56 protein-coding genes and 2 pseudogenes (2 of these 58 cut by a window edge) are annotated in these 54869 nt (G+C 70.1%); 20 read left to right on the top strand and 38 right to left on the bottom strand.

Translation table 11 applies throughout. The annotated features are described in order from the left end of the window. Positions 1-126, top strand: a pseudogene (locus KCH87_RS07225) (DUF6191 domain-containing protein); its annotated part reaches 39 nt to the left of the window's first position; the annotation flags it as partial. On the opposite strand, the gene KCH87_RS07230 reads toward KCH87_RS07225, so the two are convergent. Then, positions 116-1933, bottom strand: a complete 1818-nt coding sequence (locus KCH87_RS07230; RefSeq protein WP_210585067.1) for a prolyl oligopeptidase family serine peptidase — start codon at positions 1931-1933, stop codon at positions 116-118. The pseudogene KCH87_RS07225 and the gene KCH87_RS07230 overlap by 11 nt on opposite strands. A gap of 132 nt (positions 1934-2065) precedes the next feature. Between KCH87_RS07230 and KCH87_RS07235 the strand changes: the two genes are divergently transcribed. After that, complete coding sequence (locus KCH87_RS07235) at positions 2066-2851, top strand: SURF1 family protein (protein ID WP_210585068.1); 786 nt, start codon at positions 2066-2068, stop codon at positions 2849-2851. Positions 2852-2862: 11 nt separating this feature from the next. Here the strand turns inward: KCH87_RS07235 and KCH87_RS07240 are convergent, their stop codons facing one another. From KCH87_RS07240 to KCH87_RS07255, 4 genes are all read right to left on the bottom strand, one after another. After that, positions 2863-3912: a hypothetical protein gene (locus KCH87_RS07240; protein ID WP_210585069.1), complete on the bottom strand. Its 1050-nt coding sequence runs from the start codon at positions 3910-3912 to the stop codon at positions 2863-2865. Positions 3913-4028: 116 nt separating this feature from the next. Then, a complete protein-coding gene (locus tag KCH87_RS07245; protein WP_210585462.1) occupies positions 4029-4625 on the bottom strand; it encodes a SigE family RNA polymerase sigma factor in 597 nt (198 codons plus the stop codon). Between the two features lie 458 nt (positions 4626-5083). Beyond that, positions 5084-6148: an aspartate-semialdehyde dehydrogenase gene (locus KCH87_RS07250; protein ID WP_210585070.1), complete on the bottom strand. Its 1065-nt coding sequence runs from the start codon at positions 6146-6148 to the stop codon at positions 5084-5086. After that, positions 6148-7425, bottom strand: coding sequence for an aspartate kinase (locus tag KCH87_RS07255; RefSeq protein WP_210585071.1), 1278 nt, complete (start codon positions 7423-7425; stop codon positions 6148-6150). Before KCH87_RS07255 ends, KCH87_RS07250 begins: the two co-directional genes overlap by 1 nt. A 200-nt stretch (positions 7426-7625) precedes the next feature. Between KCH87_RS07255 and KCH87_RS07260 the strand changes: the two genes are divergently transcribed. After that, positions 7626-8324 (top strand): response regulator transcription factor, encoded by a 699-nt coding sequence (locus KCH87_RS07260; protein ID WP_210585072.1) that lies wholly within the window; start codon positions 7626-7628, stop codon positions 8322-8324. Further along, entirely contained in the window at positions 8321-9706 is a 1386-nt protein-coding gene (locus KCH87_RS07265) for a HAMP domain-containing sensor histidine kinase (protein WP_210585073.1), read from the top strand. Before KCH87_RS07260 ends, KCH87_RS07265 begins: the two co-directional genes overlap by 4 nt. Here KCH87_RS07265 and KCH87_RS07270 read toward each other — a convergent pair. The 6 genes from KCH87_RS07270 to KCH87_RS07295 all read right to left on the bottom strand — a co-directional run bounded on the left by KCH87_RS07270 (position 9672) and on the right by KCH87_RS07295 (position 14334). Continuing rightward, a complete protein-coding gene (locus KCH87_RS07270) occupies positions 9672-10172 on the bottom strand; it encodes an SgcJ/EcaC family oxidoreductase (protein ID WP_210585074.1) in 501 nt (166 codons plus the stop codon). The two genes, KCH87_RS07265 and KCH87_RS07270, sit on opposite strands and share 35 nt — an antisense overlap. A gap of 154 nt (positions 10173-10326) precedes the next feature. After that, positions 10327-10518 (bottom strand): hypothetical protein, encoded by a 192-nt coding sequence (locus KCH87_RS07275; protein ID WP_210585075.1) that lies wholly within the window; start codon positions 10516-10518, stop codon positions 10327-10329. Positions 10519-10639: 121 nt separating this feature from the next. Further along, positions 10640-12589 (bottom strand): NB-ARC domain-containing protein, encoded by a 1950-nt coding sequence (locus tag KCH87_RS07280; RefSeq protein WP_210585076.1) that lies wholly within the window; start codon positions 12587-12589, stop codon positions 10640-10642. 86 nt (positions 12590-12675) lie between these two features. Then, positions 12676-13086, bottom strand: a complete 411-nt coding sequence (locus KCH87_RS07285) for a hypothetical protein (RefSeq protein WP_247195867.1) — start codon at positions 13084-13086, stop codon at positions 12676-12678. A gap of 43 nt (positions 13087-13129) precedes the next feature. Then, on the bottom strand, positions 13130-13711 hold the full coding sequence (locus tag KCH87_RS07290; RefSeq protein WP_210585077.1) for a Uma2 family endonuclease: 582 nt from the start codon (positions 13709-13711) through the stop codon (positions 13130-13132). A gap of 50 nt (positions 13712-13761) precedes the next feature. Beyond that, a complete protein-coding gene (locus KCH87_RS07295) occupies positions 13762-14334 on the bottom strand; it encodes a hypothetical protein (protein ID WP_247195868.1) in 573 nt (190 codons plus the stop codon). 554 nt (positions 14335-14888) lie between these two features. Between KCH87_RS07295 and KCH87_RS07300 the strand changes: the two genes are divergently transcribed. Together KCH87_RS07300 and KCH87_RS07305 are read left to right on the top strand one after the other, a co-directional pair. Next, positions 14889-15623, top strand: coding sequence for a sulfite exporter TauE/SafE family protein (locus KCH87_RS07300; protein WP_210585078.1), 735 nt, complete (start codon positions 14889-14891; stop codon positions 15621-15623). Between the two features lie 23 nt (positions 15624-15646). Beyond that, positions 15647-16477, top strand: coding sequence for a PhzF family phenazine biosynthesis protein (locus tag KCH87_RS07305; RefSeq protein WP_210585079.1), 831 nt, complete (start codon positions 15647-15649; stop codon positions 16475-16477). A gap of 12 nt (positions 16478-16489) precedes the next feature. On the opposite strand, the gene KCH87_RS07310 is transcribed toward KCH87_RS07305, so the two are convergent. Next, positions 16490-16900 (bottom strand): SsgA family sporulation/cell division regulator, encoded by a 411-nt coding sequence (locus tag KCH87_RS07310; protein ID WP_210585080.1) that lies wholly within the window; start codon positions 16898-16900, stop codon positions 16490-16492. A 211-nt stretch (positions 16901-17111) separates the two neighbouring features. Here KCH87_RS07310 and KCH87_RS07315 point away from each other — a divergent pair, with 211 nt between their 5' ends. Then, on the top strand, positions 17112-18587 hold the full coding sequence (locus KCH87_RS07315; protein ID WP_210585081.1) for a sigma-70 family RNA polymerase sigma factor: 1476 nt from the start codon (positions 17112-17114) through the stop codon (positions 18585-18587). Positions 18588-18607: 20 nt separating this feature from the next. Here KCH87_RS07315 and KCH87_RS07320 read toward each other — a convergent pair whose 3' ends face one another. The 3 genes from KCH87_RS07320 to KCH87_RS07330 all read right to left on the bottom strand — a co-directional run bounded on the left by KCH87_RS07320 (position 18608) and on the right by KCH87_RS07330 (position 20341). Continuing rightward, a complete protein-coding gene (locus KCH87_RS07320; protein WP_210585082.1) occupies positions 18608-19297 on the bottom strand; it encodes a DUF5063 domain-containing protein in 690 nt (229 codons plus the stop codon). Beyond that, positions 19290-19889: a recombination mediator RecR gene (gene recR / locus KCH87_RS07325; protein WP_210585083.1), complete on the bottom strand. Its 600-nt coding sequence runs from the start codon at positions 19887-19889 to the stop codon at positions 19290-19292. The genes KCH87_RS07320 and recR overlap by 8 nt, the downstream gene beginning before the upstream one ends. Before the next feature lie 89 nt (positions 19890-19978). Beyond that, entirely contained in the window at positions 19979-20341 is a 363-nt protein-coding gene (locus KCH87_RS07330) for a YbaB/EbfC family nucleoid-associated protein (protein ID WP_210585084.1), read from the bottom strand. A gap of 271 nt (positions 20342-20612) precedes the next feature. On the opposite strand from KCH87_RS07330, the gene KCH87_RS07335 reads away from it, so the two are divergent. After that, on the top strand, positions 20613-21362 hold the full coding sequence (locus KCH87_RS07335; protein WP_210585085.1) for an SLATT domain-containing protein: 750 nt from the start codon (positions 20613-20615) through the stop codon (positions 21360-21362). 131 nt (positions 21363-21493) lie between these two features. Here the strand turns inward: KCH87_RS07335 and KCH87_RS07340 are convergent, their stop codons facing one another. From KCH87_RS07340 to KCH87_RS07360, 5 genes are all read right to left on the bottom strand, one after another. Then, the gene (locus KCH87_RS07340) at positions 21494-22897 is read right to left on the bottom strand and encodes a M20/M25/M40 family metallo-hydrolase (protein WP_210585086.1); all 1404 of its coding nucleotides are present in this window, start codon (positions 22895-22897) and stop codon (positions 21494-21496) included. Positions 22898-22996: 99 nt separating this feature from the next. Continuing rightward, positions 22997-24541 (bottom strand): PstS family phosphate ABC transporter substrate-binding protein, encoded by a 1545-nt coding sequence (locus tag KCH87_RS07345; RefSeq protein WP_210585087.1) that lies wholly within the window; start codon positions 24539-24541, stop codon positions 22997-22999. Positions 24542-24688: 147 nt separating this feature from the next. Next, positions 24689-26521 carry a serine/threonine-protein kinase gene (locus KCH87_RS07350; RefSeq protein WP_210585088.1) on the bottom strand — a complete coding sequence of 611 codons (1833 nt, stop codon included), beginning with the start codon at positions 26519-26521 and terminating at the stop codon, positions 24689-24691. An 82-nt stretch (positions 26522-26603) separates the two neighbouring features. After that, the gene (locus KCH87_RS07355) at positions 26604-27062 is read right to left on the bottom strand and encodes a MarR family winged helix-turn-helix transcriptional regulator (RefSeq protein ID WP_210585089.1); all 459 of its coding nucleotides are present in this window, start codon (positions 27060-27062) and stop codon (positions 26604-26606) included. Continuing rightward, the gene (locus tag KCH87_RS07360; protein ID WP_210585464.1) at positions 27059-27664 is read right to left on the bottom strand and encodes a type 1 glutamine amidotransferase family protein; all 606 of its coding nucleotides are present in this window, start codon (positions 27662-27664) and stop codon (positions 27059-27061) included. The genes KCH87_RS07355 and KCH87_RS07360 overlap by 4 nt, the downstream gene beginning before the upstream one ends. Positions 27665-27838: 174 nt before the next feature. Here KCH87_RS07360 and KCH87_RS07365 point away from each other — a divergent pair, with 174 nt between their 5' ends. From KCH87_RS07365 to KCH87_RS07380, 4 genes are all read left to right on the top strand, one after another. Further along, positions 27839-29185: an aspartate aminotransferase family protein gene (locus KCH87_RS07365; protein WP_210585090.1), complete on the top strand. Its 1347-nt coding sequence runs from the start codon at positions 27839-27841 to the stop codon at positions 29183-29185. Between the two features lie 233 nt (positions 29186-29418). Beyond that, complete coding sequence (locus KCH87_RS07370) at positions 29419-30120, top strand: GntR family transcriptional regulator (RefSeq protein WP_210585091.1); 702 nt, start codon at positions 29419-29421, stop codon at positions 30118-30120. Then, complete coding sequence (locus tag KCH87_RS07375; RefSeq protein ID WP_210585092.1) at positions 30117-32543, top strand: dolichyl-phosphate beta-glucosyltransferase; 2427 nt, start codon at positions 30117-30119, stop codon at positions 32541-32543. The genes KCH87_RS07370 and KCH87_RS07375 overlap by 4 nt, the downstream gene beginning before the upstream one ends. Positions 32544-32602: 59 nt before the next feature. Then, a complete protein-coding gene (locus KCH87_RS07380; protein WP_210585093.1) occupies positions 32603-33253 on the top strand; it encodes a hypothetical protein in 651 nt (216 codons plus the stop codon). 3 nt (positions 33254-33256) lie between these two features. On the opposite strand, the gene KCH87_RS07385 is transcribed toward KCH87_RS07380, so the two are convergent. From KCH87_RS07385 to KCH87_RS07405, 5 genes are all read right to left on the bottom strand, one after another. Continuing rightward, positions 33257-33550 (bottom strand): DUF3303 family protein, encoded by a 294-nt coding sequence (locus tag KCH87_RS07385; RefSeq protein ID WP_210585465.1) that lies wholly within the window; start codon positions 33548-33550, stop codon positions 33257-33259. 157 nt (positions 33551-33707) lie between these two features. Continuing rightward, positions 33708-34160: a hypothetical protein gene (locus KCH87_RS07390; RefSeq protein ID WP_210585094.1), complete on the bottom strand. Its 453-nt coding sequence runs from the start codon at positions 34158-34160 to the stop codon at positions 33708-33710. Beyond that, on the bottom strand, positions 34157-34423 hold the full coding sequence (locus KCH87_RS07395) for a hypothetical protein (RefSeq protein ID WP_247195869.1): 267 nt from the start codon (positions 34421-34423) through the stop codon (positions 34157-34159). The genes KCH87_RS07390 and KCH87_RS07395 overlap by 4 nt, the downstream gene beginning before the upstream one ends. A gap of 115 nt (positions 34424-34538) precedes the next feature. Beyond that, the gene (locus tag KCH87_RS07400) at positions 34539-34787 is read right to left on the bottom strand and encodes a hypothetical protein (RefSeq protein WP_210585096.1); all 249 of its coding nucleotides are present in this window, start codon (positions 34785-34787) and stop codon (positions 34539-34541) included. Between the two features lie 463 nt (positions 34788-35250). Next, complete coding sequence (locus KCH87_RS07405; RefSeq protein WP_374198973.1) at positions 35251-35613, bottom strand: hypothetical protein; 363 nt, start codon at positions 35611-35613, stop codon at positions 35251-35253. 71 nt (positions 35614-35684) lie between these two features. Between KCH87_RS07405 and KCH87_RS07410 the strand changes: the two are divergent. Beyond that, a pseudogene (locus KCH87_RS07410) lies at positions 35685-36490 on the top strand (DUF5753 domain-containing protein). Here KCH87_RS07410 and KCH87_RS07415 read toward each other — a convergent pair. Beyond that, positions 36417-36632 (bottom strand): cold-shock protein, encoded by a 216-nt coding sequence (locus tag KCH87_RS07415; RefSeq protein WP_210585097.1) that lies wholly within the window; start codon positions 36630-36632, stop codon positions 36417-36419. The pseudogene KCH87_RS07410 and the gene KCH87_RS07415 sit on opposite strands and share 74 nt — an antisense overlap. Before the next feature lie 70 nt (positions 36633-36702). Continuing rightward, entirely contained in the window at positions 36703-37986 is a 1284-nt protein-coding gene (locus KCH87_RS07420; protein WP_210585098.1) for an adenylosuccinate synthase, read from the bottom strand. A gap of 201 nt (positions 37987-38187) precedes the next feature. Here KCH87_RS07420 and KCH87_RS07425 point away from each other — a divergent pair, with 201 nt between their 5' ends. After that, positions 38188-39048: a diacylglycerol kinase family protein gene (locus tag KCH87_RS07425; protein WP_210585099.1), complete on the top strand. Its 861-nt coding sequence runs from the start codon at positions 38188-38190 to the stop codon at positions 39046-39048. A gap of 32 nt (positions 39049-39080) precedes the next feature. Here KCH87_RS07425 and eutC read toward each other — a convergent pair whose 3' ends face one another. Both eutC and KCH87_RS07435 read right to left on the bottom strand, forming a co-directional pair. Further along, a complete protein-coding gene (gene eutC / locus KCH87_RS07430; RefSeq protein WP_210585100.1) occupies positions 39081-39836 on the bottom strand; it encodes an ethanolamine ammonia-lyase subunit EutC in 756 nt (251 codons plus the stop codon). Beyond that, a complete protein-coding gene (locus tag KCH87_RS07435; RefSeq protein ID WP_210585101.1) occupies positions 39833-41227 on the bottom strand; it encodes an ethanolamine ammonia-lyase subunit EutB in 1395 nt (464 codons plus the stop codon). Before KCH87_RS07435 ends, eutC begins: the two co-directional genes overlap by 4 nt. A 150-nt stretch (positions 41228-41377) precedes the next feature. Here KCH87_RS07435 and KCH87_RS07440 point away from each other — a divergent pair, with 150 nt between their 5' ends. After that, positions 41378-42886 (top strand): APC family permease, encoded by a 1509-nt coding sequence (locus tag KCH87_RS07440; protein ID WP_210585102.1) that lies wholly within the window; start codon positions 41378-41380, stop codon positions 42884-42886. 133 nt (positions 42887-43019) lie between these two features. Here the strand turns inward: KCH87_RS07440 and KCH87_RS07445 are convergent, their stop codons facing one another. After that, positions 43020-43514, bottom strand: a complete 495-nt coding sequence (locus KCH87_RS07445) for a GbsR/MarR family transcriptional regulator (protein ID WP_210585103.1) — start codon at positions 43512-43514, stop codon at positions 43020-43022. 73 nt (positions 43515-43587) lie between these two features. Between KCH87_RS07445 and KCH87_RS07450 the strand changes: the two genes are divergently transcribed. Further along, positions 43588-44484 (top strand): ABC transporter ATP-binding protein, encoded by an 897-nt coding sequence (locus tag KCH87_RS07450; RefSeq protein WP_210585104.1) that lies wholly within the window; start codon positions 43588-43590, stop codon positions 44482-44484. Further along, the gene (locus tag KCH87_RS07455; protein WP_210585105.1) at positions 44481-46085 is read left to right on the top strand and encodes an ABC transporter permease; all 1605 of its coding nucleotides are present in this window, start codon (positions 44481-44483) and stop codon (positions 46083-46085) included. The genes KCH87_RS07450 and KCH87_RS07455 overlap by 4 nt, the downstream gene beginning before the upstream one ends. Positions 46086-46092: 7 nt before the next feature. Here KCH87_RS07455 and KCH87_RS07460 read toward each other — a convergent pair whose 3' ends face one another. The 3 genes from KCH87_RS07460 to KCH87_RS07470 form a co-directional block, all read right to left on the bottom strand. After that, positions 46093-46689 carry a Uma2 family endonuclease gene (locus KCH87_RS07460; protein ID WP_210585106.1) on the bottom strand — a complete coding sequence of 199 codons (597 nt, stop codon included), beginning with the start codon at positions 46687-46689 and terminating at the stop codon, positions 46093-46095. Positions 46690-46777: 88 nt separating this feature from the next. After that, complete coding sequence (locus KCH87_RS07465) at positions 46778-47983, bottom strand: cytochrome P450 (RefSeq protein WP_210585107.1); 1206 nt, start codon at positions 47981-47983, stop codon at positions 46778-46780. A 26-nt stretch (positions 47984-48009) separates the two neighbouring features. Then, on the bottom strand, positions 48010-48447 hold the full coding sequence (locus KCH87_RS07470; protein ID WP_210585108.1) for a VOC family protein: 438 nt from the start codon (positions 48445-48447) through the stop codon (positions 48010-48012). A 147-nt stretch (positions 48448-48594) separates the two neighbouring features. On the opposite strand from KCH87_RS07470, the gene KCH87_RS07475 reads away from it, so the two are divergent. Together KCH87_RS07475 and KCH87_RS07480 are read left to right on the top strand one after the other, a co-directional pair. Further along, a complete protein-coding gene (locus KCH87_RS07475) occupies positions 48595-49578 on the top strand; it encodes a hypothetical protein (RefSeq protein WP_210585109.1) in 984 nt (327 codons plus the stop codon). 2 nt (positions 49579-49580) lie between these two features. Next, a complete protein-coding gene (locus tag KCH87_RS07480) occupies positions 49581-50120 on the top strand; it encodes a hypothetical protein (protein ID WP_210585110.1) in 540 nt (179 codons plus the stop codon). Positions 50121-50134: 14 nt separating this feature from the next. On the opposite strand, the gene KCH87_RS07485 is transcribed toward KCH87_RS07480, so the two are convergent. Continuing rightward, positions 50135-50320, bottom strand: a complete 186-nt coding sequence (locus KCH87_RS07485) for a DUF397 domain-containing protein (protein WP_210585111.1) — start codon at positions 50318-50320, stop codon at positions 50135-50137. Next, positions 50320-51171 (bottom strand): helix-turn-helix transcriptional regulator, encoded by an 852-nt coding sequence (locus KCH87_RS07490; RefSeq protein ID WP_210585467.1) that lies wholly within the window; start codon positions 51169-51171, stop codon positions 50320-50322. The genes KCH87_RS07485 and KCH87_RS07490 overlap by 1 nt, the downstream gene beginning before the upstream one ends. Positions 51172-51393: 222 nt before the next feature. Between KCH87_RS07490 and KCH87_RS07495 the strand changes: the two genes are divergently transcribed. Then, the gene (locus KCH87_RS07495) at positions 51394-51807 is read left to right on the top strand and encodes an ATP-binding protein (RefSeq protein ID WP_210585112.1); all 414 of its coding nucleotides are present in this window, start codon (positions 51394-51396) and stop codon (positions 51805-51807) included. Between the two features lie 52 nt (positions 51808-51859). Here KCH87_RS07495 and KCH87_RS07500 read toward each other — a convergent pair whose 3' ends face one another. From KCH87_RS07500 to KCH87_RS07510, 3 genes are all read right to left on the bottom strand, one after another. Further along, positions 51860-52525 carry a response regulator transcription factor gene (locus tag KCH87_RS07500; protein ID WP_210585113.1) on the bottom strand — a complete coding sequence of 222 codons (666 nt, stop codon included), beginning with the start codon at positions 52523-52525 and terminating at the stop codon, positions 51860-51862. Continuing rightward, entirely contained in the window at positions 52522-53862 is a 1341-nt protein-coding gene (locus KCH87_RS07505; RefSeq protein ID WP_210585114.1) for a histidine kinase, read from the bottom strand. The genes KCH87_RS07500 and KCH87_RS07505 overlap by 4 nt, the downstream gene beginning before the upstream one ends. 149 nt (positions 53863-54011) lie before the next feature. Continuing rightward, a protein-coding gene (locus KCH87_RS07510; protein ID WP_210585115.1) for an alpha/beta hydrolase crosses the window boundary here: on the bottom strand, positions 54012-54869 show its 3' portion. 42 nt of this gene lie beyond the right edge of the window; the window shows 858 of its 900 coding nt (coding positions 43-900); its start codon lies off the right edge, out of view; it ends in the stop codon at positions 54012-54014.

Below are 54869 nucleotides of genomic sequence, written 5' to 3' on the forward strand. Positions count from 1 at the left end.
GTGCTGCGGGACGACGAGGAGGACGGGGCGCCGCCGCACCGGACGCGGGTGGATCTGGACGGCGGGGTCGCGGTCGTACGGCTGCCGCCGCCCCCGACCCCGCCGTCACCCGACGTCAGCCCTTGAGGTGCCGGCGCGCGAAGTCCAGCTCCAGGCGCACCTGCTTGATCCGCTCGTCGACGACCAGCGAGCCGTGCCCCGCGTCGTAGCGATACACCTCGTGAGCCGCGCCGCGGGCCTCAAGTCGCTTGACGTAGTTGTCGATCTGGCGGATCGGGCACCGCGGGTCGTTGACGCCCGCCGAGATGTAGACGGGGGCCTTGGCCTGGTCGACGTAGGTGATCGGCGAGGACGCCTCGAAGCGCTCGGGGACCTCCTCGGGGGTGCCGCCGAGCAGGGTGCGGTCCATGGCCTTCAGGGCTTCCATCTCGTCGTGGTACGCGGTGACGTAGTCGGCGACCGGGACCGCCGCGATGCCCATCGTCCAGGCGTCCGGCTGGGTGCCGAGGCCGAGCAGGGTGAGGTAGCCGCCCCAGGAGCCGCCGGTGAGGATCAGCCGGTCCGGGTCCGCCAGCCCCGAGGCGACCGCCCACTCACGCACCGCCTCGATGTCCTCCAGCTCGATCAGCCCGACCCGGTGCTTGAGGGCGTCGGTCCACGCGCGTCCGTACCCGGTCGAACCGCGGTAGTTGACCCGCACGACCGCGTACCCGTGGTCGACCCAGGCGGCCGGGCCGGCCGCGAAGGAGTCGCTGTCGTGCCAGGTCGGGCCGCCGTGGATGTCGAAGACGGTGGGGAGGGGGCCGGTGACACCCACCGGCTTCTGGATCAGGGCGTGGATACGGCCGCCAGGACCCTCCACCCACACGTCCTCCACCGGCACCGATCCGGGGGACTTCATGCCGGGCGGGTCCAGGACGACACCGCCCGTCGTGGAGCGCACGGTGGACGGCTCGGCGGCCGACGACCACAGGAACTCCACGGTGCCGTCCGGGCGGGCGGTCGCGCCGGAGACGGAGCCCGCCGGGGTGGGGACCTGATCCAGCGCGCGGGACGCCAGGTCGTAGCGGAACAGCTCGCTGCGGGCCTCGAAGCTGTGCACGATGAGCAGCGCGGAGCCGTCCGGATACCACTCGGCGCTCACGTCACCGGGCAGGTCGAGGGCGAGATCGGTCTCCACGCCGCTCGCCACGTCCCACACCAGCGGCTCCCAGCGGCCGCGCCGCTGATGCCCGATGAGCAGCCGGGTGTCCCCGTCGACCGGCGCGAAGCCCAGCACCTCCAGGCCCAGCTCGACGGTGCCGCCCTTGGTGTCGTCGAGCTCGGCGAGTGCCGTGCCGTCGGGGCGGAGCACGCGCAGCGCCGAGTGCATCGCGTCGCCGTGCTCGGTGTGCTCGACGGCGATCAGCGAGCCGTCGTGCGAGAGGTCGCCGACGCCCGCCGACTCACGGTGCCGGTAGACCTCCACCGGGTCCCCGCCCGCGCGCGCGAGATGGATCGTCGTACCGTCCTCGTCGGTGGAGCGGCCCACGACCGCCGTGCGCCCGTCCCGGCCGAGGGCGAGGCCCGCCGGGTAGGACGGCTCGAGACCGGGGACGGCAGCCTCGTCCGCTCCCCCGCCGAACGGCTGGCGGCGCCATACGCCGAACTCGTCACCGTCTTTGTCGTCGAACCACCAGATCCACGCACCGTCCGGCGAGAGCACGCCGTCCGTCGTGCCGTTCGGCCGGTCGGTGACCTGGCGCTGCTCCTCCGTCGAGCGGTCCCAGGCGTACAACTCGTATGTCCCGGTCGCGTTCGACACGAACAGGGAACGGTCCGGTGCGTCCTCCGCCCAGTCGGGCAGCGACACCCGGGGCGCCCGGAAGCGCTTCTCCCAGTCCGGCATGTCTTCTTTCCGCTCCGGAGAGTCGGACCCGTTGCTCTCAGTCATGGCTCCATACTGCCCGCTCCCTGTGACAATTCGCTGGCCAGGTCCCCAGCCTGTGGATAACTCCACGACGGTTCCACCAGGGTGCCCACCCCGCGGCCCGGCCGCGCCCACCCGCCCCGTACCGTTATGGGCGTGTACCGGTTCCTGCTGACCCCCCGCTGGTGGGGAATCAACGTCTTCGTACTCCTTGCCATCCCCTTCTGCATCTACATGGGGTCGTGGCAGCTGAGCCGGTTCGAGGAGCGGGTGGACAGTGCCCGCGGCGCGCAGGAGAAGGCCGCCTCGGACCAGCATGAAGCGGCCCGTCCGCTGGCCGAGTTGCTGCCCGTGGACAAGGAGACCTCCGGCGAGCAGGTCACCGCGACCGGGCGGTACGGCAAGCAGCTGCTGGTGCCGGGCCGGGAGCTGGACGACAAGAGCGGCTTCTATGTGCTGACGCTGCTGCACACGGACGAGGACAAGGCACTGCCCGTCGTACGGGGGTGGCTGCCGGGCGATGCCGACTCGGCGAAGGCGCCCGCCGCGCCCTCCGGTGAGGTCACCGTCACCGGTGCGCTCCAGGCGTCCGAGACGCCCGGCCAGAACGGGGTCAGTGCGCAGGGCGGGCTGCCGGCCGGGCAGACCGCGGCGATCAGTGCCGCGTCGCTGGTGAACCTCGTGTCGTACGACGTGTACGACGCCTGGGTCACGCTCAACACCGGTGACGCCGGGATGAAGGCGGTGCCGGCGGTTGCCGCGCAGGACACCGGGCTGGACCTGAAGGCGTTCCAGAACCTCGGCTACACCGGCGAGTGGTTCGTCTTCGCCGGGTTCGTGGTCTTCATGTGGTTCCGGTTGCTGCGGCGCGAGGTGGAGTTCGTCCGGGACGCGGAGCTGGGCCTGGTGGCCGAGGAAGAGCGCGACCCCGTATCGGCATAGTCCGCGACGGCCTACGACACCGTCAGCAGGCCCGTCCAGTAGACCGACCCCGCGCAGGCGCCCGACACGGTCGCCGAGGCCGTGGGGGCTCCGGGCTCCGCGGTGTTCGCCACGGTCACGCTGCCGTCCGCCGTGCCGTCCTCCGTCACCAGCTGGGTGGATGTGCCGGTGTCGGTGCCGGTGGTCGTGCCGGTCGTGCTGCCGGTGCCGTCCGTGGGCGTCGGGTCGGGCGTCGGCTCGCCGGTGTTGCCGCCGTCGCTGTCGCCGGTGGTCGGGCAGGTTTCCGAGGGCACCCAGGCGAACTTGACCTCGTACGCCGCGCCGGGCGTCAGGAGCAGTTCGGGAGCTTCCAGGGACGGGTCGGGCAGCGAGGCCGCGGCGTCCCCGGAGACATGCCGGAGGGTGGAGATCTTGGTGGCGTCGGCGGCGCCCGCGGGGGTCATGCTCACCGTGCCGGGACTGGTGACCTTGCAGTCGGTGGTGGAGATGTTGGTGACGCGGAAGGTGCCGTAGACCGCGTTGGCGGAGTCGGGGGCGTCGGTGGTCGGCGTGGCGGTGCCGAGCTGTTCGGCGGTGCACAGGGGCGCGCCCACCGTGGTCGTCGCCGTCGGGTCGGCCCCGGCCGTCGTCGCGTCGGGGCCGCCGGTCCCGCTGCCGCTGTCCGTGTCGTCGTCCTTCTTGCCGCCGTCCTGGCCCTTGTCCTCGCCCTGGCCCGAACTGCCGCCGGAGGTGTTCTCGCCGCCGTCCGGGCCCTTGTCCTGTCCCACGCCGCCCTGTGCCTGGGACGCATGGCCGGCGTTGGAGGTGTTGGTGGCGGAGCCGGTGACGTTCGAGACGTGCAGGAGGGCCGGGACCGCGGTGCCGACGAAGAGGGCGGCCGCGGCCATGCCGACGAGGGCCTGGCGCTTGCGGGCCCGCCGTGCGGGTACCGCCCGCCGCAGATGGTCCAGCGTGCCGTCGCGCGGCTCGACCTCCTGGACCGCATCGTGCAGCATCCTGCGCAGTGCCAGCTCGTCCGAGTCGAGCCCCGGGAGGCTCTGGTCGTCGGGGCCGTGGTTCACAGTTCCGTTCCCAGCGTGCGATTGCTTCGGCTCGTGAGGGTCCGACTCTGTCGGCTCACGCGCTTCGTAGGGCTCATGAGGGATGCGGAGATGCCGCCGTCCCTCGTCGTCGTCACTCATGCCGGCGCCTCCATCGCGACCCGCAGCGCCGCGATGCCGCGCGAGCCGTAGGCCTTCACGGAGCCCAGCGATATGCCGAGCGATTCGGCGACCTGCGCCTCGGTCATGTCGGCAAAGTAGCGCAGGACGAGGACCTCGCGCTGTCGGCGCTGAAGACCCTTCATCGCCTTGATGAGCGAGTCGCGCTCCAGCAGGTCGTACGCGCCTTCCTCGGCGCTCGCCATGTCGGGCATCGGCTTCGACAGCAGCTTCAGGCCGATGATGCGGCGGCGCAGGGCGGAACGCGAGAGGTTCACGACCGTCTGGCGCAGATAGGCGAGGGTCTTCTCCGGGTCGCGGACCCGCTTGCGCGCCGAGTGGACGCGGATGAACGCCTCCTGGACGACGTCCTCGCAGGAGGCCGTGTCGTCGAGGAGGAGTGCCGCGAGCCCCAGCAGCGAACGGTAGTGGGCCCGGTAGGTCTCGGTGAGGTGGTCGACCGTGGTACCGGCCGCCACGACGTCGTCCGCGCCGTCACGCGGGCCGGGTATGCGGGTGGGTCGCGCTGCGGGCATGGGCGCGATCACCGGCATGCCGCCGGCCGCGCCGGACATGCGGGGCCGGCGGGGACGCAGGGCTGTGCCGCGCGTCGCCGCTGTGAAATCGAGTACCTCTGCCACGCCAGTTGGACACGCGACCCCCTCTGAGGGTTGTACGTGCCGGGCGTCACGTTCACGCCGGGCGCCGTTCTCTCCTCAGGCAGCACAACTGAAGGTGCCTCACAAGCCCTCATGCGACCCGCTCTTCCCCTATGTCCCATATGAACCGAGCGTCCCCACGCTCGGCTCACGGCGTCCCCACGCCGACCACATCGCGTCTCCACGCCCCTGGAAGGGCGACCGCAAAGACGCTCCCCGCCCTCCGCACGGTTGCGGAAGACGGGGAGGAAATCTTCGAACGCCGATGGGGCCCGGTACAAGTGGTCCGGACCATCGTCCAGCTCACATGTTGTACTTGAATCCTACAAACAATTCCGGCCATGCCCAGGCCATTTTCCTGTGAGCGGAACGCCTCACGAGAACTCCGCCGCCACCAGCTCGGCGATCTGCGCGGTGTTGAGGGCGGCACCCTTGCGCAGATTGTCCCCGCAGACAAAGAGTTCGAGCGCTGTGGGGTCGTCCAGCGCCCGGCGCAGCCGCCCCACCCACGTCGGATCCGTGCCGACCACATCGGCGGGCGTGGGGAACTCCCCGGCGGCCGGGTTGTCGAAGAGAACGACGCCGGGTGCCGTGGCCAGAATCTCGCGGGCGCCCTGCACGGTGACCTCGCCCTCGAAGCGGGCATGGACGGTCAGCGAGTGCGTGGTGAGCACCGGCACCCGTACGCAGGTCACGGCGACGGGCAGCTGCGGCAGTCCGAGGATCTTGCGGGTCTCGTCCCGCACCTTCATCTCCTCCGACGACCAGCCGTCCTCGCGCAGAGAACCGGCCCACGGTACGACGTTCAGCGCGACCGGCTCCGGGAACGGCCCGGTGAGGTCGCCGACGGCCCGCCGTACATCACCGGGGTGGGTCCCCAGTTCCGTACCGGCCACCAGGGACAGCTGCCGGCGCAGTGTCTCGACGCCGGCGCGCCCGGCCCCGCTGACGGCCTGGTACGACGACACCACCAGCTCGCGCAGCCCGAACTCGGCATGCAGCGCGCCCAGGGCCACGATCATGGAGAGGGTCGTGCAGTTGGGGTTGGCGATGATCCCGCGGGGCCTGACGCGCGCCGCGTGCGCGTTGACCTCGGGCACGACAAGCGGCACATCGGAGTCCATCCGGAAGGCGCCCGAGTTGTCCACCACCACCGCGCCCTTGGCGGCGGCGACGGGCGCCCACTCTGCGGCGACCTCGTCCGGTACGTCGAACATGGCGACGTCGACGCCGTCGAAGGCCGCCTCGGTGAGCGCCACCACCTCGACCTCCTCGCCGCGCACGGCCAGCTTGCGGCCGGCCGAGCGCGGCGAGGCGATCAGACGGATCTCGCCCCAGATGTCCGCGTGCTGCGACAGGATCTGGAGCATGACCGTGCCGACGGCTCCGGTCGCTCCCACGACCGCGAGCGTCGGTCGTACGGACCCCGTCCCCGCCATCAGCGTCCCGTGCCTCCGTAGACGACGGCCTCGTCGCTGTCGGAGTCGAGTCCGAAGGCGCTGTGCACGGCGGTCACGGCCTCCTTGACGTCGTCGGCGCGGGTGACGACCGAGATACGGATCTCGGAGGTCGAGATCAGCTCGATGTTCACGCCGGCGTCGGACAGGGCCGTGAAGAAGTCGGCCGTCACACCCGGGTTGGTCTTCATGCCGGCTCCGACGAGGGAGATCTTGCCGATCTGGTCGTCGTAGCGCAGCGATTCGTAGCCGATGCCGTGCTTGTTCTTCTCCAGGGCGTCGATGGCCTTGCGGCCGTCGGTCTTGGGGAGCGTGAACGAGATGTCCGTCAGGCCGGTGGAGGCGGCGGACACGTTCTGCACGATCATGTCGATGTTGATCTCGGCGTCGGAGATCGTGCGGAAGATCGCGGCGGCCTCGCCCGGCTTGTCCGGCACGCCGACAACCGTGATCTTGGCCTCGGAGGTGTCATGCGCGACACCGGAGATGATGGCCTGCTCCACCGTCTTTTCCCCTTGCGTAATCGGCTCACTGCTGACCCAGGTGCCCTGGAGCCCGCTGAAACTGGACCGGACATGGATCGGGATGTTGTAGCGGCGGGCGTACTCCACACAGCGGTGGAGCAGCACCTTCGAGCCGGACGCGGCCAGCTCCAGCATGTCTTCGAAGGAGATCCAGTCGATCTTCTTCGCCTTCTTCACCACACGCGGGTCGGCGGTGAACACGCCGTCGACGTCGGTGTAGATCTCGCAGACCTCGGCGTCGAGGGCGGCGGCGAGAGCGACGGCCGTGGTGTCGGAACCACCGCGCCCGAGCGTGGTGATGTCCTTCTTGTCCTGGGAGACGCCCTGGAACCCGGCGACGATGGCGATGTTGCCCTCGTCCAGCGCGGTCCGGATACGACCGGGCGTGACATCGATGATCCGGGCTTTGTTGTGGACCGAGTCGGTGATGACGCCTGCCTGGCTGCCGGTGAAGCTCTGGGCTTCGTGCCCCAGGTTTTTGATCGCCATGGCCAGCAGCGCCATGGAGATTCGCTCTCCGGCGGTCAGCAGCATGTCGAATTCCCGGCCGGCAGGCATCGGGGATACCTCTCCGGCGAGATCGATCAGCTCGTCCGTCGTGTCGCCCATCGCGGAAACGACGACGACCACCTGGTGGCCGTTCTTCTTCGCTTCCACGATCCGCTTGGCGACGCGCTTGATGCCCTCGGCATCGGCTACGGAGGAGCCTCCGTACTTCTGCACGACAAGGCCCACGTGCGCTCCTCGCTCAGTCCGTGTGTGTCGGCTCAGTTTAACGAGCGCCCGAATATCCCCTCCGGAAAACCGCATGGTGAGATGTCCGGCCGCTCGTTCTCGGACTGCACATGCCCGGTGCGCGGCAAAGGCACGCAGAAAAGTGCCACGGGTCACAAGGGGCCGCTGTGCATCAACTTTCAAGCACTAGGGTTCGGCCTGTGCGCGTACTTCTGGTGGAAGACGATGAACCGGTGGCGGAATCACTGCGCCGCGGCCTGATCCGCTACGGCTTCGAGGTGGAGTGGGTGACCACGGGCGGGGCGGCACTCGCGCACGAAGGGGCGTACGACGTCGTCCTCCTCGACCTCGGGCTGCCCGACACCGACGGCCTCGACGTCTGCAAGGCGCTGCGCCAGCGCGGCAGCGTACCGATCATCGTGATCAGCGCGCGCAGCGACGAGACGGACCGGGTGGTCGGCCTGGAGCTGGGCGCGGACGACTATGTGTCCAAGCCGTTCGGGGTACGGGAGGTCATCGCGCGGATAAGGGCGGTGATGCGGCGCGTCCAGCCCCCTGCGGCCGCGTCGGAGTCCGGCCCCGAGCGCTACGGCCCCCGTCTGACGATCGACCGCAAGGCGGTCCGCGTCCGGCTGGACGGCGAGGAGGTGTCCCTCGCCCCCAAGGAGTACGACCTGCTGGCCTTCCTCACCGAGGAGCCCGGCGCGCTGATGTCGCGCGAGCAGATCATGGAGGCGGTCTGGGACGCGAACTGGTTCGGGCCGACGAAGACACTGGACGTGCATGTGGCCGCGCTGCGCCGCAAGCTGGCGGGCGCGATCACGATCGAGGCGGTACGGGGTGTCGGATTCCGCCTGGAGATCCTCGGGATCGGGGACGGCGGTAGCAGCTCCTCATGATCCGCCAGCTCATCCGCAGCTACGTCCTGCTCGTCGCCGTCGCCATCGCCCTGTTCACGGTGCCTGTGGCCTTCACGCTCACGGACCAGCTGCGGGACGACACCGCGGATTCCGTCCTGCGTGAGGCCAAGACCATGGCCCTGCTGCTCGGCAACGACGACGACTTCTCGTGCGCGGCGCTGGACGAGATGGCCGAGGCGTATGCCGGCCAGACACCCGGCGAGGTCCAGGTGACCGAGCGCTGCGACACCGCCCTGCCGACGCCGAAGCAGGACGCGGCCCTGACCAGGGCCCTGGAGAAGGGCGAACCCACGACCGACTGGGGCTCCTCCTTCATCTGGGGGCCGGAGCTGGTGATCACCGTCCCCGCGCGCGAGAGCAAGGTGCCCGGTGACGGCCGCAACGAGGGCCCGGTCGTCGGCGCCGTACGCGTCGTGTACTCGACCGACGATCTGACCACCCGGCTGTGGACGATCTGGGGCTTCCGCGCGGTCCTCGCGGTCGCCGTCCTCGCCGTGGCCGCCGTGATCGGCGCCGCGGCGGCCCGGCGGATCACCCGGCCGCTGCGCCAGCTCAACGACATGGCGAGCAAGTTCAGCGACGGCGACCTGACGGCCCGTTCCCCCGTGACGGGCCCCCCGGAGACACAGACCCTGGCGCGCACGCTGAACCAGGGCGCGGAGCGGCTGGACACGCTGGTCGCATCCCAGCGCATCTTCGTCGCGGACGCCTCCCACCAACTCCGCACTCCGCTCACGGCGCTCAGGCTCTCGCTGGACAACATCGCGGACGGGGTGGACGACGAGTTCGTACGGGAGGACGTGGAGCAGGCGACCGCGGAGGTGGTCCGGATGAGCCGCCTGGTCAACGGCCTGCTGGTGCTGGCCCGCGCGGAGGCCAAGGTCACCGCGGCGGAACCGCTGGCGCTGCGGGACATCGTGAACGAACGCCTCGCGGTGTGGAGACCGGCCGCCGACGAGCGCGGAGTCACCGTCGCGCTCGGGGGGAGTGCCGACGGCCGGCCGACTGTGCTGGCCAGTCCCGGCAATCTGGACCAGGTCCTGGACAACGTGCTCTCGAACGCGCTGGAGGTCTCGCCGGACGGCGGCACGATCACCGTACGGATGGAACCGAAGGGCGACACGGTGGTGCTGTCCGTCCTGGACGAGGGCCCCGGCATGTCGGACGCGGAGAAGTCCCGCGCCTTCGACCGCTTCTGGCGGGGCCAGGGGCTCACCGGGCGCGCGGGTTCCGGCCTGGGCCTCGCCGTCGTCAAGCAGCTGGTGACCGACGACGGCGGGACCGTGGTCCTGCGGGACGCTCCCGGGGGCGGGCTGAGCGTGGAGATCAGCCTTCGGGCATCGCAGAGGAGTGGTGGTTGACGATCTTCCACTCGCCGTTGCGCTGCTTCTCGTACTCGTAGGTGTAGCGGGCCTCGACGACGCGCTGCTCGCCGGTCTCCGGGTCGGTGAGGGTGAAGTCGTACGCCCCCGTGTCGATCGCGGAGTTGTCGTCGAGAACCTTGACGACCGACGTGACCTTCTTCCCGGCCGGCTTGTTCGCCAGGAAGTGCTCGAAGTAGTCGACGATGCCGGCCCGGTCGGTACGGATCTTGTTGGAGACGGTGGGGAGCAGGACCGCGTCCTTGGCGTACAGGTCGGCCACCGTCTCCGGGTCACCGGTCTCCAGCGCGGCGTTCCAGCCGTCGAACAGCGAAAGGACCTGCGCCTTGGTGGGCTTGGCGGCCTCCTTCGGCCCGGCCACCGCGGCGCCGGCGGCGAAGGTGCCTGCGGCGACGACAGCGGTGGCGGTGACGACGGCGGCGCGTATACGGGTCTTGCGGGTCATCGCAACTCCAGTGCGGGTCAGGGGGCTTGTGCTTCCCTCCGCGTTCGCCGCGGTGGAAGTGACTCCAGACTCGCTTTCCGCCGGTTAGTGCCCGTGCAGCCGACGTACAGGGGACGACCAAGACCCGCCCAACATACGCAGGGTCACCTCACGATCACGCTCGGGAACCCTTCGGCCCCCGCTCCCGCACCAGACTGACACCCGCCCCGGCGGACACGACCGCCATCCCGATCCCCGTCGCCACCCCCTGCGTCCCGTCCACCACGAAGGGTGCGACCGCGGCGACGACGGCGTTGAAGAGGAACAGGAACCACAGGGCGGGCTTGGAGGAGAGCAGGGACTTCATGACGGTTTCCTTCGCTTGGGGTGGCTGACCTTGTGTGATCAACGATCCCGGTCGCGAGAGGGTGGGAGGAGGGAGTGCGGTCCCGAATGGGGGGTGTAGTGGGCTACACCCTGGCGGGCCGTCACTTTGCGATGCGCTGCAAGATGGCCTTGACGCGACGGACAAGGTCGCGGGCTTCCGGAGTGTCGCCCGCCACCCGCGCCAGATCGGCAGTGAGCGCGGGCATCAGCTCGACAGCACGTCTCAGGTCGCCCGCCTCCACCAGAATCCCGCACTGCTCGGAGCGCACCGCCACCGTCTGGGCGTCGCGATCACCCAGGAGTGCCCGGTACTTCCCAACGACCTTCTCCGCAAGCTCGACGGCCTCGCCGAGGTCACCCGACTTCCTCAACGCGGTGAGAAGCTGTTGCTCAAGTGTCGTGACCGTCCAGCTGTCCTGCCCGAGGATCCTTACCGCCTCAGCGATCCGGGCCTCGATGACCTGCCGGTCCGACGGCTCACTGGAGGCTCCCCTCCGAAGCTCCATGCGGGACTCGAACGTCACGGGATGGTCCGCTCCCAATGCCGTCATGGCATCCTCGACAATCAAACGCCTCAGATCTCTTGCCTGCTCGGGGGCAGATCCCTGCAGGGCCAGAGCTAGCATCCGGCGAGCCATGAACGTCTCCGGATGAAAGGCCCCCAGCCTCTCCCTCTTCTGGGCCAGGTCTGCTTCCAGGAGCGGCTGTGCTCGGTTCATGTAGCCGTTGATGACGTAAACCGGAAGCACCTGGCCGCGCACAATGTCCGAGCATTCCCAGCTCGGATTGCGCTCGACTGCGGCCAGGGCGCGTTCGATCAGTGCGACACTCCGCTCGCGATTGGCTCTCGCGAGGTGGCCTGACGCCATGGTGAGGAGCAGGGTGACACGCTCCGTGTCGAACTCACCGTCCATGCAGTTCGAGAGCGCGTCGGCGTGCCCCGCCCACAACCGCTCGGCCTCGCCGAACAGATGGGTCGTTGGCCACACCTCGATCAGCAGAGCTGCGGCCGCTTCCCGGCGCTCGGCCATCGTCTCCCGATCCCCGGCCCGAGTGACCGCCTGCACCAGCCGATGCACCGACAACAGCTCCCCGCGCACCTTGACCATGCTGTGCGCCGCCAGCCGACGGATCGCCTCGGTCACTTCCACCGGACCACCGAGATGGTCCAGATACGCCCGAGGAATGTCGTCCGGCGCCCACCAGCCAACGGTCCGCAGCATCTCCACGGCGAGCGGACAGTCGGCCAGCCGATCCAGCGTGACCTGCCAGACCCGGGCGAGCGTGCGCCGCGCGTCGCCGTCCTCTGCCGTGGCGGCGTACATCTCGGCGGGATGCCGGGCGAGTAGGTCCAGGTAGGCGCGCGGAGTGATCTCCGCTTCCCTGCAGTACGCGGCAGCCTGGTCGATGGCCAAGGGAAGGCAGCCGAGTTCGGCGCACAGCTCCTCGACGCCGTAGCGGTCACCATCGTAGATCTTCGTGAACAGCTCTACGGATTCGGCGGGTTCGAGTACATCGAGGTCTACCGTCCTCGCGATTCCGCGCCAGCTCGTCGCACCCCGGCGCGTGGTGATCAGACACCGTCCGCGTGTGACCCGCGCGAGCAGCGGCTTGATGTCGGCCGGGGCGGAGACGTTGTCGAGTACGAGGAGCCAGCCGTCGTTGGCGGAGAGCCACTGGATCGTACGCTCTCTAAAAGCGTCCTCCGTCAGGACGTCGACGAGGGCAGGCTGAAGGGCACGGCCGAGGGCGGCGAGACCGGCGTCCAGCTCGACGGGCGTCTCTGCAGTGATCCACCAGATAGGGTTGAAGTCCGCCGTCCGCTCCGATGCCCAGCGCGCCGCCAGCGTCGACTTGCCGATGCCACCCAGACCGTGGATGGCGTGCACGACCACTCCGCCCGTGTCACCGAAGGACTCGTCCAGCAAACCCAGTTGCCGCTCACGCCCGACGAACTGATCTGTACGGTACGGAAGATGGCACACCCGGGATGCACACGGCGCCATACCGAACGCCTCCGCCGGCAGCATCGTCGCCCGCTCCACGTGCATGGGGAAGTCCCCGGTCGAGACACTCCCGATGTCCCGCCCCGCGGCGACCGACCGCTCCCCCGACGCCTCCACCGACTCGCCGTCGCTCACGCGTTCCCCGTCGACACGCTTCCGACGTCACCCCCGGCCGCGACCGAACGGTCACCGGAGGCGGTGACGTTTCCGCTCGGAGGCAGCGACGTGGGCGCGGGCAGCGTGGGCGGGGGCGGGGCGGACACGCCGTTGCCGGTCGAGACAGAGCCGATGCTTCCGCCTGCGGCCACCGATCGGTCACCGCTCGCCTGTACGGAGCGCCGGGAAGGCGCTGCTGCCCGTGGCTGACCGAAGTACGCATAGAGGGGAAGCGCCAGCCCGATGAGCGCCGCCGCGCCCCCGGCCACACTCGCCCACGGATCCGCCGCGTCGACGTCCAGGATCGCGCCCACGATCAGCCCCACCGCACCCGCGACGCACAGCCCGATCCCCGCCCACATCAACGCCTTTGACTGCCCTGTCATACGGTCATGATGGCGCCCAGGAGGGGCGGGGCGCAGGGAGTTGTCAGTCCACGAACTCCTTGAGGGGCTCGGTGTCGAGGTTGATATTCACGGGGTCCGGGAGCTTGACGGCGGCACCGAAGGGCAGCTTCTCCTCATGTCGGTAGCGACCGCCCTCGGGCTGGTTGAACACGACGACCGAGCCATCGTCGCGGTCGACGAGGAGGTAGACGGGAATACCGGCGGCTGCGTAGCCGTCAGGTTTCTCGACCCGGTCGCGCTGGTTGGTGTCGGAGTCGAACGACGTGATCTCGACAGCCATCAGTACACCGTCGCCTTCCGACCACTCGCCATGACCCTTGAGGCCGCCTCTGGGAACCAGGATCGCGTCTGCTCGGGCCCGCCCCTTGCGGTAGGCCTCGGTTTTGAGACCCCGCTCGGGATGCAACCGAAGATCCGGACGCAGTTGCATGCACCGCTCCAGGAGCCACATGTAGATCTCGCTGTGGTTTCCGTCCGGCACCGGCTTGACCTGGACCCTTCCATTGATGAACTCCAGCCGCACGGTCTCGGGGGCATGGCGTTGCAGCTGCTCGAACTCCTCGACGGACATCTGCGGCTGCCGGTGCTCGGTCCTGGGGGTCATGGCGTCGCCTCCTTGACTCCATGGTGCCCTGACCGGCACGTCCTGCACGCTCACAACGCCATCCCGGCCTTCGACCGCAGGCCGCCCGCCCTGCGCACCTCGTCCGCCCAGTGCGTCACGTCCACCACCCCGGCCTCGGGGACCGGGCTCGGCAGGAACGTCTCCGGGATGGGCGTCCACTCCGGCTCATTCGCCTCTTCGGCCTCGAACTCCGCGTGGCACTCACGGCAGATGCCGTTGGTGATCTCGGTTGTCCGCTCGTCCGCGTCACAGGTGACGCAGGCCATGATCACGCGGCTGACACAGGCTCGCCGCGCGGCCTTCTGCCGGACCTTCGCCTTCTTCGGGGGCATCTTGCCCTCCAATCGGTTGCGGGCGAGTCCGCCCGGGTTGCTGACTGCGGGCGGGAGTCTGTCGGTGAGGGCGCGGGTGATGTCCTGGGAAGTCGACCCACGGTCGTGCAGTTCGGCGAGGGTGCGGTAGGAGGCGCTGGGCTTCAGCTCAGGAGTCTGCATATCGTCCGGCTCATCCGGCACGGCCTCCGGTGCCGCAGGTTCATCGATCCGGGCCAGACCCGACTGGTAGTGCTCCGTCACGTCCCTGCCGTGGCGCGTGTCACCCACCGCATCGACTTGTCCTCGACGGTGATGTGCTCCCGGATGTGACGCAGGTGGCCGGCCTCGGCGATGCGCTTCTGTGAAGTGCGCACGGCTTGCCGGCCATAGCGGGTGTACGACGGCGATCGCCTTGTAGCCAGTCGCGTGGCCTTCGTCGAGGTGGTCGACGAAGACGGCGATCTCACGGTCGCGGGGGCTCAGGTGTGCGAAGTCCGGGTCAGCGTGCGGGTCTTCGTCACCCGTGGCGCGTTTTCCGTAGCCCGCTTTGGCCAGGGGGTGCGACGGGGACGGCAGGGCAGGACTAGGCTGGGCGTAAGCCACGATCGACTCGCATTCGATCCGTAGGTCAGGCCCCGGCGCCGGTGTTGGTAGCACCGACCGGGGCCGAACTATTTGCACGTTTGCGGCGAACCTAGAGCGGCTTTACGTTCCGACGCAAGCCGATCACGGAACGTCACCCTTTCGGGTTACGCTCCCCCAACTCACTTACAGACTTGGTTGGTTGGGTTGGAATTCAACCCCGTTGACCGTGGTGTTCCCGGCAGCGAGGATCCCCACCCATGACAGCCGATCTCCTGCTGGGCGCCGTCGTGCTGGTCGCCTCCTGCGTCCAGTGGCTCACCGGAATGGGGTTCGCCCTGGTCGCCGTGCCGGCGCTGGTGGTGCTGCTCGGGCCGGGTGAGGGGGTCGCTCTGGTCAACTGCGCGGCCGGGGTGATCAGTGCCGTGGGGCTGGCCGCCGGGTGGCGGCGGGTGCGGCCGGGCGCGACGCTGCCGTTGTGCGTCGCGGCGGTGTGCACGGTGCCGGCGGGGACCTGGCTCACCCGCCAACTGCCCGAAGCCGGGCTGATGCTGGTCATGGGCGGGCTGGTGACGGTCGCCGTCCTGCTCGTCATGCGGGGCGCCCGCGTGCCCGCGCTGCGCGGCACCTCAGGAGCGGTCGCGGCCGGTGCGGTGGGCGGCTTTATGAACTCGGCGGCCGGGGTGGGCGGGCCGCCCGTGTCCCTGTACGCGGTCAACGCGGGGTGGTCCGTACGGGACTTCGTGCCGAACGCGCTGTTCTACGGCGTCGTCGTCAACGTGTTCTCCGTGGCCGCGAACGGGGTGCCTCGGCTGGGCCGGCCGCAGTGGGCCGTCCTCGCTGTCGCGCTGGCCGTCGGCGCGCTCGCCGGACGGGGACTCGCCGGGCGCATACCGGAGCAGCGGGTCCGGTCCTTCGTACTGCTGCTGGCCCTGGCGGGCGGGCTCGGGGCGGTGGGGAAGGGGGTGTGGACGTATTGGGGTGGCCTTCGGTAGCGCACGTCGTTACGGTCGGTCGGATGGAGATCCTGCGCTATACGGCCTTCACCACCGAGCCCGCCGGAGGCAATCCCGCGGGTGTCGTCCTCGACGCCTCGGGGGTCGACGAGGCGACGATGCTGGCGGCGGCGGCCGAAGTCGGTTACTCGGAAACGGCGTTCGTGGTGCCCTCGGTCGAAGGCGCCCTGGACGTGCGGTACTTCAGCCCGCTCGCCGAGGTGCCGTTCTGCGGTCATGCGACGATCGCCACGGCGGTCGCGTACGCGGACCGGCACGGACCGGGACCCCTGCTGTTGCACACCAAGGCGGGCCCGGTACCCGTCACGACGGCCCGGGCGGAGGACGGCACCATCGTGGCCACCCTGACCAGCGTCGAGCCGCGTACAGCGCCGATTCCGGACGTCGATCTGGCCGAACTGCTCGCCGCCCTGCGCTGGTCCGCCGAGGATCTCGATCCGGCGCTGCCGCCGCGCGCGGCCTATGCCGGCGCCTGGCATCCGGTGATCGCCGCCGGCTCCCGGAGCCGTCTGGCCGACCTGGACTACGACATGTCCGCGCTCAGCTCGCTCATGCGCCGCAAGGACTGGACCACCGTCGACCTGGTCTGGCGGGAGTCGCCCACGGTGTTCCACGCCCGTAATCCCTTCCCGCCCGGCGGTGTTGTGGAGGACCCGGCCACCGGCGCGGCGGCGGCAGCGTTCGGCGGCTATCTCAGGGAGCTGCGGCTCGTGCCCGTTCCGGCGGCCTTGACCATCCATCAGGGTGTGGACATGGGACGGCCGAGCACGATCTCGGTGTCGGTGCGGGAGGAGCCCGGCATCGGCGTCAGCGGCACCGCCGTACGCATCTGAGCGGAGCTCACCTCAGACTCCCCCGAGCAGCGAGGTGAGGCCCTGATCGAGGGCGGCTCCCAGGCTCTCGTCGGCTGGTTCGACCACGGTGTACGAGCGGAGCAGGAAGCGGCGCAGGACGGCCGGGTCGAACCAGACCATGGCCACGCCCTCCGGCGCGTGCAGCTCCACGACCGTGCGCAGCGGTCCGCAGGGCCATATGTGCACACTGCCGATCCCGGCGGCCGCGTCCAGCCCCTCCTCCAGCAGGGAGCGGGCGAAGGTCCAGGTCGCCACTTCGCCGCTGAGCGAGATGTGGGCCGGGAAGTCGAGGTGCACGGCGAGGGGATCGGCCGAGGTGTAGCGGAGGGTCACGGGGACCGGGAGCTCGCGGCCGGTGGTGATCAGGCGGGCGTGGACGGGGTGTTCCAGGGTGATGTCCATGGTCGGACTCCGATTCGGATGAGGTGGGGGCGCCTGTTTCGGCCGATGCCCTCCTTGAGTGCGCGGGCGGCTCGCTCATTACGCCGAAACCAGAGGCAAGTTGATGTGATCCACATCACTCCCACTGAAGCCGGGAACTTTTGTTGAATGTTATGGCATCTAGGCTTACAAACCTGTCCCTGCCACACCCGCAGGCAACTGGAGCCCCGCCATGACCGACGGCCTCGCCGCCGCGCCCGCCCCGGAGTTCGCGTCCGCCACCGCCGCGTACGCGCGGATCTACGAGGAGCACCAGCCCCGCCTCGTCGCCTACGCGCGGACGCTCACCCGGAACGCCTGGGTCGCCGAGGACCTCGTCGCCGAGGCCCACTTCCGCGTCTGGCGGCGGCTGGCGGCCGGGCACGAGATCGACAACGTGCCCGCGTATCTCATGACGACGGTGCGCCATCTCGCCGCCGCGGCCGGAAGCGGCGCACGCGAGACGCCGCGGGATCCGCAGACCGACGAGCACGCCGGACCCGACGCGCACGTCGACGATCCGGCCGAACAGGTCTCCTCCGTCGACCTGTTGGTACGTGTGCTGGGTCAGCTGCCCGAGCGCTGGGTGAAGGCGCTGTGGCTGGCGGAGGCGGAGGGCCAGCCGCTGACCGCGGTCGGCACCCAGATCGGCATCCGGCAGGGAGCGACGGCGGTCCTGCTGCACCGGGCCCGTGAAGGCATGCGCCAGGCCTTCCTGCGGACCCAGGACGGCGCCCCCGACGACCCCGCCTGCGAGGTCCATTGGGGGCGCATGCCCGCGTATGTGCGCGGCAACGCGACCGCGCGCCAGTCCGAACGGCTGCTCGGTCATGTGGACGCCTGCGACGACTGCCGCCACCGGCTCGCGGTCCTGATGCGCGCCAACGACCGGCTGCCCGCGCTCACCGGTCCCGCGCTGCTCGTCTTCGCGCTGGGCGGCGCCGGCAAGTTCCTGCTGCCGTTCGCCGCGGGGTCCGCCGGTGCGGCGACCGCGGCGACTGCGGCGTCCGCGGCGGGCGGGCACGGCAGCGGACTGTTGCACGGGGTACACCAAGCCGTGACCGGCGCCTCGAAGGTGCCGACGTCGGTCGCGGTCGGTACGACGGTGGTGAGCGCCGCCGCCGCGCTCGTCCTCGCGCTCGGCGTGCTCGACTCCCCTTCGGGTCCGCCGGAGGGCGTGCCGGTGGCGAAGGGCCCGGTGACCGAGATACCCGTGGAGCAGCCGCCGAAGGACGTGGCCGCGGAGGTGCCGGTCGACCGGCAGAGGAGCGAGCAGGCCGGGTCGGACGAACGGACCGGGCCCGCGCACACCGTCGTCGACGCCCCGGCCGACGCCGCCGTGGTGGTACCGGTGACGGCGATCGACGGGTCGGCGCCGAACGGTTCAGAGCCGGTTCCCGCCACTCCGGAAGCACCGGAGGAGGGGGCGGAAGAGCCGGGGTCGCCCGCGCCGGAGCCTTCGGAGCCCGCCCCCGTCGAGGAGACACCGGCCCCTCCGGAGCCGGCCGAACCGACTCAGCCGACCGAACCGACGGAGCCGTCAGGCCCGTATGAGCCCACCGACCCCACCGAACCGACGGACCCCGCCGAGCCGACTGAACCCGTGCCCGCCGACCCGGAGCCGGCGCCCTCGACGCCCCCCGCCCCCGGCGGAGACTGCGGGGACTGACGACGCCGACGGCGCCCTGGCTACTTGGACTCGGCCTTGGACTTGGCCTTCGCCTTCGTCGCCGGCAGCCCCAGCGGACCCGCGATCTCCTCCGCCATCACCTTCCCGGCCTCGAACTCAAGGGTGTCGTCGCCCATGGCCTGGTCGGTGTCGAGGCCGTCGAGTTCTTCGAGGGGCTGGTTGAGGCGGACGTGGGCGAGGACGGACTGAAGCGCGCGCAGCGCCGCGGAGACCGTGGCGCCCCAGTTGGAGAAGTAGGAGAACTGCCACCACCACATGGCTTCGACGGTGCGGCCCGCACGGTAGTGGGCCATGCCGTGGCGAAGGTCGGTGATGACGTCGGTGAGATCGTCGGAGATACGGGCGGGGACCGGCGCCTTGCGGGGCTCGTACGGGTCGAAGACCTCCGAGTAGACGTCGACCGGTTCGAGGAGCCGGGCGAGGTTCTCGCGGAGTTCGTCCACGTCCGGCTCGGGGCCCAGGTCGGGCTCGTAGCGCTCCTCGGGCACGAAGTCCTCGTGCGCGCCGAGACGGCCGCCGGCCAGCAGCAGCTGGGAGACCTCCAGCAGGAGGAAGGGGATCGCCGATTCCGGCTCGTCGCCCTTCGCCACCTCGCTCACCGCTACGAGGAAGCTCTCCACCTGGTCCGCGATCTGGACCGCGAAGTCGTCCGGGTCCTGCGTGGTCGCGTGCAGCGTGGCGTCAGACATCTAGGAGTCGTCTCCCCTCGAAGGCGCGGCCAAGGGTCACCTCGTCCGCGTATTCCAGGTCGCCACCCACTGGGAGGCCGCTGGCCAGGCGGGTGACCTTGAGGCCCATGGGCTTGATCATGCGGGCGAGGTACGTGGCCGTGGCCTCGCCTTCCAGATTCGGGTCCGTTGCCAGGATCAGTTCCGTGACCGACCCGTCGGCCAACCGCGCGAGAAGTTCTCGTATACGCAGGTCGTCCGGACCGACACCCTCGATCGGGCTGATCGCGCCGCCGAGGACGTGGTAGCGGCCGCGGAACTCACGCGTGCGCTCGATCGCGACGACGTCCTTCGGCTCCTCCACCACGCAGATGACGGCGGGGTCGCGGCGGGTGTCGCGGCAGATGTTGCAGTTCTCCTCCTGCGCGACGTTCCCGCAGATCGCGCAGAAGCGGACCTTGGCCTTGACCTCCATGAGGCACTGCGCGAGACGCCGTACGTCCGTCGGTTCGGCCTGGAGGATGTGGAAGGCGATCCGCTGCGCGCTCTTGGGACCGACGCCGGGCAGCCGCCCCAGTTCGTCGATGAGGTCCTGGACCACGCCTTCGTACACGGACTGCCGCCCTTCCTGGTGCTGTTCAGTTCGTACGGTAGTTGCCGGACGCCCGTCCTAGAAAGGCAGGCCCCGTCACAGAACAGAAGTCAGAACGGCAGGCCGGGGATACCGCTGCCGCCGCCCAGACCCTGCGCCAGCGGGCCCAGCTTCTGCTGCTGGAGCGTCTGCGCGTTCTCGTTGGCCGCGTGCACCGCCGCGATGACCAGGTCGGCGAGCGTCTCGGCCGTCTCTTCAGCAGATGCGGTCTCGGGGTCCACCGCCTTCGGGTCGATCTTGAGGGCGCGCAGCTCGCCGGCGCCGGTGACGGTGGCCGTCACCAGGCCGCCGCCGGCCTGGCCGTCGACCTCCGTCTGCGCCAGTTCCTCCTGCGCTTGCGCCAGGTCCTGCTGCATCTTCTGGGCCTGCTGGAGCAGCTGCTGCATGTTGGGCTGGCCACCACCGGGGATCACGATCAGCTCCTCTTCCGCGTACGGGTTTTTCCCGCTCGTTTTTCCCGCTCGGCACGAGCCTACGTGGTCCGCGCAGCCGTCGCCCCAGCACTCTTTCGAGTGAGGCGGCCGTGAGTCCTATACCTGATCAAGACCCACTTCCGGGCGGAAAAGAGGCGAAAACCGGGTCTTCGCCACCCATTGGGAGGTAGGAAGGGTCAGGCGCGTCAGCATCAGGTGTCACGTGAGCGCCATGCAGGCGTCACGCACCGTGATCAGTAGGGAGTGCCGGGTGGGTCAGCCGGAGATGCAGCCCGAGGGTCGGCCTCAGGACAGGCGCGGCGAGGACGCTGCCGGGCCGCGGCCGGGCGATCTCATCGGGCGGGCGTTTCCGCCCGGGGACTGGGCCGAGCCGGCGGAACGGCTGCACGAGCTGTACCGGTGGGTGGAGCGCGGGGCGCTCGACACCGCGGCCTGGTATCTCGCGGACCGGGTGTGGAAGCGGCGGGGGGCGCGGGGGTTGCGGGCGGGCGCCGCGGTGGGGGCGGTGGCCGGGGGTGTGCTGCCCTTGCTGGATCTGACGGGGGTGATCGGCGGGGCGGCCGCGTGGGGGTATCTGGCGCTGCTGCTCGGGGTGGCCTGTGTGGCCGTCGACCGGTGCTTCGGGGTGACGTCAGGATGGATAAGGGACGTCGCGACTGCGCAGGCTGTGCAGCGGCGGCTTCAGGTGCTTCAGTTCGACTGGGCCTCGGAGAGCGTGCGCGAGGTGCTGGGGCCGACGGAGGGGACGGCGGGCGAGGCTGCCGACCGGTGTCTCGCCGTGCTGCGGAGGTTCTCCGAGGATGTGACGGAGTTGGTGCGGGCGGAGACGGCGGACTGGATGGTGGAGTTCCGGACGGGGTCCGCGCCGATGGGGATCCAGTCGGCGGTGGCCGGAGGCGCTCGGGGCGAGGGGGCTGTCGTGCAAGGTCGGTTCCCGATGTCGTCGGGGGGCTCCGCGCGGCCGAACATGCCTCGGCAGCGGCCGCCGGAACCGCGGTGAGTTTCGCCCCCGCCGCCCTTACCCGTCCCATCCCTGGGGGCTGCGCCCCCAGACCCCCATCGGCCTGAACGGCCTCGTCCTCAAACGCCGGACGGGCTGGAATGCGCGGACCGGCGTCTTGAGGTGGACGGCTACGACTGCGGGTTCGGAAATGCCACCGGGCTCCTGTTCCCCGCCCGGTTGACCGCCCTCACCCCGAAGAACACGTTGTCCTTGGACAGGTCCACCTCGTACCCCGTCACGTCCCCCACCGGGATCACATGCGTCCAGTCCGGGGACGTCGTCTCACGCCAGACGACCTCGTATCCCGCGAGGTCCGGTTCCGTGCCCCTCGTCCACACCAGTTCGGTCGAATTGGTCAGCGTGGCCGTGATGATCTTTGCGCCCGTCGGGGCGCCGGGAGCCTGGGCCAGGGTCCAGAGGGTGGCGGCGTTCACCCGGGCCACCCTTTCGATGAACGGGAAGTCGCAGAACTCGGGCAGGTCGCCGTACTGTTTGCCCGTTTCGTCGACGCGTACGTCCTGGTGCTGGTGGGCGTAGTCCTCGGTCGGTTCGGTGAAGCGGGCGGCGGGATAGGCGCGTTCGAGGAACGGGATGTGGTCGCCGCCCCGGCGGTAGCGGTCCCGGCGGTAGATCACACGGACGTGCATCCCCGTCGCGTCGTTGTCCGCGACGTCACGGACGAAGCGGGCCAGCTGGCGGGTCGCGGAGTCGTTCTCACCGCCCACCGAGCGCCGTAGCGCCGCCTGTTCCGGTGTCTCCGAGGACGGCACGCCCTCCGCGAACAGACGGATCGTGTACGGGTCCACCGTGCCGTCGTCCGCCTTCGGGCTGCCGACGATGTCGTTGGTGAACATGCCCTGCACATCGGTCCCCGCCGACCGGTACTGCTGCGCCATGTGGGCCGCCCCGAACAGCCCCTGCTCCTCCCCCGCCACCGCGGCGAACACGATCGTCGCGGCGGGCCTGCGCCGGGCCATCACCCGCGCCAGTTCCATCGCCACGGCCACGCCCGACGCGTCGTCGTCCGCGCCCGGCGCGTCCGAGGTGGCGTCCATGACGTCGGTGACGCGGGAGTCGTAGTGGCCGGAGACGACGTACACGCGGTCCGGCGTCACCGAGCCGCGCAGGGTCGCCACGACGTTGGTGATACGGGTCGCGACCGGGATACGGGGCCCCGGCTCCTGGATGTACGACTGGAGCTCCACCGTCATACGGCCGTCCGAGCTCGCGGCGTACTTGCGCAGTTCCGCCGCGATCCAGTCCCGGGCCGCGCCGATCCCCCGGACCGGGTCGTCCTGGACGGAGAGGGTGTGGCGGGTGCCGAAGGAGACCAGTTTGCGGACCGTCGACTCGATGCGGGTCTCGGATATCTCCCGCAGCAGGGCCCGGAGTTCGCGTGTCGGCGGCTGTGCCGTCGCCGGGCCGCCGCCCCCGGACGCCGGCGCCGCCTCCGCCCCGCCGGCCGTTCCCAGTGCCGCCGCGCTCGCCGCCGTCGCGGTGAGCACCGTTCTTCTGGAGGGGCTGGGGCGCATGTCGTCTCCCGTGGCCGATGCGAACGAACCGGCACCCATCGTTGTGGACGCGTCAAGTGCGGCGCAAGGGGGCCTGCCGGGCGGAGAGTTGAGGGTGTGTCAGTCGTCGCGGCAGAGCTGCTCGCCCGCCGTCGTCGAGCAGGGCACGTGACCGTGGCTGCGGATCACGATCTGGCCGTGGTTCCGGACGTAGTTGAGGAAGCTGGCGGCGAGGGAGCCGGGGGGCGGGGAGCCGTAGGTGTAGGCGTACTCCACTCCGCGATACGGGTAGGGGCTGCCGTTGTGCTCGATGGCGTCGACGTCGGCGAGGTCGCCGTTGAGGGCCACGAGCCTGACGCCCTTCTCGTCGGTCGCCTGGTTGAGCTCGCTGAAGCCGATGGCGCCCTGGGTGGCGGCGACCGTCCTCAGCACGTCCTCCGTGGAGTTGAGTTCGCAGCGCACGGGGGCGGACCTGTCGCCCTGGAGGTCGCAGTCCAGTGACGTGGTGGGCACGCCCTCCCACCTGCCGTCGAGCACCCGGTCCTGGAAGATCTGCCGGGTGCCGGAGTCGGCGTTCCGGCTGACCAGGACGACACGCCGGTGCGGCAGCGACGGGTCGAGCTCGTCCCAGTACCCGATCTCCCCGGAGTAGAGGCGCCGGACGCTCGTCAGGGACAGGCCCTTCGAGAGGTCGAGGCCGTCATGGGCGACCAGTGTGAAGACGGACAGGGCAATGGGCTCGGCCTCCAGGGTGCGGCCGGCGCGTGCGCTGCGGCCGTCCGAGAACGCGAGCATGGAAGCCCGGGTCTTCGCCGACTCACCCTCCAGGTCCTCGAGTTCATCGACGCCGGCCGAACTGCCGCGCGCCTCGACGTCGATGTCGGAGCCCTCGCAGTCCTTCTTGTACTCCTTGGCCAGGTCCTGGACGACGGGCGCGAAGGCGGTGGAGCCGGTGACCGTGAGCTTGCCCTTCTCGCAGCCCAGCGGGGGCGGATTGTCGTCGCGGGCGATGACGATGGCGGCGAGGAGGACGACGGAGACGGTGAGCATGATGGTGATCACCCGGGCCGCCCGGCTGAACAGCGGCGGCTTGTCGTCCGGCAGCGCACCGCGGTTGGGACGCACCACACCGTCCCGGATGCCGCCGACGAGCTTGATGTCCGCGCCCACGTCACCGCCGGACAGCAGCACGAGCAGCTTGAAGTACTCGCCGCGGTTGAGCGGGACGCGCGGGATGCGCAGCTTGTTGCCGTCCTCGTCGTAGCCGAAGCCCGAGTGCGGCGTGAAGTGGCTCATCAGGTGGTCGGTGCCTGCCGGCTGGGTGACCGACACACCGTGGATGTTCCGGTCGGTGAACTCCACGGTGAGGCCGTTGAGTTCACGACTCGTGTAGTCGTCGAGGCCGATGCTCTCCGAGCCGTCGTTCTCGATGCGCAGCAGTACGAGCGTCCCGTTGGCCATGTTGGGCGCGTCGAACGAACCGAGCCGGACGTTCGGACGGCCCGACTGGAAGTCGTCGCCTATCGGGTTGTCCATCTGGACGCGGTAGCCGATCCGCTTGCGCCGCGGTATGTGACGCTCGTACCACACCATGACGGCCGAAGCCACGATGCCGACCATGGCGGTCGAGACGGCGACGACGTTCTCTGCGCTCAGCCACTCCACTGGGTGCCCCCGCAACTCCCAGAACCGGACAATTTCCGGTCACTGTACGGTCGCGGGCTGTGATACTCCGTTTACGTCCGCAGAAGTTCGCTTGACATTCAACCAACGCACAGTGCCTTCAACAGGCGCACACGGAGAGGGACTTGGTCACTGCCGCGCGTAGGTCAGCTTCTCCCCATTGCTCGTGGTCACCCGCTCCAGACGCCCGTCCGGGAGCAGCGTCAGCTCGGTGGCGGCACCCGGTGTGCAGGAGGTGGCCGGTTCACCGACGGTGACGGTCGAGGGGCCGATCTCCAACGGGCCGTCCGTGCCCGGCTCTTCGGTCAGCTGCGCCTGGAACACACAGTGGTAGTCCGAACCGTCGGCCGCGAGCGAGAGCACCGTGTCGCCCACCTCGCCCTGCTGGACGGTGAGCCGGCGGGTGTGACGCCCGGCGTCGTTGTCGATGGTCGCCGACCAGGTGCCCAGAAACGCGGTCGGGATCACACCGCCGGCGGGCGCCGAGGTGGCCGGGGAGGACTCCGGCGCCGTCGTCGGACCGGACGAGGCGGGGGCACTCACACTCGGGGACTCGGTCGCCTTGCCGTCGTTCGCGTCGTCGCCGCCGCCGTTCATCAGCGCGAAGACCGAGCCACCGGCGGCCAGCGCGACCACCAGGGCGATCACGACGAGCAGCACGGTGGAACGCCCGCTCTGGCGCGGCGGTTCCTGGGGTGCGCCGGGCCCGTACGGCGGAGTGGGGCCGTAGGGCGGGGTCGCGCCGGAGCCGCTGTACGGGTTGTACGGGGCGCTGTAACTCCCCTGCTGCTGCGGGTACCCGTAGGCCGGAGGCTGCGGGTGCTGCTGGGGATAGCCGTACGCGGGGTGCGGCGTCGGCGCGGGCGGAGGCGTCTGGGCTCCCGGACCGGCGACCATGGTGGGCAGGTGGTTCAAGGGGCTGCCGCCGCCCGGCTGCCCCGGCGGAGGCGGGGCCTGTACGACCGTAGGAGGGTCGTCGTCCGCGGCCGAAGCGTGTTCAGGAGACGCCTCGGGCGATGCCTGAGGGGACGCCTCCGCCGCCTCCGGATTCTCCGTCTCCAGCAACTGCACGGCGTGCCGCCCGAGTTGGGCCACCAGCGCACCGGGCAGCCAGGGATCGCGCGACCGCCCGTCCGAGACGGTCTCCTCGACGCCCGTACGCTCCAGGATCTCGTCGAGCGCCGGCCGCGCCGCCGGATCCTTGCGCAGACAGTGCCGTACGAGATCGGCGACGCCCTCCGGCACGCCTTCCAGGTCGGGTTCCTCCTGGGCGATGCGGAACATCAGGGCGTGGACACCGCTGTTGGCGGTACCGAAGGGGAGGTTGCCGGTGGCGGCGTAGGCGAGGATGGAGCCGAGGCAGAAGACGTCGCAGGCCGGGGTGATCCGGTCCCCGCGCACCTGCTCGGGCGCCATGAAACCGGGTGAGCCGACGAGCGCGCCGGTACGGGTGAGCCCGCCGTCCGTCACGGTCTCCATCGCCCGGGCGATCCCGAAGTCGATGACCCGGGGCCCGTCGATGGTGACCAGCACATTGGACGGCTTCAGATCGCGGTGGACGATCCCCGCCGCATGGATGTCCTTGAGCGCGTGCGCGAGCCCGGCCGCGAGGATCCGTACGGACCGCTCCGGCAGCGCCCCATGATCACGACCGACGACCTGCTGGAGGCTGGGCCCGGCGACATACCCGGTGGCGACCCAGGGCACGGCGGCCTCGGTGTCGGCGTCCAGCACGGGCGCCGTCCAGTACCCGCCGACCTGCCGCGCGGCCTGCACCTCCTGCCGGAAGCGGGCCCGGAACTCCTCCTGCGCGGCCAGCTCCTCCCGTACGAGCTTGACCGCGACGGTCCGGCCACGATCCGACCGGGCCAGATACACCTGCCCCATGCCGCCCGCGCCCAGCCGCGCCAGCAGCCGGTACGCCCCGATCCGCGGTGGATCCCCGGCCCCCAGTTTCTCCATCGCCGCGCCGCCTTCCCCCGATACGCGCTGTGCAACAGATCAAAGATAGTGCGGGGATACGGGGAGGCGAGTGGGGCGGCGTCTACGGTTCCGTAACGGGCGGACCCACTTGTTCGAGGACCTTCGACAGCCGTTCCAGGAGGCGTACGGCGTCGGCGAGTTCACGCTCCCCGAATGCCTCCGCGAGCCGGTCGGCGAAGACGGTGTGCCCGGGGTCGATCCGGCGGACCGCCGCGTACCCCTCCTCGGTCGGTGCGAGGAGTTTGGCGCGGCGGTGGGCGGGGTTGGGCCGGTACTCGGCGAGTCCGCGCTCCACCAGCAGGTCGGCGATCCGCTGGACGCTCTGCCGCGTGATGCCCATGTCCCGCGCGATCCCGGAGACGGTGAGCGGTTCCCGCAGCACCGCGCCGAGCACCTGCCACCAGGCGGCGGTGAGCCCGGCGGGCCGCGCCAACTCCTCTGCCACGGCGAGGAACTGACCGTTGAGCCGGAAGACCCCGAGGGCGCTGCGGCTGAGCAGATCCTGCCGCTCCCTGCTCACGCCGCTCCCGCCTTCGCGAGCACGGCGTACGCCTCCGCGTCCGAGTCGTGGAACAACCGGTACCAGGCGTCGAGCAGCTCGCCCTCGTACACCCCGAGGAGCCGGAAGATCTCCCGGGCGAACGCGACGGGTTCGGTGGGTCCCGCGGTGACGAGGTTGCCGTCGGTCACGGCGTCTGCGTCGACGTACCGGTCGCCGCCCTGATACCCGGTGGCGGCGAGATAGAAGGAGACGGCGCTGGTGTGGGCGCGGTCGTCGAGCAGGCCCTCGCGGGCGAGTCCGGCGGTGCCTCCGCAGATGGCGGCGACGCGGACGCCGGCGTCGAGGAACTCCCGCGCCGTGCGCGCGAACGGCGCGAGGTCGTCGCTGGTGTCCCACAGGTCGGCGCCCGGGAGGATCAGCAGGGAGCTGCCTTCGGGGTGTACGTCGGCCAGGGCGAGGTCGGGCTGGATACGGAGTCCGCCGACGCTGGTGACCGGCTCACGGGTCGGGCCGACGGTGCGGATCTCGTACCCGGCGCGGGCGAGGTGGGCGGTGGCGTGACCGGGCTCCCAGTCGGCGAGGGTGTCGTAGACGGCGAGGTGTACGGGCTGCTTGTGCATGGCTCCTCCTCGGCATTCCCTTTTGCTCGATGACAGCATGCTGTCACTTACGCAGCATGCTGTCAATATCCCGAAGGAGAGTCGCCGGTCGTCGACAACCTGTCGCGGAAAGCGTCGTCCCACAGACAGGACGCCGATACCGCTTCCGTATCGCGGACATTTACGCTCGCCCGCATGACCCCTCAGCCAAACCCCGAGGTCGGCGCCGCCGTGAAGGCCGCGGACCGTGCGCATGTCTTCCACTCCTGGTCCGCGCAGGAGCTCATCGACCCGCTCGCCGTCGCCGGCGCGGAGGGGTCGTACTTCTGGGACTACGACGGCAACCGCTACCTCGACCTCACCAGCGGCCTCGTCTACACGAACATCGGCTACCAGCACCCGAAGGTCGTCGCCGCGATCCAGGAACAGGCCGCGAAGCTGACGACGTTCGCGCCCGCGTTCGCGATCGAGGCGCGGTCGGAGGCGGCACGGCTGATAGCCGAGCGGACGCCGGGCGACCTGGACAAGATCTTCTTCACCAACGGCGGCGCGGACGCCGTGGAGCACGCGGTGCGGATGGCCCGGCTGCACACGGGCCGCCCGAAGGTGCTGTCGGCGTACCGCTCGTATCACGGTGGTACGCAGCAGGCGGTGAACCTCACGGGTGACCCGCGCCGCTGGGCGTCGGACACCGGGACCGCCGGGGTCGTGCACTTCTGGGCACCCTTCCTCTACCGCTCCCGTTTCTATGCGGAGACGGAGGAGCAGGAGTGCGCGCGGGCCCTCGAACACCTGGAGACGACGATCGCCTTCGAGGGGCCGTCGACCGTCGCCGCGATCATCCTGGAGACGATTCCGGGGACGGCGGGGATCATGGTGCCACCGCCGGGATATCTGGCGGGCGTCCGTGAGATCTGCGACAAGTACGGGATCGTGTTCGTCCTGGACGAGGTCATGGCCGGGTTCGGGCGGACCGGCGAATGGTTCGCGGCGGACCTGTTCGACGTCGTACCGGACCTGATGACCTTCGCGAAGGGCGTGAACTCCGGGTATGTGCCGCTGGGCGGAGTCGCGATCTCCGGGGCGATCGCGGAGACGTTCGGGAAGCGGGCGTATCCGGGTGGGCTGACCTACTCCGGGCATCCGCTGGCCTGCGCGGCCGCCGTCGCGACGATCAACGTCATGGCCGAGGAAGGGGTCGTCGAGAACGCGGCCAAGCTGGGCGCGGAGATCGTGGAACCGGCCCTGCGAGAACTGGCCGAGCGGCACGCCTGCGTGGGCGAGGTGCGCGGCGTCGGCATGTTCTGGGCACTGGAGCTGGTGAAGAACAAGGAGACCCGCGAACCGCTGGTGCCGTACAACGCGGCCGACCCCGCGATGACCGCGTTCGGCTCCGCCGCGAAGGCGGCCGGCATCTGGCCCTTCGTGAACATGAACCGCACGCACGTCGTGCCGCCGTGCAATGTGAGCGAAGCCGAGCTGAAGGAGGGGCTGACGGCGTTGGACACGGCGCTGGCGGTGGCGGACGAGTACACGGAGTAGGGCAGCCACAACCAGCCCGTCCGGCGTTTGAGGACGAGGCCGTTCAGGCCGATGGCGGGGGTCCGGGGGCGCAGCCCCCGGGGACGGGACGGGTAAGGGCGGCGGGGGCGAAATCAGCTCCACGGTCACCCCCGCCGGGACGGCGCCCCGCCGAACCCGAACGCGTAAGGTGGCGTGCTCGTAGTCATATGCGTGCACGCCAACCCAACGCGACGTAGGGAGACGCCCCGACCATGCCCGGCAGCCCCGGCAACGGCTCCGTGACCCGCAGCACCCTGCGGCAACAGATCGCCGAAGCGCTTCGCGACGAGGTGCTGGCGGGGCGGCTGAAGCCGGGTCAGGAGTTCACGGTGAAGGAGATCGCCGACCAGTACGGCGTCTCCGCCACCCCCGTACGCGAGGCACTGGTCGATCTCTCCGCACAGGGCCTCCTGGAGGCCGACCAGCACCGCGGCTTCCGCGTCCACGAGTACTCCGTAGCGGACTACCGAGGCATCCTCGAGGCCCGCAGCCTGGTCACCGACGGCATGTTCCTGGCCCTCGACGCCGGCCACATGGGGTACGTGAACAACGACGACGCCCGTGCCGCCGCCGTTCTCGCCGGGGTACGCCGCCGCGGCGAGGAGGCACAGCGCGCGGCGACCGCCGGTGACGTCAGCGTCCTGATCGGCTACGACCTGCGCTTCTGGAGAGAGCTCGGCAACCTCTTCGGCAACCCCTACCTCACCGACTTCCTGCACCGGCTGCGCGTGCAGTCCTGGGTGTGCGCGGTCCAGCACCTGCGCCGGGTGACCGACCTGCGCGGCCACCTGTGGTCGGGCCACACCGAGCTGGTCGACGCGCTGGCCCGCCGCGACACCACCGAGGCACGCGCGATCGTCGCCTCCTACAACGCGGACTCCCTCGCCCTCATCGAACGGCTGGCGGCCGGATGAAGGGCCCTGCCGCCCCCGTGGACCTCTCCGTCGTCATCCCCGCCTACAACGAAGAACGGCGTCTCGGCCCCACCCTCGACGCCATCGCCGGCTACCTCGGCGAGGACGAGGGCCGCTGGGGCGACTGGGAGATAATCGTCGCCGACGACGGCTCCACCGACGGCACCCGGGACCTGGTCACCGAGCGGCACGACCCCCGCGTCCGGCTCGTCGCCGGCCCCCGCAACCGCGGCAAGGGCCACGCCCTCCGCCTCGGCGTCGGCGCCTCCCGCGGCCGCCGAATCCTGGTCACCGACGCCGATCTGGCCGCCCCCATCGAGGAGTTGGAGCGGCTCGACAAGGCGTTCAGCGAGGGCTACGCGGCCGCGATCGGCTCACGTTCCGTGCCCGGCGCGACGATCGGAGACCGCCAGCATCCGCTGCGTGAGCTGCTCGGCCGCGCGGGCAACGTACTCATACGCCGGATAGCCGTCCCCGGCATCCGCGACACCCAGTGCGGCTTCAAGCTGTTCGACGGCGACCGTGCCCGCGAGGCCTTCGCCGACTCCCGCCTCGACGGCTGGGGCATCGACGTCGAGGTCCTCCAGCACTTCAGCCGGTCCGACTGGCCGGTCGCCGAGGTCCCGGTGCGCTGGTCGCACCAGTCGGGCTCGAAGGTCGGCGCCCTCGACTACGGCCGCGTCCTCGCCGAACTCGCCCGTCTCAAGGCCCGCACGCTCCGCCCGGCCGACGCCCTGGCCGTAGCGTTCTTCCTCCTGATGGCGGTCGTCCTCTACTCGGGCCGCTTCTTCGACCCGGACCACCGCTACCTGCCGGACTCCATGAGGGACCAGAACCAGTGGGAGTGGTTCTTCGCGGTGACGGCCGACAACGTCGCCCACTTCCGCAACCCCCTCTTCACCGACCTCCAGGGCTTCCCGGACGGCGTGAACCTCATGGCCAACACGGTCATGCTCGGCCTGTCGGTCCCCTTCGCGCCGCTGACCCTGCTCGCGGGCCCGGCGATCTCCCTCAGCGTCGTCATGACGCTGGGCCTCGCCGCCACCGCCGCCGCCTGGTACTGGCTGATCGTGAAACGGGTCGTACGCCACCGCGCCGCGGCCTTCGTCGGGGCGTCCCTCGCGGCCTTCGCCCCGCCGATGGTCAGCCACGCCAACGCGCACCCGAACTTCATCATCCTGTTCATGATCCCGCTGATCATCGACCGTGCCCTGCGCCTGTGCGCGGGCACCCGGGTCGTACGGGACGGGATCGTGCTGGGCCTGATGGCGGCGTACCAGATCTTCCTCGGCGAGGAGCCCCTCCTCCTGGCGGCCATCGGCATGCTGCTGTTCGCCGCCGCCTACGGAGTCGTACGACGAGATGTGGCGAAGACGTCCTGGCGCCCCCTCCTCAAGGGCCTGCTGATCGGCGCCACGGTCTGCCTCCCCTTGGTCGTCTACCCCCTGGCCTGGCAGTTCTACGGCCCGCAGAGCTACCACAGCGTCCTGCACGGCGACAACGCGGGCAACAGCCCGCTGGCCCTGCTCTCCTTCGCGGAGCGCTCGCTCATCGCGGGAGACGCGGACACGGCGAACGCCCTCTCCCTCAACCCCACCGAGCAGAACGCCTTCTACGGCTGGCCGCTGGTCGCCCTCGCCTTCGCGATCGTCGTACGGCTGTGGGAGCACACCCTGGTCAAGGCGCTGGCGTTCACGGCGGTCGCCGCGGCCTTCCTCTCCCTGGGCCCGGAGTTCCGCATCCCGCTGACGGACGTCGTCCTGCCCGGCCCCTGGGCGCTGCTCGCCGAGAAGCCGCTGTTCGAGTCGGTCATCGAGAGCCGGGTGGCGATGGTCTGCGCACCGGCGCTGGGCCTGCTGGTGGCGCTGGCCGTGGACGGACTGGCCGCCACCCGCCCCAGGACCACGCAGTACGTCGGCTTCCTCGGCGTCTGCCTCGCCCTGCTCCCCCTCGTCCCCGCCCCGCTGAAGGCGGTGGACCGCGCGGAGGTGCCGGCGTTCATCGCGGACGGGACCTGGAAGTCGTACCTCGGAAAGGGCGAGTCACTCGTCCCGGTGCCCCTCCCGGATCCCGGCGACGCGGAGGCCCTGCACTGGCAGACGGTCGCCGACATGGACTTCAAGCTCCCCGGCGGCTACTTCAACGGCCCCTACGGCGATGACCGCACCGGCATCTACGGCGCCGCCCCCCGCCACACCTCCAATCTCCTGCGGGAGGTGCGCTACACCGGCGAGGTTCCCGAGATCGGGGAGAACTGGCGCGAGGTGGCCCGGCAGGACTTCGAATTCTGGAAGGCCGGCGTGCTGGTGCTGGCGCCGCAGCCCAACGACGGCAAGCTGCGCGAGACGGTGGAGAAGCTGGTGGGCAGCCCTGGTAAGTGGACCGGCGGGGTGTGGGTATGGGACCTGCACGCGGGGAGCTGATCGGCACCGCACCGACTACTGTTCCTCTGTTCCTCCGAGTCGTTTCGAGGAGACCTCCTTTGGCCTGTGACCTGTGGCTGGTACCGCTTGTCGATGTGTTGTGCCACACCCCCGACAACCCGTTCGCCGAGGAACTCGCGCAATACAACAAGGTGCTGGCGGAGGCCGGGCTGCCACCGGTGCCGGTGTACCAGTACATGCCGGGCCTGACCGGCGAGGTCGCCCCGGTGGCCGGCTTCGACTACGACGCGCTGCACTTCCTGCGCCGCGTCTACCTGCTCCAGATGTGCGGCCTCCCGGTGACGCCGGTGGACGACCTCGGCGGCGACTACGAACAGCTCCTGGAGATGTTCGAGACGACGGCCCAGCAGTCGCACCTGGTCTGGCACTACGACCATGCGGGCGCGTACGTCCCGGTCGAGTTCCCGCACCCGCTGTCGAGCGACGAACTCCTCGCGGGCGGCGGCCCGTTGGGCTCCTCGCAATCGCTGCTGCGCGAGCTGGAGTTCGTAGCGGCCTCGATCGGCATCGACCCGGCCAACCCGCCGGCCGCGCCGCAGGCCCCACTGGCCCCCACGGAGCTGGAGGAACCGGCGGTCCCCGCCCCCTACGACCCCAGCCCCTTCGCCCGCGAACGGCACGTCTGGCTGGGCCTGCACGCGGCGGCGACGCGGAGCCTGGCACAGGGGTCGATGATCATCTTCAGCTGAGGGTCAGCGGCCCAGCGCCGAAAGCCCCTTCTGAAGGTCCTCCGGGTTCATGACCGGCGTGTACGAGACATCGGCACCGAGCTCCAGGAAGAACGGCTCGGCGATCGCCGGCATCTGGGAGCTGTCCTGCATGTCGAAGACGAGGAAGCAGGTGCGGTGGCCGTTGTCGGCGGTGAAATAGGCCGCCTCCGGCTTGACCTGCTCCATGGAGGACTGCATCAGCTTCCCCAAAGTGCCATTCCGTATGGCCTCGTTCGACCTCTCCGTGTCGAATTGTGCCCTGAGCAGAACGCGCATCGCACTCACCTTCTTCTTGTCGACGCACGACCGGTGCGGCCGCACGGCACGCACACTTTCAGGGTATGCCTATATGCCACATTCCGGGCGAACGGGGCGAATCAGCCGGGGCGGGCAGGGAGTCGGAGGTTGCCTGCCCGCCCCGGCCCGGGTGCCGTCAGTTCTGCTCGACGATGCGGATGGCGCGGATGCCGGTACCGCGATAGCGCGTAGGCGTCCTGGTCAGGACGGGGCGACCTCGCGGCCACTCGACGGTCGGCAGAGCGAGGTGCAGCACGTGAGCGCCGCTCCAGTCGGGCTCGCCCTTCCCGCTCTGCTCCTCGTCCCCGACGGCCGCCGTCCGGAGCCGCTTACCCACGGCGGTCGCCGCCACGAAGTCGAGCCCCTCGATGTTCACGGAGGGCAGCGCGCCCAGATGCTCGGCGACCCCGGCCCGCTCCTGCTCGGCAGCGGCGAGGCTGAGCGCCGGGATGTAGACCCGTAGGGCCGGGTCCTTCTCGGCCTCGACGACGAGCCGCGAGGCCATGCTGTTCCCTGCCCCGAGGGCAAGCGCGGCCGTGTCGTCAAAGATGACGGCACGCGGCAGCGGATATCGGTCCTTCTCAGTCACTGGACCTCCCCGATCCGCCCGGCCTCGAGGTCGGCCCACAGCTTCTCGCCGGCCTTCTCGTCCTCCTCGGTGTACGGCCTGCCGAGGAAGTGCTCCTCCACGTACGCCTTGGTCTCCTCGTACCGTTTGCGCAGCTCTTCCTTGGTGGGCGTGGCCCCGGCCAGTTCCGCCAGGAGGTCCCGCATGCTCATCCCCCGCTCCCTGGCCAGCTCCTGAAGGCGGTCTCGGACAGCGGGGTCGACCTTGATCGTGGTGTCAGCCATGAGCACAGTATACTGGCGGTATACCACCTCGGGGCGTACGAGTGTGACGGTCATCGACTCTCCGTTTCTTTCGATGGGCCCGGCGCGCGAATGCGGGCCGGGAGTCTGTGTGTGCCTACGCGGGCACCGGACGCCCACTCCGCAACCGGTCCTCGACGAGGGCGCGCGCCGAGCGCACCGGCTGCGGCGGCCAGCCGTACACCAGCGCCGCCCGCACCTGGGCACTGCTGGCCCCTCGCGCCCACCGTTCCTCGACGAGCGGCGCGAGCCGCAGCGCCTCGGTGGCGTCGAGTGTGAGCCGGGAATCGATCAGCCCGAGCGAGATGAGCAGCTGCGCGGCGAGCGCGGTATGCCTGCTCGGCACGTGCCGATCCCGGACTTTTTCGGTTTCACCCATTGGTGGCTCGACTTCGCACGGGGCGTCGAACACCTTGTAAACGAGGGGGAGTTGACCCGCCTCCCCATCCCCGGGCACCACCCGCCGCAGATACCGCGGTTCATCCAGCTCACGCAGGGCGGCGGCGATCCGAGCCCGATCCTGCGGGCACTGCGCGGCAAGGCCGCCCGGGAGGGTCAAAAGGTACGTCAGTGCGCTCACCGCGCACCGGGAGATGCGCCGGTAGCGGAGGAGGGCCGCCAAGAGGCCTGAAAAGACGCGCGCAGGCGTCGTACGATGAAAACGCATCCGGAGGGTCTTCTCCTGGTGTCAAGCCCCCGGGTGTTGGCGCACCGCGGGGGCATTTCGTTCGTTGGGCGTGACTCTACGGGCACGCAGAGCGACGAATGCAAGCCGAAACCACCTTTTCCCAGGCGGAAGTTCATGTTCTTCACCCCTGCGAGTGAAGGGCGGTGCGCAGCAGGAGCGTGTGTACGAGGTGGTCGGCAGCCGTCGGGCGGTAGCGCCAACTCAAGGGCCAGGTCAGGCCATTGATCGCCGGAACCGGGATGTACGAGACGTGGTCCGGGCCGGCGGTGAGGCGGGTGACGCCGACGGGCCACGGGCGGTGAGACGTACTGCCGACGGGCACGAGGAAGTAGACCCCGCGGCGTCCGGTTGCCGTCTCGACGATCGGCCCCGGATCACCGCCGGTCATCCGGGCGAGACGGTCAGCGAGGGTTCGGCCATCCTCGCCGTCGATCCTGAGGGCGTCGAACTGGACGCCTGCCTTGCGGAGTTGGACGCCGGTCACCGGGGCACAGTTGTGTGGCGACGTCGGCAGTTGTGACCGGTTGAGTTCGGTTGAGTTCGGAGGTGACCGCAATGGCGCGGGCGGAGAACAAGACGGAGGCAGGCGGTACGGCCCACATGGTCGCCGCCCTGGCGAAAGCGCTGCGGAAGCAACAGGGGCTGTCACAGCCGCAGTTGGGCGATCTGCTCGGGTACACGGCATCGGCGGTGGGTTGGGCGTCTTCCAGAAGGCGCGCAAATGGATGCTGCTGGAGAAGTACCCCACACGCTTCCGCGGGTTCTCGGAGTTGGAGGCCGGGGCGATCACGCTCTGCTCGTACATGACGCTGGTGGTCGACGGCCTGTTCCAGACGGAGGACTACGCGCGGGCGCTGATCGGCGGCAGCTATCCGCCCGTGTCCGAGCAGAAGCGCGAAGAGCTGGTCGAAGCGCGGCTCGCCCGCCGGGCACTCTTCGACTGGAACTCCGCCCCGTTGATCGAGCTGATCCTCGAAGAGAGCGTGCTGCGGCGGCCGTTCGGCAGCTGGGAGATTCTGCGCGGGCAGCTGCGCTCGCTCGCCGAGGACGCCCGGAGGGACAATGTCTGTGTGCAGGTGCTGCCCCTGGACCGCGGATTGCGCGGAACGTACGCGGGCGACCGCGGCGCCATGAAACTCGTGGAGACCAAGGACCACCAGCACGTCGTCTACATGGAGATCGAGGACCAGGGCATTCTGATCAGCGATCCGGCCGAGGCGTCCCAACTGGCGCACCGCTATGCGAGGATCCGCGCACAGGCCCTGAGCCCCGACGAATCACTGGACCTCAGTCGGCGACGACAACCCGGAGAGCTCGGTACTGACAGCCGTCCTGTTCGCCGGACTCCCATTCCAGGGTGACTTTCTGGCCCGCGGCGAGGGAACGGAACCCCGGCATCTCCACGGCGGAGAAGTGCGCCCAGCATCCTCCGGGCGTCTCGCCGGAGTCGAGGACTCCCCAGCCCTGCTCGTCGTCCCATTCACGAACCGTCGCCCGAGTCATGAGGGCATCGTGACAGGCCCGCGCCCCCGGCCGGGCACTGGCCTCGCCGGGGGCGCGTTCATCTTCCCTGTCAGAGGAACGAGTTGATCTCGATCGTCTCGTCCCGGCCCGGGCCCACGCCGATCGCGGAGATCGGGGCGCCGGACATCTCCTCCAGCGCCTTGACGTAGTCCTGGGCGTTCTTCGGCAGGTCCGCGAAGGTCTTGGCCTTCGAGATGTCCTCCGACCAGCCGGGCAGCATCTCGTAGATCGGCTTCGCGTGGTGGAAGTCGGACTGGGAGTACGGGAGTTCCTCGACGCGTCGGCCGTCGATCTCGTACGCGACGCAGACCGGAATCTGCTCCCAGCCGGTCAGGACGTCCAGCTTGGTGAGGAAGAAGTCCGTCAGGCCGTTGACCCGGGTCGCGTACCTTGCGATCACCGCGTCGAACCAGCCGCAGCGGCGGTCACGGCCGGTGGTGACACCGCGTTCGCCGCCGATGCGACGCAGCGCCTCGCCGTCCTCGTCGAAGAGCTCGGTCGGGAACGGGCCCGCGCCGACTCGGGTCGTGTACGCCTTGAGGATGCCGATGACTCGGCTGATCTTCGTCGGGCCCACGCCCGCGCCCGTGCAGGCGCCGCCCGCTGTCGGGTTCGACGACGTCACGAACGGATACGTGCCGTGGTCGATGTCCAGCAGCGTGCCCTGACCGCCCTCGAAGAGGACGACCTTGTTCTCCTCCAGGGCCCGGTTGAGGACCAGGACCGTGTCGGCGACGTACGGTTCGAGCCGGTCGGCGTAGGTCAGCAGCTCCTCGACGACCTGGTCGACGGCGATCGCGCGCCGGTTGAAGAGCTTGGTGAGGATCTGGTTCTTGATGTCGAGGGCCGCCTCGACCTTCTGGGTGAGGATCGACTCGTCGTAGAGGTCCTGGACGCGGATGCCGACGCGGTTGATCTTGTCCGCGTAGGTGGGGCCGATACCGCGGCCGGTCGTGCCGATCTTCCGCTTCCCGAGGAAGCGTTCCGTCACCTTGTCCACCGTCACGTTGTACGGCGTGATGATGTGAGCGTTTCCGCTGATCAGGAGCTTCGACGTGTCGACGCCGCGCTCGTTCAGCCCGTTCAGCTCGGAGAACAGGACCGACGGGTCGACGACGACACCGTTGCCGATGACCGGGGTGCACCCCGGGGACAGGATTCCGGAAGGGAGGAGGTGCAGGGCGTACTTCTGATCGCCCACGACTACCGTGTGGCCGGCGTTGTTGCCGCCCTGGTAGCGCACCACATAGTCGACGGAGCCGCCTAGCAGGTCCGTCGCCTTTCCCTTGCCTTCGTCACCCCACTGAGCACCGAGCAGCACAAGTGCGGGCACGCGCGTACACCCCTTCCGGGCGGGGCATGTCCAAGGTCAGGGGCGTACGCGACATTGACTGTGCCTCGCACAGCCTGTTTCGTACACCGGCGGCCTTCGTTGGCCGCAACCCGTCGGACCGGATGCCCCGGAATAGACGAAGCCCCTGGCGCAATAGCGCAAGGGGCTCTTGCACAAAGATGCTACCCGAGGAAGCGAGGCATGACCGAGGTGGCGACTTCTCCGACGTCCGAACAGCTGCTGGTGGTGGTCGACCCGGTCGCCCGTCGGACGGACGCAGAGTCCGTACGGATCGCGAAAGACGTGCTCAGCGCGGGTGCCACGACGAAGGTCTGCCTGCCCGACGGTCCGGAGGAATTCGCCCGGGCGCTGGCCAGGCGAGGGGCACGGCGCCCGGTCGTGGTCGGCGACGACCGGGCTCTGCTGCGGGCCGTGTCCCTGCTGCACCGGCAGCGGGATCTGGCCGGATGTGCGCTGTCGGTGGTGCCGGTGGGCGGTGTGCTGTCCCTGGCCCGGTCGCTGGGGGTGCCCACGGGGGCGGTGGCGGCGGCGCGGGCCGTGCTGGACGGGGTGGAACGGCGACTGGACCTGCTCGTCGACGACAGTGACGGTCTGGTCCTCGGTGCCCTGCGGATTCCGCCGCTGCCCTTGCGGGAGCCCCCGGCGGGGGCGACGGCCCTGTCGTCCTCCGGGCATCCGTGGCTGCGGACGTGCCAGTCGCTCGTACGGACGCTGGCGTCGCGGCCGGGACGGGTCGTGTCCTCGGGTCCCGTGCCGGGGCCCGCACGGCTGCGCGTCGAAGTCGACGGGGTGACCCTGGTGGATCTTGACCAGCCGGTGGAGGCGGTGTCCGTCATGCCGGGGAGTGCGGGGACGGCGGAGGTGGAGGTACGGCCGGCCTCGGTGGGCGCGGAGGCGTCACCGTTGCGGGCGGTGGGGCGCGCCATCACGGTGTCCGGGGCCGACTTCCGCTACCGGGCGGACGCGGTGGTGAGCGGGCCGGTGCGGACGCGGACGTGGACGGTGTGGGAGGGGGCTTGGGGGCTGACGCTGCCGGGGTGACCGGGCGGGCCCGATGTGGCCAGAGGTGATTCCTACCCGGGCAACGCGTCCGACTCGTCCTTCAGCCCCACGCCGGTGAGCCCCAGCTCCCGCGCCCTCCCCATCAGCCCCGCCAACTTCCCTGCCGCCCCCTCGTACGACAGCCCCAGCGGCGGCCGGATGTTGGACAGGCAGTTGCGGTCGGCGTCCGTCGTGACGCCCGGCTTGGGGCGGTACGTCAAGTACGCGCCCAGCGAATCGGCCGCTGACATCCCCGGGCGTTCGCCCACCAGGACGACCACCATCGACGCGCCGACGGCCGCCGCGATGTCGTCGCCGAGGGCGACACGGGCCTGCTCGGCGAGGACGACGGGAGCGATCCGGAAGGTCGGCACGCGCACGACCGTCTCCCGCACCACCGCCGCCGCATGCTCGTGCACCGCCCGGCTGGACAGCCCGTCCGCCACGACGAACACCACGTCCCACTCCCCCACCGGAAGGTGCGCCCGGTCCGTCGAGTCCAGCCGTCGGCCCAGGTCCGGGCGTTGGAGGTAGGTGAGCCGGTCGGGGGCCGCGCTGCGCACCCGTACCGTCGGCATGCCCAGCAGCTGTGCCGCCACCGCCTCCGGGTCGAACGGCGAGTGCACCGCGTCCCGGGCCGCCGCGTGCGCGGACTGGAGTTCCAGGCGGTGGCGGGTCGGCAGTCCGGAGCCCGACCGGCCGAGGCCGATCCGGGCCTGGGTGTGGCGTCGTAGCGCCGACCACAGGGCCAAGTCGCCTGCCAGCGGCTGTACTTGACTGTCCGTCATGCCGCCAGCTCCCTTCCGATGGCCGTCAGCGGGTGCCCCGTGCCGGACACGTCCCGGATCGCGCCCCGTTCGTCCAGCAGCCCGATGGACTCCAGCCATGCCTCGAACTCCGGCGCCGGGCGCAGCCCCAGCACCTCTCGCAGGTACAACGCGTCGTGGTACGAGGCCGATTGGTAGTTGAGCATGATGTCGTCGCCGCCGGGCGTGCAGATCACGAAGGACGCCCCGGCCACGCCCAGCATCGTGAGCATGGTCGCCACATCGTCGTCGTCCGCGTCGGCGTGGTTCGTGTAGCAGATGTCCAGGCCCATCGGCAGGCCGAGCAGCTTGCCGCAGAAGTGGTCCTCCAGGGCGGCGCGGAGGATCTGGCGGCCGTCGTACAGATACTCCGGGCCGATGAAGCCGACCACGGTGTTCACCAGGAGTGGGTCGTAGCGGCGGGCGACCGCGTACGCCCTCGCCTCCACCGTCTGCTGGTCCACACCGTGGTGCGCGTCGGCGGACAGGGCGCTGCCCTGGCCGGTCTCGAAGTACATGACGTTCCGGCCGGCCGTGCCCCGGTGCAGGGCCCGCGCCGCCTCGTGCGCTTCGTCGAGCAGGCCGAGCGTCACGCCGAAGGACGCGTTCGCCGCCTGTGTTCCCGCGACGGACTGGAAGACCAGGTCGACGGGGGCGCCGCGCTCCATCAGGTCGACGCTGGTGGTGACGTGGCAGAGCACGCACGACTGGGTCGGGATGGAGTACCGGCCGATCACCCCGTCGAGCAGCTCCAGCAGGTCCCGTACCGCCTTCGGGCTGTCCGTCGCCGGGTTGATGCCGATCACCGCGTCGCCGGAACCGAGCAGCAGACCGTCGAGGAGGGCGGCCGCGACACCGGCCGGATCGTCGGTGGGGTGGTTGGGCTGGAGGCGGGTCGCCAGGCGTCCCGGCAGTCCGATCGTCGACCGGAACGCCGTCACCACCCGCACCTTCCTCGCCACCGCGACCAGGTCGGCGTTCCCCATCAGCTTGGACACGGCCGCGACCATCTCCGGCGTCAGCCCGGGCGTCAGCGCGGCCAGCGTCCCCGCGTCCGCCGCCTCCGACAGCAGCCATTCCCGGAACTCGCCGACCGTCAGGCCGGCCACCGGCGCGAAGGCCGCGGCATCATGGCCGTCCATGATCAGCCGGGTCACGTCATCGGTCTCGTACGGAATCACCGGCTCGGCCAGGAACTGCGCCAGCGGCACTTCCGCCAGCGCCCAGCGCGCCGCCACCCGCTCCCGCGCGCTCCGGGCGGCGAGCCCGGCCAGGCGGTCGCCGGATCGCTCGGGGCTCGCGGCGGCGAGGAGGCGGGCAAGGGAGTCGAAGCGGTAGCGCTCGCCGCTGAGGGTGGAGGTGTGGGCGCTCATGCCGGTGACCGTACGAGCCACGTGTTGCCGCCAGATTTCTAAAGGTCTGGTTGACAAGCATTTAACATCCCGACATCCTTGCCCGACTCATTCGAGGCGCAGAGTTCCGGTCCAGCACACCAGCCGACCAGCAGGAGAGGGGCCAGCCCGATGGCAGTGGACGAGGGAGTCGCCCCAGCGGCGAAAGCAAGCGAAGACAGCGCCGTTCACCGGCTGAAGCCCAACGCCATCGGCCTGCTCGGCGTGGTCTTCATGGCCGTCGCGACTGCCGCGCCGATCACCGCGATGACGGGCAACGTGCCCTTCATGGTGTCGTCAGGCAACGGCATCGGCGCCCCGGCGAGCTATCTCGTCGCAATGGTCGTACTGGCAATCTTTTCCGTCGGCTTCACCTCGATGGCGAAGCACATCACGTCCACCGGCGCCTTCTACGGCTTCATCTCGTACGGCCTCGGCCGCTCCGTCGGTCTGGCGTCGGGCCTCCTCGCCACCTTCGCGTACGTCGTGTTCGAGCCGGCGCTGATCGGCATCTTCTCGACCTTCGCGACGGACACGCTCAAGGACCAGACGGGAGCCGACATCCCTTGGTGGGCGTTCGCGATCCTGATGCTCGCCATCAACGCGACCGGCACCTGGTTCGGCGTCTCGCTCGCGGAGAAGCTGCTCGTCGTACTCCTGGCCACCGAGGTGACGATCCTCGCGGCCATGGCGATCTCGGTCGCCCTCCACGGCGGCGGCCCGGACGGCTTCAGCATCGACCCGGTCAACCCGGTGAACGCCTTCCAGGGGACCAGCGCCGGGCTCGGGCTCTTCTTCGCCTTCTGGTCGTGGGTCGGCTTCGAGTCGACGGCGATGTACGGCGAGGAGTCCCGCAACCCCAAGAAGATCATCCCCAAGGCGACGATGATCTCCGTCCTGGGCGTCGGCGTCTTCTACGTCTTCGTCTCCTGGATGGCCATCACGGGCAACGGCGAGGCGAACGCCGTCAAGGTCGCCACCGACAACCCGCTGGCCCTCTTCTTCAACCCCACCGAGCAGTACGTCGGCCACTGGGCGGTCGTCGTCATGCAGTGGCTGATGATCACCGGGTCCCTGGCCTGCGGCATGGCCTTCCACAACTGCGCCGCCCGCTATATGTACGCGCTCGGCCGCGAGGGCGTCCTGCCGTCCCTGAAGAACACCATCGGCCGCACCCACGCCCGGCACGGCTCCCCGCACATCGCGGGCCTCGTCCAGACGGGGGTCACCGGGGTGCTGCTCGCCGCGTTCTGGATCGCGGGCAAGGACCCGTACACCGGTACGTACGTCCTGCTCGCCATCCTCGGCACCATGGCGATCCTCGTTGTCCAGGCCGTGTGCTCCTTCGCGGTGCTGGCGTACTTCCGCTCGCACCACCCCGAGAGCCGCCACTGGTTCAGGACCTTCACCGCCCCGCTCGTCGGCGGCGTCGCGATGCTCGCCGTGGTGGTGCTGCTCGTGTCCAACATGGGCGTGGCGGCCGGGCCCGAGTCCGGGTCGCTGGTGCTGAAGGCGACGCCGTGGCTGGTCGCGCTGATCGCGGTGGGCGGCATCGGCTACGCGCAATACCTCAAGAAGCGCTCGCCGGAGCGCTACCAACTGCTCGGGCGGACGGTGCTTGAGGAGACGAAGGAGCGGTAACTCCCAAGCTGGTCGGGTGGGTTCGGCAGCGCCCCGAAGGGGCGCGGGACTGTGTCGATGTGCGGCTCCGCCGCGTGGGCGCGACCAGCCACGACGGACCCGCAGACGACGCAGCGGCCTTCCAGCGGAGCGCCTAGTCACCGAACAGCTGTTGGCGGTGCTCCCGCCAGCGTCCCATCATGGCCGAGACCTCGCCCTCGATGAACTCGAAGAAGGCGAGCGTCTCGGCCATGCGCCGTCCGGCCGGCGTATCGACGCCGAGGCTGGTGACGCCTTCGCGCAGGGCACCTTCCCACCGCTTGATGACGGCCTCGCGGTTGGTCAGGGCCTCGTACCACTGGTCGCCGTGCACCCGGTAACGCTCCCGGCGCGAACCGGGCTCCCGCTCGCGCGACACCATGTGTGTCTGGGCCAGGTAGCGCACCGCCCCGGAGACCGCCGCGGGGCTGATCTGCAACTGTTCGCTCAGTTCGGCGGAGCTCATCACCCCGGCGTCGGAGGACAGCAGCGCCGCGAAGACCCGGGCGGCCATGCGCTGCATCCCGGCCTCGACGAGCTGCGCCGCGAAGGACTCGACGAACTTCGACACGGCTTCCGCGTCCCGGCCGACCTCCACTGATTCCGTCATACCCACATCCTATCCGGGGTTCATACGCTTCCTTAACTTCACAAATTTCTGAAAGAAGCGTACGTTCTGAACCATGACGAAGGCAATCACCGTCTCCGGACTGCACAAGTCGTTCGGCAAGACGCATGCACTCGACGGCCTCGATCTGGACGTCGAGACCGGTGAGGTCCACGGCTTCCTCGGTCCCAACGGCGCCGGCAAGTCCACCACCATCCGCGTCCTGCTCGGCCTGCTGCACGCCGACGCGGGCGCCACGCAGGTGCTCGGCCGCGACCCGTGGACGGACGCGGTGGAGGTGCACCGCCGGATCGCGTACGTCCCCGGCGACGTGACCCTCTGGCGCAACCTCTCCGGCGGCGAGGTCATCGACCTCTACGGCAAGCTCCGCGGAGGCCTCGACAAGCAGCGCCGCGCCGACCTGATCGAGCGGTTCGAACTGGACCCGACGAAGAAGGGACGGACGTACTCGAAGGGCAACCGGCAGAAGGTCGCCCTGGTCGCCGCGTTCGCCTCGGACGTCGATCTGCTGATCCTGGACGAGCCGACGTCCGGCCTCGACCCGCTGATGGAGGAGGTCTTCCAGCGGTGTGTGGAGGAGGAGCGGGCCAAGGGCCGCACCATCCTGCTGTCCTCGCACATCCTCAGCGAGGTCGAGGAGCTTTGCGACCGGGTGAGCATCATCCGCAAGGGCCGCACGGTCGAGACCGGCTCCCTCGCCGACCTGCGCCATCTGACCCGCACCAGCGTCACCGCCGAACTCGTGGGCGCGCCCAACGGGTTGGCCCGGCTGCCGGGCGTCCACGACCTCGACGTCCAGGACCGTCGCGTCCGGCTCCAGGTCGACACCGACAAGCTCGACGCCGTACTGCGGGCGCTCAGCGAGTCCGGCGTACGGTCGCTGACCTCGACGCCGCCGACGCTGGAGGAGCTGTTCCTGCGCCACTACCAGGACGAGGCGGGCGACCGATGACCGCCACGACGTTCGAGGTACGACCGGGAGGCTCGCGCCAACTGGCGGGCACCGGGACCCTGTTGAGGTTCGCCCTGCGCCGCGACCGGCTGATGATCCCGGTCTGGGTGGCCGTGAACGCACTCATGATCCTCTCCATGCCGAACACGGTGGAGGGCCTGTACTCCACCCCGGCCGACCGCGCCAAGCTGATCGAGGACACCGCGGGCAACGCCTCGTTCCGCGCGCTGATCGGCCCGCTCTTCGACGACTCGACCGGCGCGATCACGGCCTGGCGGGTCGGCGTGTACGCCGGTGCGCTGGCGGCCGTCGTCAGCCTGCTGCTCGCCGTACGGCACACCCGGGACGAGGAGGAGAGCGGCCGTCAGGAGCTGGTGGCGTCCGGGATGGTGGGCCGCCGGGCCTCTCTCACCGCCGCGCTGCTGACCGCGGTGGTCGCCAACGCCGCACTCGCTCTCCTCGTCACGGTCGGCCTCGCCGGGCAGGGCGTCTCCGGGGCCCTGGCCTTCGGGCTGGGGCTGGCCGGCGTCGGCATGGTCTTCGCCACGATGGCGGCGATCGTCGCCCAGTTCACGGAGAGCGCCCGGCTGGCCCGGGGGCTCACGGCGGGACTGCTGGGCGCCGCGTTCGTGCTGCGCGCCGCGGGCGACTCGGCCTCGGACGACGGTTCGTCGGTGCTGACGTGGGTGTCCCCGCTCGGCTGGCTGGAGAACCTGCGGCCGTACGCGGACGAGAGGTGGTGGGTCCTGCTCCTGTTCGTGGCGGCTGCTGTGGTGCAGGGCGTGGTGGCGTACGAACTCGCCGGACGCCGGGACGTGGGCATGAGCTTCCTGCCCGCCCGTCCGGGGCCGGCTTTCGGCCGCCTCGGCACGGCCGGCGCGCTGGCCTGGCGGCTTCAGCGCGGCGGCGTGCTCGGCTGGAGCATCGGCTTCTTCCTCGCCGGCATCGTCTACGGCGGGCTCACCGACGGAGTGGCCGACCTGGTCGGCGACAACGAGAACGCCCGGGAGATCTTTGAGCGCATGGGCGGCCAGTCCGGCATCACGGACGCGTTCCTGGCCTCGATGGTCGGCATGCTGGGCCTGATCGCCGCGCTGTATGTCGTGGCTTCCGTCCTGCGGCTGCACGGCGAGGAGACCTCGCAGCGGGCGGAACCGATCCTGGCGAACTCGGTGGGCCGGCTCCGCTGGGCCGCCGGCCATCTCGTGATCGCCTTCGGCGGCTCCGCACTGATCATGCTGCTCGCCTGGCTGGGCTTCGCGATCGGCTACGGCAAGGAGATCGGCCCGCTGCTGGGCGCCTGTCTGGTGCAGCTCCCGGCGATCTGGGTCATCGGCTCTCTCGCCGTCCTGCTCTACGGCATCCTGCCGCAGGCCGCGATGGCGGCGTGGGGGGTGGCCGGAGCCGTACTGCTGATCGGCTGGGTGGGCCCGGCCCTCGACGCCCCCCAGATCGTGCTGGACCTGTCCCCGTTCGGCCACCTGCCGAAGCTGCCGGGCGGGGGGATGGAGTGGGGGCCGGTGCTGCTGCTCACCGGGATTGCGGGGGTGCTCGTGGCGGCGGGGCTGGCGGGGTTGCGGAGGCGTGACGTGACGAGCTGAGGGCCGGTCAGTTGACGTACTGCTTGAGCTCCTGGGTGTCGAGTTCGATGCCGAGGGGCTCCGGCAGCGAAAGCTTCGCACCGAAGGTCTTCTTGACGGCGCTGCGGTAACCCTCATTGGGGTCCGGATCGCTGTACAGCGTGACCGAGCAGTCGTCCCGATCGATCAGCAGGTAGTACGGGATCCCCGCATCCGCGTATCCGACGGGCTTCTCCTCGCGATCCCGACGATGGGTGTCCGCGTCGTACGAGGTGACCTCGACCGTCATGGCCACGCCCCCGGTGTCGGCCCAGTCGCCCTTCCCCGCGAAGGTTCCCCTGGGCGCGAGCACGGCGTCGGGAAGCGCCCGGCCCTTGCGGTACTTCTCGATCCGTAGGCCCAGCTCTCCGCCGCCGTACAGCCACAACCCGGTGCCCGCCATCAGGAAGCTCTCCTGTAGCCACCTGATGACCTCGCTGTGATTGCCGTCCGTCATGCCCTTGATCCCGACCCGTCCGTTGATGAACTCCAACCTGACGGCGTCGAACTTCTTGGACACGAGTGCGGCGAGCTCCTCGAACTCCTCTACCGACATCTGAGCCGTGTGCTGCGCCATAACCGTCATGGTGCCCTCCTTCGCAGGCGCGCACCAACTTGCCGAGCCCCTCGGGCAACGCGGACCGGATCACCCACTCAATAAGCCGAACGGGTGATCAGCCGATCTCCACGCTCAGCCCCTCCAGCCCCCGGATCACGAAGTTCGGCTTCCTCTCCGGCTCGGCCGTCGAGGTCAGCGTCGGGGCCTTCTCCAGGAGAGCCGTCATGGACGCCGCGAGTTCGATACGGGCCAGGGGCGCGCCGATGCAGTAGTGGATGCCGGCGCTGAAGGAGATGTGCGGGTTGTCCTTGCGGGTGAGGTCGAGGTGCTCGGGGTTCTGGAAGACCTCGGGGTCGTGGTTGGCGGAGCCGAAGAGCATGGCGATCTCGGCGCCACGGGGGATGGTGGTCCCGTCGATCTCGATGTCGTCCAGGACCCAGCGTTCGAAGAGCTGGAGCGGGGTGTCGTAGCGCATCAGCTCCTCGACGGCGGAGGGGATGAGGGAGTGATCCGCGCGGAGGGCGGCCAGCTGGTCGGGGTTGCGGAACAGGGCCCACCAGCCGTTGACCGTGGCGTTCACCGTCGCCTCGTGGCCGGCGTTCAGGAGGAGGACGGCGGTCGAGATCATCTCCTGTTCCGTGAGCCGGTCGCCCTCGTCGTGCGCCTCGATCAGGCCGGAGATGAGGTCGTCGCCGGGCTCCTTGCGGCGCTCGGCGATCAGCTCGTGGAGGTAGTCGGAGAACTCGACCGAGGCCCGCACCGCCTTCGTCGCCGTCTCCTCGGACGGGTTCAGCTCGTACATCCCGCAGATGTCCGCCGACCAGGGGCGCAGAGGGGCCCGGTCGGACTCCGGGATGCCCAGCATCTCGGCGATGACGGCGACGGGGAGCGGTTCTGCGACATCGGCGAGCAGATCACCGCCGCCCCGCTCGACCAGCCCGTCGACCAGTTCCCCGGCCAGCCCGGCCACGTACGACTTGAGCTGCTCCACCGTGCGCGGCGTGAACGCCTTGGACACCAGCCGCCGGATACGGGTGTGGTCCGGCGGCTCCAGATCGAGCATCCCGTGGTCGTTGAGGGTGTGGAACGGCTCGTGCGCGGCCGGGGGCGCCGTCCGTCCGAAGTCCTCGTGCGTGAAGCGGTGCTGGTAGGTCCGCCCCAGCCGGCGGTCCCTGAGCAGCGCCGAGACGTCGGCGTGGTGCGGGACGAGCCACTGGTTCGTGGGCTCGTAGTAGTGCACCCGGCCCGTGGCTCGGAGCTCGCCGTAGGCGGGGTAGGGGTCGGCGAGGAACGCCGGGTCCCAGGGATCGAAGGCTGCCATGAACGGACGCTAGCCCGGCAGACCCCTCACTGACCAGGGCCGAAATCGGGAAGCGTGACCGTGCCGTCCTCGGCGAGCGGGAACCCCGGGTTGTGGGCGACCTCCCAGGCGTGGCCGTCCGGATCGACGAAGGCACTGGAGTAGAACCCGATCTCGTTGACGGCGGCGGGCTTGGTGACGGTGCCGCCTGCTTGCTCGACGACGGCGAGCAACTCGTCCACCTCGGCCTCGGACCGCACGTTGTGCGCGAGCGCGATCCCACCGAACCCGGCCGCCGGCCCCGGCTCCAGCCCGCAGTCCCGCGCGAGCTTCTCCCGACCCCACAGCACCAGCCCCAGCCCGCCCGCCTGGAAGAACACGGTCTCCGCGACCTCCTGCCCCCGCCAGCCCAGGGCCTCGTAGAAGGCCTTGGAGCGGGCGAGATCGGAGACGCCGAGCGTGATCAGGGTGACTCGCTGTTCCATGCCCTCACGGTACGTCCCCCGCGCACGTACCTGTGGCGCGAACTGGCCACGGCCTGAAGGCACTCCGATTCGGTGAATGCTCTCCCATCGCCTGCGGCGCTGGGGACGGAGTGGCACTCTGCGCCCGTGAGACGTCCCAGAATCAGATTGCCCAGACAGCCCCGGCTCGTACGAATAGAGGTCGAGGTCCGGGAACAGAACGGCACCACGACCACGGAGCCTTCAAGCCGTGCGGAGGGAGGGGCCGACGCCGGGGCCGGGGTGAGGGCCAGGTGGGTCGCGGCCGTACGCAAGGCGAAGCTGTGGCTCATACCCGTCCTGGCGGCCGGTTTCGCACTGGCGATCCAGCAGCAGATCGTCGAACTGCCGTCGCGCATCTCGGGGATGTGGTCCCAGGACGGCCACGCCGGGGCCACGTCCGGCCCGGACTTCGCGGCGTCCGTGGAAGTGGTCCGTTTCGACGAGGACGGGGCCTGGTTCGCGACGAGTGGCGACTTCCGGCCCAGCCCGGCGCAGTCCCGTTTCCTGGCGCAGCCGATGTCCTCGGCCTCGAAGAAGTTCGAAGACCTGCTGCGGGCCACGGGGGCGGTCAACATCGGAAAGCAGACGCTTCGTCTCACTCTGACCGGACGGCGCGACCAGCAGGTGAATGTTCTCGATATCCGCCCGGTCATCGCCCGCCGCGCGAGCCCTTTGTCCGGCACGCTCTTCGCCCTGGGGAGTCAGGCGGGATCGCCCACGTTCCAGGTCCTGTACGACCTGGACCGGCCCAACCCCACAGCCCGCAAAGCGGCGATCGACAAGGACACCTCCGAGTGGAGGCCCGGGCCGCCGTTCTTCGCGGGTACCACCATCACACTCCACCGCGACGAGCAGAACGTGGTGATGGTTCGGGCCACGACAGAGCGCTTCTACGTGGCGTTCCGCCTCGACGTGACGTACATGCTCGGCGACCAGAGGAAGCACACGGTGATCGACGACCATGGCCGACCTTTCCAGGTCACCGGCGCCAGCCGCAGCACGGACGACCGGGAGGACTACGGCCGCGTCTTCAGTTGGCAGGGCGACTACTCGATGTGCCAGACCGCGGGGCCGAATCCCGACCCGGCACGACATTGCGAGGGAGGCTGAGCGTGCACCGCGCGACTCGCTCCGGCCGGCTGATGGCCCTCTGCCTCGCCGTGCTGCTACTGCCGGGCTGCGGTAGCGGGGGGAGCACTCCGCGGCCCGACCATGACCGGACGCGGACGGCGGCGCCCTGCCCTGGCGTCAACGTATCCGGGTCCGACGAGGTCGCGACGTTCTACCGCGCCCTGGCTGAGCCGGTCTACAGGGCGGCATGCGCCGGCGACGGCCGCCGCCTGGCCCAGCTGATCGACACCGGTTCCGGCGGGGCACAGCACTTTGAGACCAACGCATGCCAGGGGTGCGACGGAAACGAGATCGTGGCCATGTGGCGGGACGAGTACGGCCTCGACCTGGCCGAGCTCGCACGCCTCCTTGAAACGCCCCCACGCTGGTCGCAGGGAGGCCCGACCTACGTCCGGGGGAATCACCTGGCCTCCCTCAACCGAGGCTGGTCCGGAGTCCCTGCGTTCTGGAGTTCCTTCTTCCCCGATTGCCGTGCGGAGGAGAGCTGCCAGATGTACGCCGAGATCGCCGGCAGCCCCTGACCCGGCCTCCACGCTCATGGTGCGGGCGTGCGCGCCTTGAGGTGCTCGATGAGGGCGGTGAAGGCGGGGGCGGGGAAGGAGAGGGCGGCTCGGAGAGGGGCCTTGGAGTCGCGGATGGCTATTCGGGGGTGCAGTTCCGCGACCTCGACGCAGGTGTCACCGTCGCCGCCGCCGGAGTGCGTGGACTTTCGCCAGTGCATCAGAGTTCCTTCTTCAGGCTGTGGATGAAGTCCCGCGACGCGGCAGGGTCCAGCGACGCTGCCTCAATTTTACGGAACAGTGTTCGAAGCTGTTTCAGCTGGGCCTCCGCATCGATGAATGCGACGCCGGTGGGAGCGTCCCGCAGGCCGGTGTCCAACTGCGGCACTGGACCACCCGCGTACATCATCGAGATTCCGGTGCCGCCGAAGCCGTCCTGGTCGAAGGGGATAACGCGCACAGTTGCGTGGCCCTGCTCGATCTGGTCGAGGATCTGCTGGAGTTGAGCCCGAGCGACACCGCGGTCCGACACCCGGACGCGGAGAGCGCACTCGTGGATGAACGTCTCGTACGGGGTTGGGTTGTCGCCCTCGATCACGGCTCGCCGCATCATCCGGTGCTCCACCCGAGGGGCCAGCTCACTCTCGGGCAGACCGGGGCGCACATACGTATAAACCGCGCGGGCGTAGTCGGCGGTCTGCAACAGCCCCGGAACGTAGGTGATCACGACCTCACGCAGTGACGTTGCATAGTGCTCGGCTTCGGCGGTGTCCTGGAACGCCGGGGGCAGCACTCCCCGGTACTCCTCCCACCAGCCGCGCGCGCGATCGGTCGCCATCGTCACGAGGGCGTCGATCAACACCTCATCCGTGCAGTCGTAGTGACTGGCCAAACGGCGCACGCGCTCCGCACTGACAGCCGCGATGCCCAGCTCTATGTGGCTCATCTGCCCGGAAGTCGAGTTCAGGAGAGCCGCCACCTCCCGAGCCTTCAGACCGGCGGCCTCACGCAGCCTGCGCAGTTCGGTTCCCAAACGCACCTGCCGCGCCGTGGGATTACTCCTCGGTGGCATACACACTCCGCTCCCAACACCCCTGTCAGGGGGCCACGTTCGGGTGCCAGATTACGACAACGAGTTGCAGTGGCACGAATTGGTGCCATACCGTCGGTGACGCGACGCACACGCTGCGGAACACCGGGGTACCGGAAGCGCACCGCTCCGTCCTGCCACGACGGCTGCGGCACTGCCACCGACGCTCCCCTCCAACTCCCCTCGCCCCCACAGGAGTCAGCCATGCCCGAACCCGAACCCGACGCCTGGGAGTACTCACTCCACATCCCCAACGACCCCCGAGCCGTGACCGTCTGCCGCCGCACCCTCCGCCTGATCCTGACCCTGCACGGCCTGATCACCCTCGTCGACACAGCGGAGCTCCTCGCCGCCGAACTGATCTCCAACGCCGTACTGCACACCGACGGCCCCGCCGCCCTACGCGTCCGGTACTCGGCCGGCGTTCTCCGGCTGGCCGCGTGGGACGCGGACCCCGAGCCGCCCGAGCCGCCGAAACCGTTGGCCCACCTCGCCGAGGCCGAGAACGGCCGCGGTCTCGCCCTGATCCGCGCCTGCGCCGACCTGTGGGGGTGGCAGCCGCAGTCAAGGAACGGCAACCGTGGCAAGTACGTCTGGTGCGAACTGGCCGCGGCGTGAGCAGGCAGGGACGAACGCGGCGCTGAAGTCGGCGACTACAGCCGTCCCTTCGTCACCCCGGCGTCACCAACCGCGCCTCATACGCGAACACCGCCGCCTGTGTCCGGTCCCGCAGCCCCAGCTTCACCAGGATTCGGCTGACGTGGGTCTTGATCGTCGACTCGGCCACCACCAGCCGCTCCGCGATCTCCGCGTTCGACAGGCCCTGGGCGATCAGGACCAGGACCTCTGTCTCGCGTTCGGTCAGGTCGCCGTACGCCGCCTGGGCGGACGGCATGAGGCGGGGGGCCTCGGAGAGTTTCGAGAACTCGGTGATCAGGCGCTTGGTTACCGAGGGGGCCAACAGGGCCTCTCCGGATGCCACCACCCGGACACCGTCTGCCAGTTGGCGTGCCGAAGCGTCCTTCAGGAGGAAGCCGGAGGCTCCCGCCCTCAGGGCCTGGTAGACGTATTCGTCCAGGTCGAACGTCGTCAGCACCAGCACCTTCGCCGCGCCGTCCGCCGCGACGATCTCCCGGGTCGCCTCGATGCCGTTCAGCTCGGGCATACGGATGTCCATCAGCACGACGTCCGGGGCGAGTTCACGGACCCGGTCCACTGCCTCCCGTCCGTTGACGGCCTCGCCGACGACCTCGATGTCCGGCATCGCGTTCAGCAGGACCGAGAAGCCCTCGCGGACCATCATCTGGTCGTCCGCGACCAGGACGCGGATGGTCATGCCTCACCTTCGATCACCGCGGAGACCGGCAGGAACACCGCTACCTCGTAGCCGCCGTCGTCGGTACGGGCCGCCGTCATCTCGCCGTTCAGCATGGAGACGCGCTCCCGCATGCCCGTGATGCCGTGCCCGGCGCCGGGGGAGGGCTTGACCAGGGCGGGGGCCGGTGGCGGGCCGTTGACTATGCGCAGGCCCAGGCCGCCCAGGACGTAGCCGATCTCCACGCGGGCGGTTGCGCCGGGTGCGTGGCGGAGGGTGTTGCTCAGTGCCTCCTGGACGATGCGGTACGCCGACAGCTCGACGCCCTGCGGGAGTTCACGCACCGCCCCGGTCACCGTCTTCTCCACGCTCAGGCCCGTGTCCCGCACGTTCGCCAGCAGTGCGTCGAGGTCGGCGAGGGTGGGCTGCGGGGCGTCCGGGGCCTCGTAGTCCTCGGCCCGGACGACGCCCAGGACGCGGCGGAGTTCGGTGAGGGCCGCCACCGCGTTCTCCCTGATGGTGGCGAAGGCGCGCTCCAGCTCCGGCGGCGGGTTCTCCACCCGGTAGGGGGCGGCCTCCGCCTGGATGGCGACGACCGACATGTGGTGGGCGACCACGTCGTGCAGCTCGCGGGCGATCGTCGTGCGCTCCTCCAGCAGCGTGCGCTTGGAGCGCTCGTGCGCGGTCACCGTCTGCTGGGCGGTCACCTCCTGCCGGGCCTCACGGCGGATGTGCCAGACGGTGACGCCCAGGAGGAGCAGGGCGTTGAAGAACAGCATCGGTACGAGGTCCGAGCCGCTGTATCCGTATCCCCCGCCGCCGACGCTCTCCGCCATCAGCCCGTACAGCGCGGTCAGCAGCCACATCCAGGCGGCCGTGCGCGGCCGGGTGCGCAACGCGACGACGTACAGCACCACCGTGTGGCAGATGAAGGTGCCTGGCTGCCACGGCCAGCCGTCCCCGCTGTTGCCGAGCACGGCGGTGACCGGGGTCATGGCCAGCGACAGCCAGAACGCGCCGACCGGCCGGGCCATGGTCAGCAGGATCGGAGCCAGCACACACAGGCCCACGAGCACGTTGCTGTCGGCCGAGCCGACGAACAGCGCGATCAGCCCGGCCCAGACGATCAGGGCGTGCGGCAGCCAGGCCGCGGACTCCCGGATACGGCCGGGCAGTCGCCGGACGATCGGGCCGTCCACGGCCCTACGGGGCAGCGGCCGGTAGGCGAACGCGTCGTGGAACAGGTCCTGCCGCAGCCCGCGCAGGGCGTCCGCGGCCAGTCGGAACTCCGGGCTGCGCGGCTGATACGCATCGAACTCGCCGCCCGGCGGCGTCGGCGTCTGGGTCGTCTCGGTCACGTATAAGACGGTAGAGGTCAATGGGGGTCGCGGTCGTCACCAGCGAGAGGGGTCCTCCGGGATCCGTCTCAGGTACTACGGGTAGCCCCGAGAGCGCCTTTCGCCGCGCTCAAGCCGCCACTACGCGCCGGGGCGCCGAAAAGCCCCTGTCACCACGCCAGTTGGGCGATCTCCTCCGCCACCACCGCGCACGCGTCCGCCGCCGGGTCGATCAGGGGGAAGTGCCCGACGTCCTCCAGGAGCGTCAGGCCCACCACCTCGCCCGCCTTGGCCGCCGCGTCCGCGTAGGACTCGGCCACCGCCTGCGGGACGTCGATGTCGCTGCGGCCCTGGACGAGGGTGGTGGCGATGCCGGTGGGCAGGAGGAGCGACGGGTCCGCGTACGGCTGCCGCTCCGCGAACTTGTCGTCGCCGCCGAGGAGTTGACGTACCGCACCACCGCAGACGTCGAGCTTCTCGGCGATCGCGAAGTCGGCGATCGGGGCGAGGGCGACCACTCCGCGCAGGGGGACGGGGCGCGCCGTACGCCAGGGTGCGTCGTCCGGCAGGAGATGGCGGGCGGCCGCCCACAGGGCCAGATGACCGCCCGCGGAGTGGCCCGTGACCACCATGCGGCGCGGATCGGCATACGGGAGGGTCTCCCGTACGAGCGCGGGGAGCGCGTCCAGGGCGGCCGCCACGTCGTCGAAGGTGTCCGGCCAGCGCCCGGCGACCGGGGCGGTTTCCCCGGTCACCCCGGCCCCGTCCGCTCCGCGCCGGTACTCGACGTTGGCCACCGCGAAGCCGCGCCGGGCCAGGTAGTCCGCGAACGGCGTCATGTGGCGGCGGTCGTACGGGGCTCGCCAGGCGCCGCCGTGCAGGACGACGATCAGCGGGGAGAGGGGGGCCGGGGGCGCGGAGGACGGCGGTTCGGGGGTGCGCGGGGCGTAGAAGTCGATCACCTGGTCGGGGTGGTCGCCGTAGGCCGCGGTGGCGTCGGGGTCGACGGGCGGGTGCGAGAAGGCCGA

This window comes from Streptomyces sp. GESEQ-35, assembly GCF_017948485.1.
Classification (GTDB): Bacteria; Actinomycetota; Actinomycetes; order Streptomycetales; family Streptomycetaceae; genus Streptomyces.

Bases quoted from the DNA above. Each gene is read 5' to 3' on its own strand.
- KCH87_RS07385 (WP_210585465.1), bottom strand. From the start codon at position 33,550: ATGCGCGTTCTGCTCAGGGCACAATTCGACACGGAGAGGTCGAACGAG.
- KCH87_RS07485 (WP_210585111.1), bottom strand. From the start codon at position 50,320: ATGCACTGGCGAAAGTCCACGCACTCCGGCGGCGGCGACGGTGACACC.
- eutC (WP_210585100.1), bottom strand. From the start codon at position 39,836: ATGACGGACAGTCAAGTACAGCCGCTGGCAGGCGACTTGGCCCTGTGG.
- KCH87_RS07275 (WP_210585075.1), bottom strand. From the start codon at position 10,518: ATGAAGTCCCTGCTCTCCTCCAAGCCCGCCCTGTGGTTCCTGTTCCTC.
- KCH87_RS07470 (WP_210585108.1), bottom strand. From the start codon at position 48,447: ATGGAACAGCGAGTCACCCTGATCACGCTCGGCGTCTCCGATCTCGCC.
- KCH87_RS07280 (WP_210585076.1), bottom strand. From the start codon at position 12,589: ATGCACGTGGAGCGGGCGACGATGCTGCCGGCGGAGGCGTTCGGTATG.
- KCH87_RS07490 (WP_210585467.1), bottom strand. From the start codon at position 51,171: ATGCCACCGAGGAGTAATCCCACGGCGCGGCAGGTGCGTTTGGGAACC.
- KCH87_RS07250 (WP_210585070.1), bottom strand. From the start codon at position 6,148: ATGGCGGGGACGGGGTCCGTACGACCGACGCTCGCGGTCGTGGGAGCG.
- KCH87_RS07290 (WP_210585077.1), bottom strand. From the start codon at position 13,711: ATGACCCCCAGGACCGAGCACCGGCAGCCGCAGATGTCCGTCGAGGAG.
- KCH87_RS07455 (WP_210585105.1), top strand. From the start codon at position 44,481: ATGACCGCCACGACGTTCGAGGTACGACCGGGAGGCTCGCGCCAACTG.
- KCH87_RS07320 (WP_210585082.1), bottom strand. From the start codon at position 19,297: ATGTCTGACGCCACGCTGCACGCGACCACGCAGGACCCGGACGACTTC.
- KCH87_RS07440 (WP_210585102.1), top strand. From the start codon at position 41,378: ATGGCAGTGGACGAGGGAGTCGCCCCAGCGGCGAAAGCAAGCGAAGAC.
- KCH87_RS07245 (WP_210585462.1), bottom strand. From the start codon at position 4,625: ATGTCCGGCGCGGCCGGCGGCATGCCGGTGATCGCGCCCATGCCCGCA.
- KCH87_RS07305 (WP_210585079.1), top strand. From the start codon at position 15,647: ATGGAGATCCTGCGCTATACGGCCTTCACCACCGAGCCCGCCGGAGGC.
- KCH87_RS07395 (WP_247195869.1), bottom strand. From the start codon at position 34,423: ATGGCTGACACCACGATCAAGGTCGACCCCGCTGTCCGAGACCGCCTT.
- KCH87_RS07360 (WP_210585464.1), bottom strand. From the start codon at position 27,664: ATGCACAAGCAGCCCGTACACCTCGCCGTCTACGACACCCTCGCCGAC.
- KCH87_RS07350 (WP_210585088.1), bottom strand. From the start codon at position 26,521: ATGGAGAAACTGGGGGCCGGGGATCCACCGCGGATCGGGGCGTACCGG.
- KCH87_RS07265 (WP_210585073.1), top strand. From the start codon at position 8,321: ATGATCCGCCAGCTCATCCGCAGCTACGTCCTGCTCGTCGCCGTCGCC.
- KCH87_RS07300 (WP_210585078.1), top strand. From the start codon at position 14,889: ATGACAGCCGATCTCCTGCTGGGCGCCGTCGTGCTGGTCGCCTCCTGC.
- KCH87_RS07315 (WP_210585081.1), top strand. From the start codon at position 17,112: ATGACCGACGGCCTCGCCGCCGCGCCCGCCCCGGAGTTCGCGTCCGCC.
- KCH87_RS07270 (WP_210585074.1), bottom strand. From the start codon at position 10,172: ATGACCCGCAAGACCCGTATACGCGCCGCCGTCGTCACCGCCACCGCT.
- KCH87_RS07450 (WP_210585104.1), top strand. From the start codon at position 43,588: ATGACGAAGGCAATCACCGTCTCCGGACTGCACAAGTCGTTCGGCAAG.
- KCH87_RS07340 (WP_210585086.1), bottom strand. From the start codon at position 22,897: ATGCGCCCCAGCCCCTCCAGAAGAACGGTGCTCACCGCGACGGCGGCG.
- KCH87_RS07285 (WP_247195867.1), bottom strand. From the start codon at position 13,086: ATGACAGGGCAGTCAAAGGCGTTGATGTGGGCGGGGATCGGGCTGTGC.
- KCH87_RS07445 (WP_210585103.1), bottom strand. From the start codon at position 43,514: ATGACGGAATCAGTGGAGGTCGGCCGGGACGCGGAAGCCGTGTCGAAG.
- KCH87_RS07310 (WP_210585080.1), bottom strand. From the start codon at position 16,900: ATGGACATCACCCTGGAACACCCCGTCCACGCCCGCCTGATCACCACC.
- KCH87_RS07465 (WP_210585107.1), bottom strand. From the start codon at position 47,983: ATGGCAGCCTTCGATCCCTGGGACCCGGCGTTCCTCGCCGACCCCTAC.
- KCH87_RS07370 (WP_210585091.1), top strand. From the start codon at position 29,419: ATGCCCGGCAGCCCCGGCAACGGCTCCGTGACCCGCAGCACCCTGCGG.
- KCH87_RS07460 (WP_210585106.1), bottom strand. From the start codon at position 46,689: ATGACGGTTATGGCGCAGCACACGGCTCAGATGTCGGTAGAGGAGTTC.
- KCH87_RS07435 (WP_210585101.1), bottom strand. From the start codon at position 41,227: ATGAGCGCCCACACCTCCACCCTCAGCGGCGAGCGCTACCGCTTCGAC.
- KCH87_RS07415 (WP_210585097.1), bottom strand. From the start codon at position 36,632: ATGACTCGGGCGACGGTTCGTGAATGGGACGACGAGCAGGGCTGGGGA.
- KCH87_RS07365 (WP_210585090.1), top strand. From the start codon at position 27,839: ATGACCCCTCAGCCAAACCCCGAGGTCGGCGCCGCCGTGAAGGCCGCG.
- KCH87_RS07500 (WP_210585113.1), bottom strand. From the start codon at position 52,525: ATGACCATCCGCGTCCTGGTCGCGGACGACCAGATGATGGTCCGCGAG.
- KCH87_RS07230 (WP_210585067.1), bottom strand. From the start codon at position 1,933: ATGACTGAGAGCAACGGGTCCGACTCTCCGGAGCGGAAAGAAGACATG.
- KCH87_RS07375 (WP_210585092.1), top strand. From the start codon at position 30,117: ATGAAGGGCCCTGCCGCCCCCGTGGACCTCTCCGTCGTCATCCCCGCC.
- KCH87_RS07425 (WP_210585099.1), top strand. From the start codon at position 38,188: ATGACCGAGGTGGCGACTTCTCCGACGTCCGAACAGCTGCTGGTGGTG.
- KCH87_RS07495 (WP_210585112.1), top strand. From the start codon at position 51,394: ATGCCCGAACCCGAACCCGACGCCTGGGAGTACTCACTCCACATCCCC.